Below are 40,896 nucleotides of genomic sequence, written 5' to 3'. Positions count from 1 at the left end.
CTTTAACCAAATTCGGGCTTACATCCGATGGCGCAACAAAAATAAACGTCATGAGGCGATCTTACGAGAACAAAAGAAGATCAAGGTGGCCTGACAGGGCACTAGCCTTACTGGACCATACATAAGCTTCTCCTGTACCCAGAACCAGTGAAGATCCAATGCCGCCCAAGAGTAACTCAACATGGAGGGGGAACCAAAACGGCGGTCAAGGATTAAACTTAGATCTTGTTATTTAAGGTAAAAGAATCCAGTATATGGGACAAGCCGATACCTAGGGAAAACAGGTACCGGCTGTTTTTTATTTCAAAAATTGGCCCGGGATTGGCCGCCGTCGACGGGGAGGGTGGTGCCGACGACCCAGGAGGCTTTGTCTGAAGCGAGGAAGAGAGCGACGTGGGCCACTTCTTCGGGTTTGCCGAAGCGGCCTGCCGGGATTTCCCGGCGGATAAAGTCTTGGGTTTGGTCGGGATTGTCCTTCAGCCGTTTTTGCCAGTTGCTGGTGGGGTGGAGGATGGAGCCCGGGGCGATGCCGTTGACCCGGATCCCGTGAGGAATGGCTTCATCGGCCAGGGCTTTGGTGAAACTGATCACCGCCGCCTTGGCATGTTGTAGCTCACCCTTCCACCGGATTCCCTGCCGTAGATGGAGGAGATGTTGAGGATGCAACCGCTCTTTTTCTCCCTCATCACCTCAAAGGCCAGCCGGCTGAAGTGGACAGTGGAGAAGTAGTTGTGCTCCATCACCTGTTCAAACAGATCCAGGCTGGTTTCCGCCACAGTTCCGCCGTTGCTGCCACCCACATTGTTTACCAGCACATCGATCGTTCCGAAGTCTTCGATCAGTTGCCGGAAGACTCGCTCTCGGTCTTCTTTTTGAGTGAAATCCCCTTCATAGATGGATACGCTCCCCAGCTCTTCACGGGCTTTTTCCAATGAGACACGGTTCCGGGCGGCGATGGCCACCCGGGCGTCCTCCTCCTTAAAAGCTTTGGCAATTGCCTTGCCGATCCCTTTGGAACCACCTGTGACAAACACGACGCGGTCTTTTAAACCGAGGTCCAAGTCCATCATCCTTTCTAGTTCAGATCTCACACCTTCACTGTAACATAATGAATTCTTTAGAAAGGGTCGGTCCCAGGGGTGTTGATTAACCAAAAATGGGCGACGAAGGGAGTCGTGCACTGCCAAAGTGATCTTTGCCATCCGACCCAGCGGAGAATCTGGAGCGAGGGGCGTTTTAGGGTAACATTCTTCCTTGTGATACTTCTGAAAGGATTTGCCCCTGCTGCCCCGACCGGAAGATTCGGAGCGGACAGTCTACACATCCTTGCTGGAAGGCAACCGGAGCGTGGTAGAACACGATCTCCCCACCCAAAATGTGGCTAATCGACAGGCCTGGGTCGGCCGTTTGAAAATCGGCAGAAGCTGACAAGCGGATGCATAACATTTATTAGATGCTCCTTTTCTGATGTCTAGAAAAAATAATAATCAGACCATTGACAAAATTCCTCCTGTTGTTTATTCTAAAAACAAGCAAGCGCTTGTTTTTGCGGGTGAGGTGTTGTCCGTGTCCCGAATCGGACGCAGGGAGAAAATAATGGAAAAAGCAAGCCAACTGTTTCGCACCAAAGGATACCATGGAACGACGATCCGGGATATATCAGAAGCCAGCGGCATCCTCTCCGGGAGTTTGTACGCCCATATCAAGTCCAAGGAAGATCTTCTCTTCGAGATTACCGACCGGGGGGCAGAACTGTTTCTCCGTTCCTTGCGGCCGGTGGTGATGAGTGATGATGATCCGGTGGTCAAACTGCGAAAGGGATTGGTGGCACACATTCGGGTGATCACTGACAATCTGGAGGCAGCAACGGTCTTTTTTCATGAGTGGAAAGCACTTACAGAGAAGCGCCGCCGGATTATCCAGGAGAAACGGGATGAGTACGAGGCGATGTGGTCGACGTTGCTGGCGGAAGGAGTGAAAGGAGGAAGGTTTCGACTGGCGGACGAAAAGTTTGCCCGCCTGCTGATCCTGTCGGCGGCCAACGGGTTGTACCAATGGTACAACCCGAAGGGAGATCTGTCACCGGAGGAAGTGGCGGACCGTTTTACCACCATCTTGCTGTCGGGTTTCATCGGCGGTGAAGGAGGCGAGAATCGGTGAATCAGAAGGAGCGACACACCCGCTTCATGGAGCGGGTTGAGCGTGGAGAGAAGATTGAAGCGACGGACTGGATGCCGGAGGAATACAGGAAGTTGCTTCTTAAATTGATCCATATGCACGGCGTCAGCGAGATTATGGGGGCCTTTCCGGAAAAAGAATGGGTGCCCAAAGCTCCCACCCTGAAGCGGAAACTGGGCATCATGGCCAAGGTGCAGGATGAGGTGGGGCACGGTCAGCTTCTGTTGCGGGTGGCGGAAGACTTGGCTGCCCCCTTGGGGAAAACCCGGGAAGATCTGATTGAGGATCTGATCGAAGGACGGGTCAAATTTCACAATGTGTTTCACATGGAGTCGCCCACCTGGGCCGATGCCGGAGTGATCGGCTGGTTGGTGGACGGGGCGGCGATCATCAACCAGGCCGCCCTGCTCAACACTTCCTATGGTCCTTATGCCCGGGTGTTGAAACGGATCTGTGCTGAGGAAAGCTTTCATATGCAACACGGGGAGAACATCATCCTCGCCTTGGCCGGGGGAACAAAGATGCAGCGAAGGATGCTGCAGGAGGCGGTCAACCGGTGGTGGGAGTCTCTTCTTTTCTTCTTCGGGCCGGTGGAAGTGACACCGGCGGCCCGGCGGATGTTGGACTATAAGATCCGGAGAAAGACCAATGAGGAGCTCCGCCAACAGTTTTTAAACAAGTACGTTCCACGAATCCGCTCCCTGGGACTGACCATTCCCGATCCGGATCTGTTCTATGATGAGAGGGAGGGAAAATGGCACTACACCCCGCCTGACTGGGACAAATTTGGGGAGATTGTGAAACATAACCGGGGGCCCAAGTCTGAGGAGCGCCTCCGGCTCCGGCGGTTCGCCCATGAAGAGCAACGATGGGTTCGGGAGGCGATGGTTCGCTCCCGGGAGTTGCAGACCGTGTGACATAGATAAAGGAGTGGAGTGGAGATGGATGGCCAAAAAGCACGTGCGGATTACGATGTGTTTGAGGTGTTTGTCCAGAAAACTCAGGCAGATTTCCATGTCCATGTGGGGAGCGTAGTCGCTCCCTCTCCGGATGTGGCCTTGATGACTGCCCGGGAAAACTTTTTGCGAAGGGAGAAAGCTGTCAATCTCTGGATTGTCCCCCGGGGGGAGATTCATGCGACCCCTTATGACGAACCGGACTGGTTCGCCCGGGAGATGGATCGAAAGTATCGGGAAGTGGGCGGCTATTCGGAAAACGGGCGGCTTTGGAAAATGTACCGGGAGCGGGCGTTACATTTGGAGGATATCGTCCGGGATTTGGAGGAAACCCCGGGAAGGGGAGAAGGAGGGGAGGAGGGGTGAATGTGGAAAGTGCGGATCAGGCCCGGCAGGATCCCGAATACCGAAAGGCGCTGGTGGAGTTGTTGTATCAGTTGGCTGATGATGAGCTTTGTCTGGGGCACCGGGATTCAGAGTGGCTGGGAGTGGCACCGGACATTGAAGGGGATGTCGCCTTCAGTTCCATCGCCCAGGATGAGGTGGGGCATGCGGTGTTTCACTTGGAGCGGCTTCATGAGTTGGGGGAGCCGGATCCTGATTTCCTGGCCTTTTCCCGGGGGCCAACCGAGCGGCGGAATGCAGTGTTGGTGGAACGGCCCAACGGAGATTGGGCCCAAACGATTCTCCGCCATTTTCTCTATGATGTCTTTGACGACGTTCGGGCCGAGTCGCTCCTCGCTTCCAGTTACCGTCCCTTGGCGCAAGGAATGGCCAAGATCCGGCGGGAGGAGTACTATCATCTGTTGCATTTGAAGATGTGGGTCATCCGTCTCGCCCAGGGGGGCGGGGAGGCCCGCCGCCGGTTGGAACAAGCCTTGGCCGAGGTGTGGCCGGAAGTAGGCGGTCTGTTTTCATGGGGGGAAGGAGAGGCGGAACTGCTTCGCCACGGCCTGATCCAGTGCAGATCGGATGAGTTGATGCACCGCTGGGCGGAGCGGGTGAAACCAATCTTCCGGGAAGCGGAACTCCTCTGGCCGGGACTGCCGCCACAACCGGAGTTGCAGGGTAGGTCGGGTGAACATACCCAAGATCTGGCGGAGTTGATCAGGACCATGTCCGAAGTTTATTCCTCAGACCCGGCGGCCCGTTGGTAGGAGGGATCCGAATGTGGGAAATGATGGCACCTGTATGGAGGGAAGCCCTACAGGAGGTGAAGGATCCGGAGATTCCCGACCTCAGCATTGTGGAGTTGGGGATGGTGAACCGGGTGACAGAGGAGGCAGGGGAGGTACAGGTAGAGATTACGCCCACTTTTGTCGGTTGTCCGGCTCTGGATCTGATCGCCGGCGATGTAAGGGAAAAGCTGACCCAGGTGAAGGGGGTGTCCCGGGTGAGGGTCTCCTTTGTGATGGACCCGCCCTGGACCAGCGAACGCATTACACCGGAAGGCCGGGAAAAATTGAAGAACTTTGGGATTGCTCCCCCCCGGTCCCGGGGGGAAGACCCCATGGACTTCGTGCCTGAGTGTCCCTTCTGTGGTGCTGAGGGGGGCGAGGTACTCAATCTGTTCGGTCCCACGGCCTGCCGGTCCATCTTTTACTGCCGAAACTGTCATCAGCCCTTTGAAGGCATGAAACCCATTTGACCCGGGAGGAGGATCACTCTTGTTTCAGCCTGAACTTGAGACCATGGCCCGGCAGGAATTGGAGAAGCTCCAGGTGGGGCGCCTCCGATGGACAGTGGAACGCGTGTACAACTTGGTACCCTTTTACCGGAGAAAACTGGAGAAGGTGGGCGTAAAACCTGATACGATCCACAGTTTGAAAGAACTCCGCCGTCTCCCTTTCACATATAAGAAAGATCTCAGGGATCACTATCCCTTTGGGCTGTTTGCCGTTGAGCAGGAGGAACTGGCCCGAATCCACGCCTCCTCGGGGACTCGGGGCAAGCCGACGGTGGTGGGCTATACCCCAAAAGACATCCGACATTGGGCGGAAGTTTGCGCCCGTGCCATCGTGATCGCCGGGGGGAGGGCCGGGGATGTGTTTCACAATGCTTATGGATATGGCCTGTTCACCGGGGGGCTGGGGTTGCACTACGGAGCGGAGCGCCTCGGGGCGACAGTGGTTCCTGTCTCCGGCGGCAATCGTTCCCGGCAGGCGGTGCTGATCCGGGATTTTCGCCCCCGGGGGATCGCGGGCACCCCATCCTTCATCCTCAGCCTGGGGGAGAAAATGAAGGAAGAGGGCTTCAATCCCCGGGACACCCATGTCGAATACGGCATCCTGGGCGCGGAGCCTTGGACGGAAGAGATGCGGCAAACCCTGGAGGAACAGTGGGGAATCGATGCTCTGGACATCTACGGTTTGTCGGAGGTGATCGGTCCCGGAGTGGCCATGGAGTGCCGGGAGGCCAAGGAGGGCCTCCATATCGCCGAAGATCATTTTCTGGCGGAGGTGGTGGACCCCAAAACAGGGGACCCGCTCCCGGATGGGGAGTTCGGGGAGCTGGTGTTCACCTCTCTGACCAAGGAAGCTTTCCCTGTGCTTCGCTACCGGACTGGAGATATCGCCTCACTCTGTCGGGAGCCTTGCCGTTGTGGTCGTACCCATACCCGGATGTCCCGCATCAAGGGGCGACTGGATGATATGTTGATTATCCGAGGGGTCAATGTGTTTCCGTCAGAGATGGAGGCAGCGGTGTTGGGAGTGGAGGAAGTGGCTCCCTACTACCAATTGCTGGTCGACCGTGAGAGGGGAGTGGATCGGCTCACCCTGGAAGTGGAGGTGTCCGATGGTCTGCTCCGGTCGATGGAGGGGCGGTTTGATCCGGAGCACGAAAAGTGTAAACAAGTATGTAAGCGGTTGCAACAGTTGTTGAAAGAAAGTTTGGGGGTGACCAGCAACGTGGCATTGAAAGCGCCACAATCGATCCCGCGCAGTGAGGGCAAGGCCCTCCGGGTGATTGACCAGCGCAAGGGTTGACTCCCGGAAATCAACAATGAAAAGGGGTATGATCCATGGTGAAATTGATTGCACTGTACCGCCATCCGGAGGACAAAGAGTCTTTCGACAAGCATTATGAAGATGTGCACACCCCGCTGGTGGAAAAGATGCCGGGACTGAAAAAGTTGGAAGTGACCCGGATCCAGGGAGCTCCTATGGGCGGAGATGCCAAATACTATCTGGAAGCGGCCATGTATTTTGAAGACCGTGCCGCACTTGATGCCGCCATGAGTTCCCCTGAGGGAAAAGCTTCCGCCAAAGATCTGATGGGCTTTGCCGGATCCCTGGTCACCATGATGATCGGTGAAGTGTCCCGGGAGGGATGAGGATGGGTGAAAAACCGGTAACCGCCGTGTTGGGGGCGGGAACCATGGGGGGCGGAATCGCCCAAGCTTTGGCTTCCGCCGGCTACCCCGTTCACCTCTGGGACGTCGGAGAAACACAGCTGTCCAAAGGTGTGGATGGCATCCGAAAGCGATTGGACCGTCAGGTGGAAAAAGGACGTCTTCCCCGGGAAAAGGCGGATGGGATCTTTGCCAGGTTACGCCCCACCTCCCGGCTGGAAGAGCTGACCTCCGCCGGCTGGGTGATCGAGGCGGTGGTGGAAAAATTGGAGGTGAAGCGGGAGTTGTTCATCCGCCTCGAAGAGGTGACAAGGGAAGAAGCGGTGCTGGCAACCAACACCTCTTCCCTTTCGGTCACCTCCATCGCCTCCGATCTCCGGCGGCCGGAGAGGATGCTGGGGCTTCATTTTTTCAATCCGGCTCCGGTGATGCCTCTGGTGGAAGTGGTGACGGGGATGCGAACCGACCCGGAAGTGGTGGAACAGGCAATGAACTTTGTCCGTTCCCTCGGCAAGGATCCGGTTCGGGTGAAAGATACCCCCGGATTTCTTGTCAACCGGGTGGCCCGTCCTTATCACCTGGAAGCCTATCGAATGGTGGGGGACGGCGTGGCGGACAAAGAACAGCTGGACCGCATCCTCCGCTCGGCAGGGTTTAAGATGGGGCCTTTTGAGTTGCAGGACCTGATCGGAATCGACATCAATTACTCCGCCTCCGTCTCCGTTTATGAAGGTTTCTTCCACGAATCCCGCTACCGCCCCCATCCGGATCAACGGATGTTGGTGGAGAGCGGCTTTCTCGGACGCAAGGTGGGAAGGGGGCACTATTCTTATGACGGATAAGGTGTTGCTGGTGGGAGACGGCCCGCTGGCCCGGGAGGCGGCCGCCTGTTTCCGGGAGTGGGGTGCAGAGGTGATCTCACAGGAGGCGGGAGGGAATCCATGTGAGGGAGTGACCGCCGTCATCGATGTGCTCGCCGGATCCGTCGACCGGAAGCGGAAGGGGTTGATTCAGGCGGAAAAATCAGTTTCCCCGGATACCCCCATTTTCACCTCAGCCCTCCATGTGGGCTGCACCCGGATCGCTTCTTGGCTGAACCGGCCGGAGCGGGTGGCCGGATTTTCCCCATTGTTGTTGCCGACCATGAACGTGGTGGAGGTGAGCCGCCCCCTGCAGGCGGAGGAAGATCCCGGCTGGGAAGGGCGGGTGCGCTGGTGGGAGCGTTGGAACAAGCGGGTGGAGATCCTGGAGGATGAGCCGGGCCTGGTGTTTCCGCGCACCCTGGCCCTGATGGTGAATGAGGCCGCTTTTGTGCTGACGGAGAAGGCGGCCACGGCGGAGGATATCGATATGGCGATGAAAAAAGGGACCAACCATCCCCACGGCCCCTTGGAGTGGGCCGATCGGGTGGGAGTGGATCAAATCCTGTGGATTTTGACCGGTCTTTATACTGAGCTGGGAGACGACCGTTACCGGCCTGCTCCCCTGCTCCGGCGCATGGTGTATGCCGGTCGGCTGGGACGGGCCGCGGGTCGGGGGTTTTATCGTTACGAAATGGCGGGGGAGAGGGGATAAATCGTGGGGGAAGCTGTGATCATTGACGCCCTGCGCACTCCGATCGGCCGGTACCGGGGTGGGTTGAGCGGGGTGAGGCCGGATGATCTGGCCGCCCATGTCATCCGGGCACTGCTGGAGAGAAATCCCGGGGTGGATCCCGCCGCCGTGGAAGATGTGATCTTCGGCTGTGCAAACCAAGCCGGAGAGGACAACCGGAATGTGGCCCGGATGGCTCTGTTGCTAGCCGGGCTGCCCCGGCAGGTGGCGGGCAGCACTGTCAACCGACTTTGCGGTTCGGGACTGGAAGCGGTCAATCAAGCAGTGGCGTCGCTGAAGATGGGGGCGGGGGACATCTTTATCGCCGGTGGCGTGGAAAGCATGTCCCGGGCTCCCCTTGTGATGTTGAAACCGGAGGAAGCCCTGCCCCGCGGCGACCATACCCTAGTGGACACCACCTTGGGCTGGCGTTTTGTCAACCCGGGAATGGCCCGGATTCACCAGCCGATCTCCATGGGGGAGACGGCAGAAAATGTGGCGGAACGGTGCGGGATCACCCGGGAGGAGCAGGATGGCTTTGCCCTGGAGAGCCAGCGGAAAGCCGCCGCCGCCTGGGAAGGGGGGCGCTTTCGGGAGGAGGTGATCCCGGTGTCCGTATCCCGTCGCAAAGGGAAGCCCCTGACGGTGGATAAGGATGAACACCTTCGTCCGGACACCACTCTGGAGAAACTGTCCGGTTTGAAACCGGCTTTCCGTGAGGGAGGGAGTGTCACTCCGGGGAACGCCTCCGGCATCAATGATGGGGCGGCGGCACTTTTGATCATGGAAGGTCAAAAGGCGGAGGAATTGGGGCTGACCCCGATGGCCCGGGTGATCTCCTTTGCCGTTTCGGGATGTGACCCCGACACGATGGGATTGGGCCCCATTTACGCCACCCGGAAGCTGCTCCGGCGGACAGGAATCTCCGTCGGGGAGATCGACCGGGTGGAGCTGAATGAAGCCTTTGCCGCCCAGGCTCTCGCCTGCATCCGAGAGTTGGATTTGGATCCGAAAAAGGTGAATGTCAACGGCGGTGCCATCGCACTGGGTCATCCTCTGGGAGCCAGCGGCGCCCGGATCATGACCACGCTGGTCCATGAATTGAAAAGGTGCCGGGGCCGCTACGGCCTGGCTACGATGTGCATCGGTGTCGGGCAAGGGATCGCCACGCTGGTGGAACGGATCGACGCATAGAGAAAGAGATGACAGCACCCGGGGAGAGGGAGTGGAGGGACCGGAGAAAAAAGACCGATCCCCGGATCGCGCCCAAACAGAGGAGGAGGAAGAGGATGCTGAAGGAAGAGAAAAAGATTAGGTTATTGAAAGAGGAATATCGCCTTTTGATCGACGGTGAACAGGTGGAAGCGTCGTCCAAAGGGTGGTTCGACACTTATAACCCGGCGACGGGAGAAGTGATCGCCCGTGTGGCTAAGGGGACCAGAGAAGATGTGGACCGAGCGGTGGCTGCCGCCAGACACGCCCTGGAAAAAAGCAAATGGGCCAAGTGGCCCGCTTTTCGACGCGGGCAGATTCTGAACCGGGTGGCGGCCATCATGCGGGAGAGGTTTGAGGATTTGGTCCGGCTGGAGGTGCTGAACAGCGGCAAATCTCTTTCTGCCGCCCAGGGTCAGGTGCACCAGGCGATCGATGATTTCGAGATGTATGCCGGAGCCGTTCATACCCTGTCCGGGGAGGCCAAACCCGTCCCCAACGGGTTCCTGAACTATACCCGGAAAGAACCCGTCGGGGTATGCGCCCAGATTGTTCCCTGGAACTATCCCTTGATGATGGCCGCCTGGAAGGTCGCCCCGGCTTTGGCTGCCGGATGCACGATCATCCTGAAACCGGCTACCCTGACTCCGTTGACGGCTTATGCCCTGGCCGAGATTTGCCATGAAGCGGGAGTGCCCGCCGGTGTGCTCAACGTGGTGACCGGCAGTGGATCGGAGATCGGGGCCTACTTGGTGGAACATCCGGGGGTGGATAAGGTGGCCTTCACCGGGGAGACCGGTACCGGAAAAGATATTATGAAAGGGGCCTCAGCCACCCTGAAACGGGTCACCTTGGAGCTGGGCGGAAAGTCCCCCAACCTGGTCTTTGCCGATGCAGATCTTGATGCCGCCGTGGACGGTTCCGTTTTCGGGATTTACTACAACACTGGCATGTCCTGCGAAGCCCGTTCCCGTTTGTTTGTCCATGAATCCATCTATGATGCCTTTGTGGAGAAATTCGTCGATAAGACCAGAAAGCTGAAATTGGGTGACACTTTCAGTAAAGAGACCCACGTGGGAGCTGTGATCTCTGCTGCACAGTGGGAGACCATTGACTCCTACGTCAAACTGGCTCAGGAAGAGGGAGCCAAGGTTGTCTGTGGCGGTGGGAGGCCGGAAGGGGAAGAGTTTAAGAAAGGACACTGGTATCTGCCGACCGTGTTGGTCGATGTCACCAATGATATGCGGGTGGCGCAAGAGGAGATCTTCGGCCCGGTGGTAGTTATCATCAAGTTTAGTGATGAAAAAGAGGCGATCCGTCAAGCCAACGACAATATCTACGGATTGGCCGCCGCCCTTTGGACCCGGGACTTCGGCCGGGCGCATCGGGTGGCCGCTCAATTGAAGGCGGGGACGGTGATGATCAACAATCCCTTTTCGGCCATGCCGGGCCTTCCCTTCGGAGGGTATAAACAATCCGGTTTTGGCCGGGAGTTGGCGCTGGAAACCCTCGACTTATATACCGAGACCAAAAGTGTCAACGCTTACATCGGTTCCAAACCCTTAAATCCCTTTGGAGTGTGACGGATGAAACCGGGGCTGAAGCCGGGACGACGGGAACAGATGACGGTGACGGTGACCAGCGAAATGACCGCTTCCTTCGGAGGAAAAGCAGTGCATCCCACCTTGTCCACGGTTTCCATGATCTACTATATGGAATGGGTGGGACGCAAGGTGATCCTTCCTTTCCTGGAGGATGGGGAGGAGGGGGTAGGTAGTGGGATCTTTGTCCAACACCGAGCGCCCGCTCCCGTGGGCAAGGAAGTCACCTTCACAGCAGAAGCCAGTGAGGTGAAGCCTTCCAAAGTGGTTTGTCTTGTCCGGGCGGAACATGATAAATCCCTGGTCGGAACAGGTACCTTTGTTCAGACCATCCTGCCCAAACAAAGGATTTTAGATCGGATCAAGCAGATGGAGTAGAGAAAGCCGGGATATATCCAGTCCCGGCTTTTCTCAATAAACGGGACCCTCGGCATCCCAACTGTCCTGCCCCATCTGAAGCAGTCCGAGTTGCTCGATCTGTTTTTTGGTATCAGGAGTTCCCAGTTGATACACCATTTCATAAATTTGGTGGTAGATTTGATCATACCCTTCGTTCTCCCCTGATTCGTTATAGTAGAGAAATGGGATATGAGCATTCCAAAAGGTTTCCATATCTTTGGTGGTCAGACTGCCGAGGAGGGAATTCAGTTTGCGGACGTCGCTTTCAGTCGCTTCAATTTCAAAGGCGTAGCTGGTATCTGTGGGTTGTTGCAGGATCTCTCCCATAACTTCTCCCGAGTTTAGCGCAACATAATACTTTCGTTTCTCCAAAACCATCGCTCCTCGATCCAAAAGGTGGGACACAAACTTTGCTTCTTAGGTTGTCTGAGAAGGATTCATTTCATGCACGTAAGAAAACATGGAGAAAAGGTTTTGCTATATTGTACCGTTTGTATTGATTCGTCCTATTTTAGGTGGAAAAATCGTGTTCTGTCACACGAGTTGCACCCATAGGGCACAAGTCTCGCCCGGTTCGCTTCGCCGGCACTCGACGTCCATTTTCTGTTAGTCACACTTCTGATAACATACAAAAAGGTCCAGTGTACCAACTAATTGTTGGCACGCTGGACCGGTAAACAAGATGGTTAAATGCCTTGGCTGACGGCGTTGTCGTCGCTACCCACCAAGTTGCTGCTGTCGGAACCGATTTGGATCGGAACCTGAACGATGACGTTGATCAATCCGGCAGTGTTCCGGGTGTTCGCACGGTTAATCGTATTTGCGGCAGCGCCAAACCTTTCTCTTCTCACACGAATATTTGCTCTTCTTCTTCTTCTCTTTTTCTTTTTGATGCACCAGCAGTTCATTTAGGCCACTCCTTTTAAACATTTTTAAAATGGGCGAAGATTATTTTTGTTGAGATTGGGAGTTTGCGGTAGTTGGGGTGGGTGAATTTTCCGGTGTTGTGGTGATCAGATCATTCAGTAGCTGTGTAACCAGGGTTCCCACACCCGTCAACAGGCCGTTGATATTGGTCAACAAATTTCCAATCAAGGTTCCGGGATTGATTTGGGCGGAGCGAAGGACCTGTTGAACATTGGGTTCCAAGTTGCTGCGAAGTTGGGTTTCCAACTGAGTCGCCAGTTGGTTGACCTGTTTCCGGGTCAGCTTTTGATCCATACCATTACCTCCTTATCAATCAGGATCGAACAGAGAGCGGAGGCTCTTCAGACAGCTGTGATTGAAGAGAACCAAAGTTACCCGTTTCTTTCTCGGTTGGAAGGAATTTTGTTGTTAGAAGGAGGAGGATTGGAAGGGTGCTGATTCATCTGCATTTGCTGTTGGGCTTGCCGGAGCAGCTGTTTCTTTTGTTGGTTGAGTGTGTTCATGCTGAAACGGACGGTATTATTCAGGAAATTGGCGAGGCTGTGAAACATATTTTCGATCGGTTCAGTCCCTTTTTGTTGCTGTTTCGGTTGGGCATCGGAACCCTTTTGGTTGAGTTGATTGGCTGATGAGTTGGAAAGAGGATCTTCATTTAAGAAATCATTGATTGCGTCATAGATCTGTTTCCGGATGTGGTCTTCAAGTTGGCGGGAAACCTGTTCCATCTGTTTACTATCCAACTTGGGTGGGGGCATCTGTTGGGACATTGCGGGGAATCAACTCCTTTCTCTCCTGATGCTATAATATATAAATGGATCTACAAATTTGTGATTTCCTCACCAAGAAATAGGTGATAGAACCACGCCTTTTTCGAAAGGAGGTCTGTGGCGATTGAAACCTGTCGAGATCTGCCCTGACCGAATCTTTCTCCAGTTTGGAAAGGAACAGCGTTGTAAATTGATGCCGAACCGGTTCGGTTGAGTGGTTTTCACATGCCCTTTTTGAACTGCCAAAATCACTCCATGTGAATTCCAATCCTCCCTGTAAACGTGCTTTTTTCTAGTTCCATGGGCACCCTGATCCCATAAAGATGAACCACGGATATTGCAGCAAGCTCCGAACTGAAGAAAAAATGGGAGTTTCACAGGCATCTTAGTATTTGAATATCGAAAACGAGTCGAATGTCATTTTTTTTGTTGACACTGGCTTCGTTGCGTTATATAATAAAAAATGTCTCTGATGAGACACCACTCGTACTGTGAACAATATATGAAAGATGGAATCAACATCATAACAACGAAACGAGCCGAAGTGGCGGAATTGGCAGACGCGCACGACTCAAAATCGTGTTCCTCCGGGAGTGTGGGTTCGACTCCCACCTTCGGCACCATCAAATCATATCGAGAGCTCCAGTGAACTGGAGCCCTTTTTTATGTGTGTTTTGAGCGCGGTTGTGCCGAATCAATTACAAGTGGATCCGCATACCCCTCCCCTTTTTCCCATATAGTTGAAGGGAAGATATTTGAGAACAGGGAGGATCAATATGCAATTTTACTATGGTCAGCAGATGCCGTTACGAATCTTGGATGAGGTGGAATTCTGGAAATTGCAAGAGGAAGAGCACACCGTAGTTATTCGAGAGGCTCTTGATAATTTAGAGCAAGAATATGTGGATATCTTGAAGAAATGGGAGCAATCTCTGTCGGAGACCCATCAAAAAGCTGTCAGCTTTGTGGAATCGGTGAATCGTAGCCAATATGTCTATAAACAGCTTCAAACTCAAGTGATCCAACTTGTTACGTTCAGTCTGGATGAGAGCATGAAATTTATTGAACTGATCCGTCAGATTAAAACTCATAGTTCAGCAGCAAAAGATAATATGACAGCCAAAACCATACTTGATCACATCATCAGGGAATCAGAATACTTTATCGGCATTGCACGAGCCGTTTTATATAGCGATCGCAGTTAAGCCATATAAGGCACCCAGGGAGAAGGAATACGTCCATCAGCGAAAAGTGGCTCAAAGCAGCGAACTTACCAAACGAAACAAATTGACGCCTGTGAAGGTACAGACATCAGCGCCATATAAAATGGGGTTTTACCGGCCTCAGTGCTTTAGGGCCATCTTGTCAGATGGCTTTTTAGGTATGATTTACTCCGGATGATGGGAATCTTCCGGTTGGGACCCTTCCGGCTTAAAACCGCAGTCGTCAGTGTTTCACATAACGTCCATAATCGGGAATGGCTCTGCTGTCAAATTCCCTCACCAATTGATTCAGACCTGTTGTCAGCTCTTTTCCGGACACGGGTTGCCCATGGCCGGTTACGGCAACAGTGGGTTTCAAAGCCGCCAGTTTTTTGACAGATTCCCTTGCCGCGTCCCAATCGGTGGTTAAATACCTCGGCGGACCGTTGATTTCCTTCTCTTGTGTCGTCACTTTATAAAGCGAGTCTTGTTTCACAGTGATAAATGCATCTCCCGCAATGAGTGAACGGTCTTGGTCCCTGAACAGAGAGATGTGTCCGGGTGCATGTCCAGGTGTATGAATCCATCGCCAACCTTGCATGTGAGGGATACTGCCGTCAGCGGGGAGTACAGCTACATGGGTTCCCAAATTTACCGGTTCATTGGGGAACATGGGGGACATTTTAGCCACAAGTCCCCCTTCAACGGACCCATCGGGCTCCGGATAACTTAACTTTCCGGTTAAAAAGGGAAGTTCAGCCTCATGGGCATAAACTGGAACTTCCCATTTTTCAACCAAGTCAACCACTGCTCCCACATGGTCAAAATGGCCGTGTGTCAGAATAATCGCTTGAGGTTTGCTGTTTTCACCAAACCGTTTCTCTGCAACAGCCACAATGCGATTGGCTGTCTCGGGCATTCCCGTGTCGACCAAAACCCAGTGATCTTCTTGGTCCGGGTTTCCTACCAAAACCACATTTACAATCTGATCCGTAAAACAGTAAAGATCAGGAAGTACCTCCTGTCCCATCCCGCTTGTAATGGATGTCATCGGCATGGATTTGTTTTCCATTGTATCTTGCAACCCCTCATGGCTGTTCATCTCCATCGTCCTCTTTTTGATTTCGTGGATGTTCTTAATTGAATAGGACTTTCCGCTGGGGGATCCAGTACTTGGTGACTATGGAAAAGGATGCTTCCTTGAGATGGCTCCTGTGCAATGCTTTTTATTCCGTTGCTATTATGGCAATTTATCTTCCGATTATACGGACGTTTTTCAAGACCTGTGTAATCCTTCTCCCTCACTGAAAAAAACCGCCGGAAAGTGGCCGGCGGCGGAATTATCAGCTGGATATTTTGGGATTAAAAAGGGTTGGTCTTGTATTCGAGGCGTCCACCAGGGGGTTCATATTCCCGGCTCCCGGTTGACGATCCAGATGCCTGTGGCGACCAGGGCCAACCCGATCAGAATGAAGTGGTGAAGTGTTTCGCCGAGTAACAGATTGGATAGCATGACACCAAAGACAGGTATGGCAAAAAGGAACATGGAGACTTTCCCCACCGGATTGTACTTCATCACATTGTTCCACAACAAAAAGCCTGCGGCGGACAAAAAAGCTAGGTAACACAAGATGGCCCCCGACTCCGGGTTGAAAGAGAAAGGGTGCCAACCGGCCAGAGAGACTCCGGTCAGGATCAGACCGAGGGAGCCGAACAACATTTGGTATCCTGTCAGATAAGCAACATCCATCCGGGCCGCTCCCTTACGGGCGAGCAAGTTCCCAAAAGCAGAGGACATCATCGCCATCAACAGGAGAAGCGCTCCCCATCCCAAAGAGAACTCCATACTCTCCTGGTGAAGGTTGACCATGACCACACCACCGAAGCCGATCAGCAGACCCAGGATTTTGCGTCGGGTGATCGGTTCATCGGGAACCATCCAGCGGGCGAACAGGATCTGAAAAAAAGAGGTGGTTCCGGCGAGGATGGAACCTTGGATGCCAGTACTGTAAGCGAGACCGATGTAGAAAAGAGCGTACTGGAGAAAGGTTTGAAAAAGACCGATCCATACCAAAGGGAGGAATGTCTTTCTCTGAAAGCGCGGTCGTCCGTTAAGAAGAAAGAAGACCACCAAAATCATCAGGGCGGCCAAGAAAAAGCGGTACCCGGCAAACAAGATCTGTTGTCCGGTGTCTTTGGAGGCGATTTGGAGGGAATCATAGCCCCATTTGATTACAGGAAAGGCACTGCCCCACAAAAACATGGCAGTCAACGCTGTCAGCACCCTTCCGATCCGGTGTGAAAATAAGCGTTCCGCATTCATGGGCGTTCCGACCTTTCCAGTATTGAATCTTCCCCATTGTAACGGATTTTTAAGGAGAAGAGAAGCAAAAATCCGAAAAGATCGGGGGAAAGGTATCTGTTGGAGAAGCTGTTCCCTTGGCACATTTTTGTGCTTGAGCAAATGATCCTTTTGGTATATAATATTAAACAGTGCTGATTACCGGCATTTGGGTTGAAGGTTCACCGCACCAATATCTTCGGGGCGTGGCTCAGCTTGGTAGAGCACCTGCTTTGGGAGCAGGGGGTCGCAGGTTCAAATCCTGTCGCCCCGACCAGATCAAACGGACAACGGGCCGGATCCGGCCCGTTTTTTGTATGTGTGTAATGGGATGTAGAGGGATCGCTTGCGTGAAGGTTGGATCCGGGCAATACATCGAAGGTTTGACTTTCTCTCCTGCAATGGTAGGATAAGCGTGAAAGCTGAATTCTTTTCCGCTAGGGGTGCCTTTATGGGAAGGCTGAGATTAAAGTGTGGACTTTAAAACCCTTGGAACCTGATCTGGTTGATGCCAGCGGAGGGAAGTGGAGCCATGTCGAATGTAGATCGACCTTACCTTCCTCACCCTCCGTTCCGTCGGAATGATGCAAAGAGGAGGGTTTTTTGATGAGATTTTCAGAGGAATTGCGCCAGTCAACCCGGAAAAGTTGGGAGATGAGTCTCAATCATCCCTTTGTTTTAGGTATTGTTCGTGGGGAACTTCCCCTGGAGACGTTCAGATACTATATTCTCCAGGACATCTATTACCTGAAACATTATGGGAAGATCCACGCCATGGCGGCGGCTCAGGCCGAGGACTTTCACGTAACATCCATGCTTGCGGAGAAAGCGAAGCTCACCGCTGAGGCGGAGCTGACCGTCCATCAAGAACATGCCAAAATACTCCACATCACTGAGGAAGATTTGGCGCAATTCAAACCGGCACCCACGGCTTACGCCTACACATCGCATTTATACCGGGCGGCGCTTTCGGGAAATCTTGGGGAAACAGTCGCTGCCATGCTTCCGTGTTATTGGCTGTATGCCGACATTGGAAAGGCTTATCAAGATGCCAAACCTCAGCAGAGTATCTACCGAAACTGGATTCAGATGTATGCAAGCGATTGGTTCCAGACGTCCACGCAGGAACAGATTGACCTTTTGGATCATCTTGCGGAAGAAGCGAGTGACAAAGACCGGGAAAAGATGATGGAACAGTTTATCATTGCCAAAGAGTATGAATTGGCCTTTTGGGAGATGGCTTATACGAATGAAACGTGGCTCTCCGGCAAAGATGCTCTCGATCGCTCCAGCCAAGCCTAAAAACCGTTTCCATGGATTGATGAGAAAAAGGGAGGGAAAAGAGTTCCCCCTCTATTTCAATATGGATGTTAGGTTTGGTGAGATTATTTCTGCGCAGAAGTGGCTTTCATGACTCTTTTCACATATTGGGTTCTTTGTGTTTCCGAAGTCGTTTTAAAACCTCTTCCCGAGGCAGAGCAGGTACGGTTCGGCCGTCTTTGCCAGTGACGGTCTCCGCCATGAACAGAGAGTTGAGGATCGCCTCCTCCGTCGCCTCCACGGCGGCACGGAAGCAGAGGGAGATCATGCGGCCGTCTTCCGCGATGCGGCGGGAGATGAGGAGGGGAGTCTCGGGCCGATGAGGCTGTCGGTGGGCGTTGCTGAAGGCGATCACAATATCCCCGCTTCCATGGTGGGCGATGGATCCGGTACGTGCCAGGCCGAATGTGGCTCGCTTGGCGAGCCGTTTCAGTTGGCGGGAGTCCAAGGGAAGATCCGTTCCCAAGACGATGATGACGGAGCCGTCGGCAGAGGGCGGGGAGGGGGTTGCCTGCAGGTCGGCCATCGGCACACCCAGGATGGTCAGGTCTTCGGGAGCACCGAAATTGGTCAGGACCAGTGATCCGATATGGCCGGAGAGGCCGGGGACAGACACCCGTCGGGAAGCGGTTCCAATCCCGCCCTTCCATCCAAAGCAGACCATTCCCGTGCCGGCTCCGACGGCTCCTTCGGCAGGAAGGATGTCGCTTTGGGCGTTTTGAATCGCCTCCAGGGCGTGCTCAGGTCGGACATGGAGGCCGCGAATCTCATTGAGCTGTCCGTCGTTGCATTCGGCGGTCACCACATTGACGGTTCCGTCCCGCCCGCCGATGTCGGGATTGCCGTCCATCAGCCAGCGAAGGCCTCCCTCTGTGACTGCCGGGACACTGAAGGTGTTTGTCAGCAGGATGGGAGATTCCAGCACGCCCAGTTCCTCAACCTGGATCAGGCCGGTGGTTTTGCCAAAACCATTGATGACGTGGACGGCGGCGGTCGATTTTTCCTGAAAAAGATTCCCGCTGTGGGGGAGGATGGCGGTCACTCCGGTTAGAATGCCCTGGGACGGTTCTTTGAGAGTGGTATGGCCCACCCGGACTTGGGCCACATCGGTGATGCAGTTGTGTACACCCGTGGGAAGGTGCCCAACGGAGTATCCGTGCTCTCGAAGTCGCTTTTTGGTCAATGTCATTCCTCCTCAAAATCAACTGACTTCACTTTATCATGAGGATCCTTTACAATGTGTATCGTGATGCGATCGGCATCGCGGTTGGGTGGAGGGTTTTTTACGAGAAGGGACTATCTTGAACCGTTATTTCCAACGTTGGTTTCAACTCAGAGAACATGGAACCACACCCCGGAGGGAGTTGATGGCCGGTCTGACCACCTTTGTGACGGTGGTCTACATTGTGGCGGTCAATTCCACGATTCTGTCTGACGCTGGAATCCCTGTGGAGGCAGGGGTCGTGGCGACTGTTCTCGCATCCTGTGCCGGCAGTCTGCTGGTGGGTCTGTGGGCCAACGCACCGATCGTGATGGTTCCCGGGATGGGGATCAATGTTCTGTTCACGTACACCTTTGTTCAGAAGATGGGTCTGTCCTGGTCCGAGGCACTGGCGGTGGTGCTGGTTTCGGGGGTGTTGTTTACGGCGGTCGCATTCAGCCCCCTGTCGGGTGTTTTGCAAAAGAGTGTGCCGGGGTCGCTGAAAGAGGCGATTACTGTGGGAATCGGGCTTCTCTTGACCCTGATCGGCCTGCAAAAAGGGGGATTGGTGGTTTCCGATCCCCGCACACTCCTGGCCCTGGGGGACCTTGGAGAGCCCCGGGTGCTGGTGACCTGTGCCACCTTGGTAATCGGTTTGATCTTGTATGCGCGGAAGGTTCCGGGAAGTCTGCTGCTGACCTTGGCTGCTGGAACGGTGCTGGGGATATTCACCGGTTTGACAGGAACGGGGGGAGAACAAACACACTCCTTTGAAGCCTATCATCAGTTGTTCGGAGGCTTCTCTTTTGCCGGTTTGCTCACTCTCCCTTTTTGGGTGGCGGTCTTTTCTCTGACTATGGTGATCATCTTTGAAAACTTCGGGTTGATCCAAGGGCAACTGGAGATGCTCCGGCGGAGGGAAGAATCCCCCCAAGTGTTGAAGTCCGCCTCTCTGTCCACGCTGTCCTGTGGATGGTTGGGAACCAGTCCCACTGTGGCCACGGTGGAGACTGTGGCGGGGATTACTGCAGGAGGGAGGACCGGCTTGACAGCAGTGACGACGGGGTTGCTCTTTTTGCTCACCCTGTTTGCAGCTCCTTGGATCGGCATGATTCCTGACAGCGCTGTTGCACCCATCCTCATCCTGATCGGCGGGCTGATGCTGGAGAGTATCCGCCGGATCCCGTTACAGGATTTTACCGAAGGGTTCCCCGCATATCTGGTCATCGCCTTGATTCCCTTGACCCACAGTATACCTGATGGGATCGCCTTCGGTTTTGTGGTTTATCCTTTGCTGAAACTGGCGGCGGGTCGCGGAAAGGATGTTCCGATACCGCTTTATATCATTTCGGGTCTGTTTCTCCTCCATCTCATTCTTCGTGTAATCAGTTGATCGCGATTAAAGAAACCGGCGCGGAACCTCCGCGCCGGTCGCTTTATTTGGATTATTGTCCCTGGGCTTGAGGGGTGGTCGTCAGTAGATGGCGGCGGATGAAGTGGGCCACGCCGGCTTCCTCGTTACTGGGCATCACATGGCGGGCGGCCTGCACCAGTTGGGGATGGGCATTGGCAACAGCAGCGGAGATTCCGGCCACTTCCACCATGGACAGATCATTCAGGTGATCGCCGATGACCGCGCATTGTTCCATGGTCAGATCCATTTTTTCGGCTAAGGACCGGACCGCATTTCCTTTGGAGATATTGGAGGGAAGGAGCTCAAAATAGTAGTCCGCCGATTGGACCAATTCCAGCGGATGGTTCACTTGAAGCATCCACTTGCGGAATTGTTGCATCGTCTCCTCTTTGGACACCATCACCAACTTGATCAGAGGAACCTGGGGAATATGGTCAAATGTGTCGATCAGTTCCAGAGGGAACTCTCCCTCTTCAATGGCTGACCGGGAGAAGGAGCTGATCCCCGTGGCATACACCCGGTCCAAGGTATAGACAAAGATGTCCAAGACCTCCTTTCGTTTCTCCAGTTCGACCAGGGTATTAAATATGATCTCCCGTTCAATGGTGGCCATCGGTGACAATACGTCAGTGGAGGGATCATAGATCAGGGCTCCGTTGCAAAGGATGACAGGGATGCGGATCTCCAGTTCTTCGATGAAATGCTTGGCTTCGATATAGCTTCGTCCGGTGGCAAGCGTGAAGAGTCCCCCGTGGTGACGAAAGGCGGCAAGGGTCTCTTTATTGGCGTCGGGAATTTTTTTCATTTGGTTGACCAAGGTTCCGTCAATGTCGGAAACGAACAATGGGTATTTTAGAATGGACAAAAAGATGCACTCCTTTTCTCTTTCGCCTCAATGGCATTCTCACATGGTTCCTACCTTATGTTAACAGATGTCTGTAAAGAACCGGTCAAGAGGTTATTAAGACGGACATGGCTGTTAATGTTTATATCTTATTACTATATCATGATACAACCATGTTTTAACGTGTCATGGAAGAAGGATGGTTCATTATGCGATAATACTTCTATCCATCCCGGTGGAATTCAAAAGGAGTTTAGAGATGGGAGGGGAACCGGAATGGATCTGGAATCAGTACACCAAAGGTATGCCCGGTGCAGTCGCTGTCCCCTTCATCGGGGGCGGACCCGGATTGTGTTGGGAGAAGGGAACCCTGCTTCTCCACTGATGTTCGTCGGAGAGGGGCCCGGGGCGGATGAAGACCGGCAAGGGCGCCCTTTTGTCGGACGGGCCGGGCAATTGTTGAATCGGATGCTGGAAGCGGCGGAGATTCCGAGGGCAGAGATATTTATCACCAATATCGTCAAATGCCGGCCTCCGGGGAATCGCACTCCCCATGAAGAGGAGATGGAGACTTGCATCACCATTTTGCGGGAGCAGTTCGTCGCGATCCGGCCACGGCTGATCGTTACACTGGGTTCGGCCCCCACCCGTGCCTTGATCGACCCGGATGCCCGGATCACTCGGGTGCGTGGGCAGTGGGTGGAACGGAAAGGAGTCCGGATGATGCCCACCTTCCATCCGGCTTACCTTCTCCGCAATCCGGAGGCGAAAAGGGAGGCCTGGATCGACTTTCAGGCCATCCGGGATGCGTACCGGGAGGTGCTGGCTGCACCCCGTTGAACCGGACTAGACTTGAACAAAGGAGGAGTCACATTGAAACGGTTGCAACAGACGCTTTCCCGCATCGACGGCAGGGGGTACAAGGCTTATAAAGAGATTCAGGGAGCGTACCGTTTTCCCCGGTTTACACTGTGGATCGACTACGTACAGGGAGACCCCTTTGCGGCTCCTTCCCGTATCCGGGTGCGGATGTCTCAAGACGAGGCGGGTTATCCGGAGGAGTGGTTTTGTGTTCCCCATCGTAAAATTGCTTTGGAAGACTGGGTGACCAGGGTCTGGGCGAGGAAAGTGGGACGTTACTCCTTTCGCACCAAAGGGACAGGTAAGAGCGGTCTGATCGATGTGGACCGGCCGGGTCAGGAAATCCTGCCCCGCACTGCGGCGGTGGTCACCCGGGATTATGTGGAAGTTCGCGTGACGGTGGGCCTTCCCGCCCAAGGACGGCGTGTGTTGGGAAGAAAGGCGGAGGAGATGCTTTGCGGATTCCTCCCCCGCTTGGTGGATGAAGCGATTCCGGTGGAAGCCATCGATCGGAAAGGGGTGGAGGAGCGGATGCGGTTGGTGGATAACCAACAGTCGATTCGATCCCACCTCAAAGAGAAGGGTTGGATTGCCTTTGTGGCTGATGGTGCGGTATTACCCCGGGAGAGCGGGGTGAGTGACCTTCCCCTGACAGGGAAAGAAGTGGTGAGATTCCGCGCTCCTGAATCCATGCGGGCTACGGTGGAGGTTCCCCACGGGCCGCCGATCCAGGGAATGGTCCTCCGCGATGGGATCACCTTAATCGTGGGTGGGGGTTACCATGGAAAAAGCACACTCCTGAACGCGCTGGAACGGGGAGTCTACGATCACATCGGTGGAGACGGCCGGGAGTACGTGATTACGGATGTGGATGCGGTGAAGGTGAGGGCCGAGGACGGTCGCCGAGTGGAGAAAGTGAACATTTCCCCCTTTATCAACAACCTTCCCTTCGGCCGGGATACCCTTCAATTCTCCACAGAGGATGCCAGCGGGAGCACCTCCCAGGCTGCCAACATTGTGGAGAGCCTGGAGATGGCGGCTTCCTGTCTCCTGATCGACGAGGACACCAGCGCCACCAACTTTATGATCCGGGACGGCCGGATGCAAAAACTGGTGGCGAAGGAAAAAGAACCGATCACCCCCTTTATCGATAAGGTACGTCAGCTGTACGAAGAGAGAGGTACCTCCAGCATTCTCGTTCTCGGCGGCTCTGGTGACTATTTTGATGTGGCGGATACCGTGATTCTCATGGATGAATATCACCCCTTCGATGTGACCCGCCAGGCAAAGGAAGTGGCCGAAGCTCAAAGCAATAACCGCGACCAGGAGGGGGGAAAGGTTTTTGGGGATGTTACCTCCCGGGTTCCCCTTGCCGCCGGTTTGGATCCCAAAAAAGGGAAAAGGGAAAAGGTGGATGCCAAGGGGCTCCATACGATTCAATTCGGTACCGCCCACCTGAACCTGGCCGGAGTGGAACAATTGGTCGATCCCAGTCAGACCCGGGCCATTGCAGAGATATTGCGACTGTTGGGCAAACGGGCCGATGGCTCCAAAACTCTGCGGGAGTTGATCGAAGAGATCTGTCAGGAGATGAAAAAAAACGGCCTGGATTTCCTTTCCCCCTTCCGTGGACAGCATCCCGGTGATCTGGCTCTCCCCCGCAAGCACGAGGTGGCGGCGGCTGTCAATCGGCTGCGAACACTGAGGGTCAAATGAGGAGGTTCACCAAATTGAAAGAAGTGACGATCTACACAGACGGCGCTTGCTCCGGAAACCCGGGTCCCGGGGGGTGGGGGGCGGTGCTGATCTATGGTGATCGGCGCAAGGAGATCACCGGTGGAAGTCGTCGAACCACCAACAATCGGATGGAGTTGACAGCAGCTCTCGAAGCGCTCAAGAAGTTGAAACAACCTTGCCGGGTGAAACTTTATACAGACAGTGCCTACCTGGCCAACTGTTTCAAACAGAAATGGTACGTCAATTGGGAGAAGCGGGGCTGGGTCAACAGCCGTAACGAACCCGTGGAAAACAAGGATCTGTGGCAAGAGTTGCTCCGGGAAGTGCGTAAGCATGAGGTGGAGTTCGTCAAGGTGAAAGGACACAGCGATGTGGAATTGAACAACCGCTGTGACGAACTGGCTCGGGAGGCCATCCCCAAGGGTTGACCCAGTGAAAACCGGGCATGGATCACTTGTACATTCTATAAAATGACAATAACAATCCGGTATCCGATGGAGCAGTGATTGAGTGGCCGTGTTATCATAAGGATAATGTGGATGATGAATGGGGGGTGGCGGCATGGACCCTGAACAGATCAAGGAAGAACTGAAGAGAGAAGCGGAGCGGCTTCACATCGACAAAATCGGCTTTGCCTCAGCGGAACCCTTCACCGAACTGAAGCAACGGTTGATTCGACATCGAAAGGCGGGGTTTGAGTCGGGATTTGAAGAGCCCGATCTGGAAAAACGGACCGATCCCCGCAAAAGTCTCCCTGAAGCCCGGTCCATCATCGCCATTGCCCTCGCTTATCCCACCCGGATGAAAAATCCGCCGAAGTCCCGCGCTGGAGCTTTGAGGGGCAAGTTTTGCCGGGCTTCCTGGGGAGAAGATTACCACCGGGTATTGAAAAACAAACTGGAAGGGCTGAAAGCGAAACTGTCGGAATTGGTTCCCGGTGCCGCCGCAATGGTGATGGTGGATACGGGAGCTCTCTCCGACCGGGCGGTTGCGGAGCGGGCCGGGATCGGATGGAGTGGGAAAAACACTTCCATCATCACTAAAGAGTTTGGTTCCTGGGTCTATCTGGGGGAGATGATCACTGATGTCCAGCTTCCACCTGACGAACCGATCACCCAAGCCTGCGGTGATTGCACCGCTTGTCTCGATGCCTGTCCCACCGGCGCCTTGACGGAGCCGGGGCGCCTCAATTCTCAGGCATGTCTTGCCTATCTCACCCAAACCAAAGGTTTTCTACCTGAAGAATATCGTGGCAAACTGGGAGGTTCCCTGTACGGTTTTGAGACTTGTCAGATGGTCTGCCCCTACAATCGGGGAAAGAACTTCACCCACCATCGGGAGTTCACTCCGGAACCGGACCAGGTAAAACCGTTGTTAAAGCCTCTGTTGCATCTGAGTAACCGGGAATTCCGGGAACGGTTCGGTTCGATGGCGGGTTCCTGGAGGGGAAAAAAACCGATCCAACGGAATGCGATTATCGCTTTGGGGTGGTACCGTGACCGGACGGCCGTCCCGGATCTGATCCATCTGTTGGAAACCGACATTCGTCCTGTCATCCGCGGAACAGCGGCTTGGGCGCTGGGCCGGATCGGCGGTGAAGAGGTGGAAACGGCGCTCCGTCAGAGCAAGGCTCGGGAACAGGACGAACAAGTGCTGAAGGAAATCGCCAGTGCCTTGCAAGCACGTCACTCGGAAAAAAAGGCGGAACACAGGTACAGGGAGGCATAAAGGTATGGTCTCAGGTTCTCGCGTACTCATCTGGAGTGAAATGGATAGCCCGGTCGGCCCGATCACCCTGGTCATGTCGGGCAAGGGCGTCTGCCATCTCGATTACATGAGTGGAGAAAAGGCACTCCTCTCCCTGGAACGCTGGGCCAAGGAATGGTTTGGATCTGTCCGACTGGAACGGAACGACACGGAGCTGGCCAAGGTGATCTCGCAACTGAATGAATATTTTGCTGGGAAGCGTCAACGGTTTGATCTTCCCATCGATCTGTTCGGAACATCATTTCAAAAACTGGTGTGGCAACAGCTCTTGATGATTCCATACGGAGAAGTCCGCTCCTATAAGGAGGTGGCCCAGGCGATGGGTGCACCCAAAGCGGTTCGCGCCGTGGGAGGTGCCAATAATCGAAATCCCGTCTCCATCCTGGTTCCCTGTCATCGGGTGGTCGGCTCCAACGGTTCCTTGGTCGGGTACGGAGGCGGTTTGAAGATCAAAGAGTATTTGTTGCGGTTGGAAGACGCTTTACCTGCCCAAGTCCAGGTTTAGCACGAGGGATGCACTCTTTTATCTGTCATTCGGCTGACAGGCGGTTTTACCGCCTGTTTTTGTCATTTTGGTGACCTTATTCAGGACGATGTTGCCGCAGACGATGTTTTCTCTTAGTCTAAAGAGGGTCTTGTGTGTACTTCTTCACAATTTTGGTATGGAGCCGATTGATCCCATCAGAGCCATTGGAGGGAATAAGCTTGGCCGATTCAGGAATATTTTATTTGCTGGGTGCCGATGAAGGAATCAGAAACATACTTCACGACTTCTATGATCGAATGTTTGCTGATGAGGAGCTGGCCCCTTATTTTGAAGGGGTTGACCAGGAGAAGCTTCGGAATCGGCATATCCGTTACTTCACCAATCATATGTTGGGACGTCATACTCACGAATACCGGGACAAGATCCTGCGGAATAGCCATAAGGGGTTAGGTCTCACCTTTGAACATTATGAACGTGCCATCCGGCATATTAACGCGGCCATGCGCAAATATAAGGTTCCTTTGGAGGCGAGGGTTTATGTGGAGACCTATTTCCGTGCTTTTAAGCCGCATATTATCGAAAAATAAATAATTGATTCTCTCACATCACAGGACGCAGCCGGTGCAAAATGCCCGGCTCTTATTTGAATCTTGGGGGAGAAAGGGCTTCCTCCGTGGTATAATCGTTTCGGAGACAGGACACTTTTTTCGTTTTGCAATTTTCCCACCCTTAAGACGATAACTTCAGCCGGACTTTTCCCGGTGTGAACGATATTTTACGGAAGCGAGAAGGAGATCGTGTCTGATGCGGATCTTTCAGGAATTGTGGTGGTTCTTTAAACAAGAGAAAAGAAGTTACATCATGGGTATTCTGATGCTGCTGGTGCTGGCGGTGTTGGAACTCTTTCCTCCTTACGTGGTGCGGCTGGTGGTGGATGTGATCGAGGGCGGGAAGGTGACGACAGACTTTCTCCTGAAGTGGCTCTCGTTATTGGCTGTCGCGGGGGTGTCCATGTATGTTCTCCGTTATGCCTGGCGTATTCTACTGTTCGGGGCTTCACGACGATTAGAAAGACAGATTCGAGGGGAGCTGTTCGCCCATTTCTCCCGGATGTCTCCGGGATTTTTCAACCGTCGGCGGACCGGTGACTTGATGGCTCATGCCACCAATGATGTTCGGGCCGTGGAGTTGACAGCGGGGGAAGGGGTGTTGACCCTGGTGGATTCCCTGGTGTTGGGTGGACTGGTGGTTCTGACCATGGGTGTCTTTATCAGTTGGAAGCTGACTCTGATCGCTTTGCTGCCCATGCCTTTCATGGCCCTGGCGGTCAGTCACTTTGGCCGTCTGATCCATGAGCGGTTTTTGAAGGCCCAGGCCGCGTTCTCAGATATCAATGACAAGGTCCAGGAGAACATCTCCGGTGTTCGGGTGGTGAAAGCCTTCGGTCTGGAAGAGAGGGAGAAGGAAGCTTTTCGGAAGATTTCACAGGATGCGGTGGATAAAAATATCGCCGTGGCCCGGATCGATGCCCTGTTTGATCCCACCATCAGTTTGATTATCGGTTTTTCCTACTTTTTAACAGTGGCATTCGGTGCTGTTTTTGTGGCGAATGGGGAGATCTCGATCGGGCAGTTGACCCAGTTCACCATTTACTTGGGGCAATTGATCTGGCCGATGTTGGCTTTCGGCTTTCTCACCAATATTATTCAGCGGGGAAGGGCCTCCTACGATCGGATTCGCACCCTGTTTCAGGAACAGCCGGAAATTGTTGATAAGGAAGGGGCTGTGAAAGAGCCTGCTTCCGGTGATCTTTGCATCGATCTCTCCGGCTTCACCTACCCGGGGGCGGAACAAACCGCCTTGGGGAGGATCGAGGTGAGAGTACCTTCAGGGGCCACCCTCGGGGTGGTGGGGAAGACAGGGAGCGGAAAAACCACGCTGTTCCGGTTGTTGCTCCGGGAATTTGAGGCGGAGAAAAAAGCGATCTCCATTGGCGGGGTGCCGGTGGAAGATTACACCTTGTCCGCTCTTCGGAGGGGGATCGGGTATGTTCCTCAGGACCATTTTCTCTTCTCTGCCACCATCCGGGAAAACATCGCCTTTGGAAAACCGGATGCCTCGGTGGAAGAAGTGGAGCAGGCCGCCCGCCTCGCCGGGATTCATGAGGATATCCTCCAGTTTGAATCGGGATACGACACGGTGGTCGGGGAGCGGGGGGTCACCTTGTCCGGGGGACAAAAACAACGGATCTCCATCGCCCGGGCCTTGCTCCTCGATCCGGAGATTCTGATCCTGGATGACTCACTCTCCGCTGTCGATGCCAAAACGGAAGAGATGATTCTGGAATCCCTGCGGGAAGAGCGGAGGGGGAAAACCACCTTGATCGCCGCGCACCGCCTGTCGGGGATTGAACATGCCGATGAGATCATTGTGTTGGAAGAGGGTCAGCTGATTGAACGGGGAACTCATCAGGAGTTGTTGGCGAAGGACGGATGGTATGCCTGGATGCACCACCGGCAACAACTGGAGTCCCTGATTGAGAAAGGAGGTGGGGTCGATGGTGATGCGGCGGCTACTCCGGTATCTCCAGCCTCATCGTAAGTCGATCACCGTGGCACTGATCCTCCTGTTGTTGGCCACCGCTGCTGAAGTGGCCGGACCGGTGTTGGTCAAAGTGTTTATCGACGATTACCTGATTCCCGGGAAGTTTCCGGTACAGCCACTGGTGTTCCTGGGATCAGCATACCTGTTTCTCCACTTTGCTGTAGCTTTTCTTCAGTACTTTCAGCAGTTTAGCTTTCACAAGATTGCGCAGCGGGTGATCCAGCAACTGCGGATGGATGTGTTCGGAAAGGTGCAACATCTGGGGCTCTCTTTCTTTGACCGGATGCCGGGGGGAGCGTTGATCTCCCGGATCACCAATGACACGGAGGCAGTTAAAGAGCTGTTTGTCAGTGTCCTGGCTTTCTTTGTCAAAGATATCGTCCTGATCCTGGGAGTCTTTGTGGCGATGTTCCTCTTGGATGCAAAACTGGCGGCCTACAGTCTGGTTCTCTTACCCATATTCTATGGATTGATGTACACCTACCATCGGCTGAGTCATCGGGTGTACCGGACAATTCGGCAAAAATTGAGTGAATTGAACGCCAAACTGAATGAATCCCTGCAAGGAATGAACGTGATCCAGGCTTTTCGGCAACAAAAACGGTTGCAGAAAGCTTTTGAAAGGACCAACCGGGATCACTACCGGGCCAATATGGAAAATGTCCGGCTGAATGGTTTGTTGCTCCGCCCTGCCGTCGACCTGATCTATCTTCTGACGATTATGGCGGTACTCACCTATTTCGGGATCGGAACGGATGGTGTGGTCCAGATCGGGGTGTTGTACGCCTTTATCAATCTGTTGAACCGGATGTTTGAGCCGGTCAATGAGATGATGCAGCAGCTTTCTTTTCTGCAGCAATCGATGGTCTCGGCTGCCCGGGTCTTTGAACTCCTCGATGAAGAGGAGACGGCTCCGACCCGGGAAGGGGAAGGGTGTCCGGAAATCAAGCGGGGGCGGATCGTTTTTGACGATGTCACTTTCTCCTACGATGGGCGCAACGATGTGTTGAAAAACATTTCCTTTACCGCAGAACCGGGGCAGACCGTGGCTCTGGTAGGACATACCGGCAGCGGAAAGACTTCCATCATCAACCTGTTGATGCGCTTTTATCCTCTGAAACGGGGTTCCATCACCATTGACGGTGTTCCCCTGACCCAGTTTACCGATGAGGAGCTGCGAAGGCGGATGGGGCTCGTGCTGCAGGATCCCTTTCTGTTTGTGGGGACGGTGGAAGAGAATATTCGCCTTTACCATCCGGATCTGACCGATGAGGAGGTTCGGGCGGCGGCTCGGTTTGTACAGGCGGAGGGATTTATCGAAAAACTGCCCCGAGGGTATCAAGAGCCAGTTGGAGAGCGGGGGGCTACCTTTTCCAGCGGACAAAGGCAGTTGCTCTCCTTTGCCCGGACGATGGCCCTTCAGCCGAAAATCCTGGTGCTGGATGAAGCCACCGCCAGTGTGGATACGGAGACGGAGGAGAAAATTCAGGAAGCTCTTTCCCGGATGCGTAAGGGGCGGACCACGATTGCCATCGCCCACCGACTGTCCACTATTCAGGATGCGGACTTGATCTTGGTGCTTCACCAGGGGGAGATTGTGGAGAAGGGCACCCATCAGGAACTGTTGGCCCAAAAAGGGCTCTACCACAAGATGTATCTATTGCAACAGGGTGTGTCTGAACCGGCATAAGAGAAAGGGGAGGCTATATGGAAATCCGGGTGTTGACGGTGGAGGATGCAGAGGAGTATTATTCCCTTCGATTGCGGATGTTGAGAGAGCTTCCCGGAGCTTTTGCAACCTCTTATGAAGAGGCAAAAGAAGAGGGGATAAAGCAGATGGTGGAGCGCTTGAAAAGCACCCGGGAGAATTTCATCCTGGGTGCCTTTGACGGCGACTGTCTGATCGGATCGGTGGGGTTTCTTCGTCAACAGAGGAACAAGCTGCGGCACAAGGGTTTCGTTTTAGGGATGTACACCCATCCCGATGTCAGGCGACGAGGTGTGGGGAAAGCCTTATTGGAAAATCTGCTGGCCCGAGTCCGAAGTCTGCCGGGTTTGGAGCAGATTCAGTTGGGGGTTGCGGCAGACAATCTTGCCGCTTTTCAGTTATACGCTTCCCTCGGCTTTGAAGCGTTCGGCAAGGAGCGGGAAGCGTTGAAATTGCCGGACCGTTATGTGGACGAAATCCATATGGTGTTGAAATTGAATTAAAACAAGACCTCTCCCTGCACCTTAGGGAGAGATCTTGTTGGTGTGCTTCCCTTGGCGATGCTTTTTCAATTGATCGCATACCTGAAGGGCAGGGCATCATATGATGGAAAAAGAGATGTGCCTTGAAGGGACGGTGCCTTATGGAAAATCGTTCATGGAGGCAGCCTGTGACCACCTGGTTCCGCGGGCAGAACCAGCTGTGGGTGGAGGGGGAGCCGGACCGCCTCTTTGATTGGATCTCAGACAGAGATGCCGACTGGGTGAAGGAGGAGCGGGATCGTTGGATTCGAATCCGGGAACAGCAACGGGAGCGGGGAATCCGACCTGTCAAGGGGGAGACCCGGATCCGGGTGTGCAGGGAAAAAAAGGACGGGGTCGGAATCCAAATGAGGGTGGTCGTCCATCAACGTCAACTTTATGGTTTGTCAGGACGGCTCTATGAACAGGAGGAGATCAACGGATATGATCTTGATCTGATCGAGGGCGAGGACGGATGGGCCATCACCGGGTGTCGTCAGGTGGAAAAGATGGATACCGGTTCAGATCAGGGATGGACCTACTACCAATCCCCTGATAAAGGGGAGGTGGCCGGATCCGGCTACAACCGGCTGCAGGCGGTCCAGTATGCCGAAACCTGGTGGAATGGATCCAATCCCCGTTACCAAAAGTTCGAAGACAATTGTACCAACTATATTTCCCAATGCATCCATGCCGGAGGGATCCCGATGGATTACAGTTCGCGACGCGACCGGGGCTGGTGGTACCGGGGAGGCTGGGAAAACTGGAGCTACAGTTGGGCGGTGGCCCATGCTTTGCAGGGGTATCTGTCCGGCGGGGGAATTATGAAAGCCCGTTCCGTGGGCTCACCGCAGGATCTGCAGCCGGGAGATATCATTTGTTATGACTTTGACGGAAACGGGAGGTGGGAACATAACACCATCGTCACCGCCTTGGATGCCTCGGGGATGCCACTGGTAAACGCTCACACCGTCAACAGTCGCCGCAGGTATTGGGATTACCGGGATTCCCACGCCTGGACACCCCGATGTAAATACCGCTATTATCATCTGGAGGGGTGACGACAGCCCCCAAAAGATCTCCGAGGCAGTTGTGTCACCGGGCCATTGGTTGAAAAAGTGATTCACATGTGAAACTCCAGGGATCGCTCAAGTTCTGCCACCGCGGTTGAGATTCGTCTTTTCCCTTCGATGGACGGGTTTAATCCCCGTTTTCAACAGTCTGGATCACCAGTCCGAGCAGACCCGGGCCGGTGTGAACCACCAGGGCGGGGCTGATCGAGCTGATATACAGTTCACACACATTTTCCAACTCTTTCAAACGCTCTTTGAGTGCTTCCGCCTCTTTTTCTGCTCTACCTTGGAGGATAGCGATCCGGGATTTGGTGGATTCGATCTGTTTCACGATCGGATCCATCAGTTTTTTTATCGATTGTTTTTTGCCACGGGCCAAGTTGTGAGGATAATACTTTCCTTCGACGTCGAGGGAGATGATCGGCTTCAGGTTGAGCATGGAACCGAGGGAGGCAGCCACTTTTCCGATGCGTCCCCCTTCTTTCAAATATTCCAGTGTATCGACAACAAAATATCCTTTAATCCGATTTTTTGCCCCCTCGATTCGGTTCAGGATTTCGAAATAGTCCAATTTATCTTTGATCAGTTTGGCGGATTCCAGCACGAGGAAACCGAGGACCCAGGATAAGCCTTTGGAATCGATCACATCGATCTTCATCCCCTTGAAATCTTCGGCCATCAGGCAGAAATTATTGTATGTGGCACTCAGACCGGAGGAAAGGGTAACCACTATACAATGAGTGTATCCCTCCTGTTGCAATTCTTTAAATGTTTGTTGGATATCTTCAGGGGAGGGCATGGAGGTTTTGGGAATCTCCTCTCCCAATCGAGCATAAACCTCCTGCGGCGTGATCTCCACCCCATCCCGGTATTCCCGTTCCCGATAGATGATGCGCAGGGGAACCACCCGGATCTTCCAGTGTTCCAACAGGTCGACAGGTAAATCGCAAGAACTGTCCGTCACCAGCGCAATCTTCGACATGATACTCCCCCTTGAGACAAGATATCCCCAGTATACGGCCTCTCCTCCCCTGATACAACAAGAATCAGGAGATTCGGTACCGGTTTTGTTGGGAATTCGATTCGTTTTTCGATACAATGGAAAAGGAATAGATCGGAAAGGGTTGGGAGAGTCCATGCCGTTTCACATCTGTCTGGTTGAGCCGGAGATCCCCAACAACACCGGTAATATCGCCCGTACCTGCGCAGTGACCGGTACGGTGCTACATCTGATCCGTCCCCTCGGATTTTCCACTGAAGATAAATATCTGAAACGATCGGGGATGGATTACTGGTACAAGGTGGATGTCCGGTATTATGACTCCTTTGCAGAGTTTGCCGCATCCTTTCCCGGGGGGCGTTTTTTTTGTGCTACGACTAAAGCACAACGAAGTTATACTTCCTTCTCCTACCGGGAAGGGGATATCTTCGTCTTTGGGAAGGAGTCGAAGGGGTTGTCCCCAGAAATTTTGAAACTCTATCGTGAAACCAATATCCGGATCCCGATGCGGCCGGTTGTCCGCTCCCACAACCTGGGGAATTCAGCGGCGATCATCTTGTATGAAGCATTGCGGCAGACGGATTTTCCTGGATTGAATTAAAAAAGGGGAGAGGGGCTGAAAGAGTGCTGAAGGTACTGTGTTTCGATCTGGATGGAACCCTGTTACCGATGGATACAGAGAGCTTTATCGGACACTACATGAAAGAGTTGGCTCCTTATATGGCAAAGATTCTGCCGGAGGACAAGCTGATTCCGCTGATCTGGGACGCCACCAAAACCATGATCGACGATCAAGATGACAGCCGCACCAATGAAGAGGTGTTTACGGAACGGTTTCTGTCCCGGTCCGGCCTGAAAAAAGAGGAGATCTGGCCGAGGTTTGATAAATTTTACAGGGATCATTTTCCGACATTAAAAAAATACGTTCAACCTTCGCCAAAGTCCCGACAAGTGGTACAAACCGCCCTGGATTGTGGGTACCGGGTCGCCGTCGCCACCAACCCCGTCTTTCCAAAGGAAGCGATCCGGGAACGGATGCGCTGGGCCCAAGTGGAGGATCTGGTGGAGTGGGTTTCCGTCTACGAAGAGACTCATTTTTGCAAACCACACCCTGGATATTACCGGGAGGTGGCGGCTGCCATGGGAGTTTCCCCGGAACAGTGTGCCATGATCGGCAACGATGTTCAGGAGGACTTGGTGGCAGGGACGATCGGCATGAAGACGTATCTGGTGACCGATTGCCGGATTGACCGCGGAGAGCCGGCTCATCAGCCGGATCAGGAAGGCACGCTGGAAGAACTGCTGGCCGATATTCAGAAAAGGAAGGGGATCTTTGCCTTCTGACCCAGAAATGAAGCCCCCCTGTCAATAGGAACAGGGGGGTGATCGTTGATTCAGTTTTTCACCGTGCCCATTTTCCAGGAGTAGACCTTATAGAACGTAAACCAGTAAGTGATGTCATAGTCTTTCCGGTCAGTGGTGTGATAGGTGGCATAAATTTTGCCGTTTTTGATCTTGGTGATGATGACACTGTGATTCATTCTACCGTCATCTTCAAAGTCGACACTGATGATGTCCCCCACTTTCACTTTGGAGCTGGAAGACTCATTGACGGCTTGGCGGGTCAGTTTCATGTGCCGGTAGAAGCTGTGGGCAACGGTCCAGGTCATGGATGGCTGTTTGCTGTCATAGTACCAGTAATCAGCCCAATCCCAACGGCTGCCCTTCCGCTCCTTAATACCCCCGGCCTTGACGACCTGGGAGATGAAATTGGTGCAATCCAGCTCGTAGGAGCGGTAGGCGGGGTTTCTGCCGTTCCACCACTTGTAGGCGTAGTCCACCGCTTTTTGCCTGTTGTATCCATTCTTTTCTGTGGTTAATGCAGGGGTGGTGGGGTCGGGCTGCTCCTTCTCTGGTGGCTCTTGGTTATTGTCGGAGTCGGATCCGTCCGTCGGCGTTCCAGACTGCTCTTTGTCTTGGTTTTCGTTGTCCTCAGAGGGATTTCCAGGTTGCTCTTTGTCTTGATTTTCGTTGTCCTCAGAGGGATTTCCAGGTTGCTCTTTGTCTTGATTTTCGTTGTCCTCAGAGGGATTTCCAGGTTGCTCTTTGTCTTGATTTTCGTTGTCCTCAGAGGGATTTCCAGGTTGCTCTTTGTCTTGATTTTCGTTGTCCTCAGAGGGATTTCCAGGCTGCTCTATGTCTTGGTTTTTGCTGTCCTCAGAGGGGTCTTTGGGCTGCTCTTTGTCCTTGGGTTGTTGCTTTCCAGGATTTTTCTCCCCGGAAGGTGGCTCCAGCTTAAGTTCGGGTCCGGGATTTTTAATCGGGAGGAGGTTGATCAGCTCCATCCGTTCCGCTTTGGTGAGACCTTTGGTCTTCGCTTTCTCGACCAGCTCCCGGATCCGCTTGTTGATCAATTTGTTTTCATATTGACTCACTTCTTTGGCATAATCCGCAACTGCTTTTTGTTCCTCGGGATTCAGATCATTCAGGTCCAATGCCGATCCGGTGACCTGATCCCTGTATTTCTTGTTGTCCAGATCCGGCTTGGTTGAAGGCTGTGGAGTTTTTTGCTTGACGATGTAGACGGCCTTTTGGTTCCGTTGGACGATCTGATCCTTGGAGGCGGAAATTTCTTTGTAGTAGGAAACGTTGTCCACCAGTTCCTCATCGGGCATGTCCGCCAATTCTTCCGTTGTGAGGTCATCGGCGGCGACTTGGCTTTGCCCAGCGGAGGGCTTGTCCGCTGTCGGCTTTTCGTCCGATTCAAAGGCTCCGGCATAGGCCAAGGATCCTACTACCAGAGCTGTTGCCGCTAAGCCGAAGATCCAGATGACTTTTGCCTTTGATTTCCGCTTTCGATCTTTTCGCTTTTCGTGCAAAGTGTTTCCCCCTTTGTTGAAGTTTGCGAATATATTGATGACGTAAAATCCTGTCAGACTGTAATCATCATAGATTTCAGCCGGGATAGGGTCAATAGACTTTTAAGACTATTATTCTTCCTCTGTTTAGACTTTTTTGGATAATATTAACTGGGGCATCCGGGTTGGATGAAATCCCCCAGTTTCCTGGTTGGACATCGGCAGTTCATGTCCGATGGATCCCGTCGAAGGGTGTGAACGGGCGTTTTTCGTTGAAAAGGGGTGTGCATTTCTTTGAGTAAAGGGAAATAGGTTGAAACATTGTCCCTCCCTTCGCATACATATATATCACCCCCAAAGGAAATCTCACTTTAAAAAATAGTTTTCAAGAGCGGATCGGCACGACGAAGATCATGTGCCAAGGGGGAACTTGGAAATATCCTAATGGACAATCGGCTTTCTCAAATCAGCGAACGGCAGCGGGGAGGAGGCTTCTATGGACATCCTGAAGCGCATCGCAGAGCAGCGGCAAAGAGAAGAGAAGCTGGCGTGGGAAGGGACGTTCGCGGAGTATTTGGAGATGGTTCGACAGCGGCCGGAGTTGGCCCAAACATCCCACTCCAGGGTTTACCATATGATTGCGGATGCCGGGGTGGAGGAGGATGAGAACGGAAATAAAAATTATTTGTTTTTCAGCCGGGAGCTTTTCGGGCTGGATCGAGCCATTGAACGTCTGGTGGAGGAATATTTCCATTCGGCAGCACGGCGGCTGGACGTCCGCAAGCGAATCTTGCTCCTGATGGGACCCGTATCCGGAGGAAAATCCACCATTGTCACCATGTTGAAAAGGGGACTGGAGCAATATTCCCGCACCGATGCCGGAGCGGTTTATGCTATCAAAGGTTGTCCGATGCAGGAAGAACCGCTTCACCTGATTCCAAGGTCGATGCGTCCGGGAGTGGAGAAGGAGATGGGAGTCCGAATTGAGGGAAACCTGTGTCCTTCCTGTCGCCTCCGTTTAAAGGAAGAATACGGAGGACGGATCGAAGATGTGCCGGTGGAACGGGTGCTTTTCTCAGAGGATGAACGGACGGGAATTGGCACATTCAGCCCTTCAGACCCCAAATCCCAGGATATCGCCGACCTGACAGGAAGTATTGACTTTGCCACGATCACCGAATACGGATCGGAATCCGATCCGAGGGCTTACCGATTTGACGGGGAATTGAATAAAGCCAACCGGGGCTTGATGGAGTTTCAGGAGATGCTGAAATGTGACGAGAAATTCCTGTGGAACCTGCTCTCCCTCACCCAGGAGGGGAATTTCAAGGCGGGCCGGTTCGCTCTCATTTCCGCTGATGAACTCATCGTGGCTCACACCAATGAAGCGGAATACAAATCTTTCATCTCCAATAAGAAGAATGAAGCACTTCAATCCCGGATCATCGTGATGCCGATTCCTTACAACCTGCAGGTGTCCGAGGAGGAGAAGATCTACGCCAAGCTGATCGGCCAAAGTGATCTCGATCACGTTCATATCGCTCCTCATGCCCTTTATGCCGCCGCAGTCTTCAGTATCCTGACCCGATTGAAGGAATCCAAAAAGCAGGGGATGGATCTGGTCAAAAAAATGCGTCTGTACGATGGAAAATCGGTGGACGGATATAAGGGGGCTGATCTGGAGGAACTGCAAAGTGAGCATTTGAACGAGGGAATGTCCGGAGTTGACCCCCGGTATGTGATTAACCGCATCTCCAGCGCTCTGATTCGTACCGACTCAGATTGTTTGAATGCATTGGACATCCTGCGGGCCATCAAGGAGGGGCTGGATCAACATCCTTCCATTACCAAAGAAGAACGGGAACGTTATCTTAATTTTATATCCATTGCGAGAAAAGAATATGATGAACTGGCCAAGAAAGAAGTGCAGAAGGCTTTTGTCTATTCATACGAAGAATCGGCCAAAACTCTGATGGATAACTACTTGGATAATGTGGAAGCATTCTGTAACTGGACCAAGATCAAGGATCCCCTGACCGGGGAAGAGCTGGAACCCGACGAGAAACTGATGCGCTCGATTGAGGAGCAGATCGGTATTTCCGAAAATGCCAAGAAAGCCTTTCGGGAGGAGATTCTAATCCGAATCTCGGCTTACGCTCGCAAAGGGAAAAAATTTGACTATAACAGTCATGACCGGCTACGGGAGGCGATTCAGAAAAAGTTGTTTGCTGATCTGAAAGATGTGGTTAAAATCACAACTTCCACTAAAACCCCTGATGAAAACCAGTTGAAGAAGATCAATGAAGTCACAGCTACTCTGATCGACGAGTATGGATATTGCCCCACCTGCGCCAACGATTTGCTCAAGTATGTGGGCAGTCTGTTGAACCGCTGACCCTTCCGGCGAAATCGCAGGGAATGGGAGGTGAACGGATTTGTCGAACCACAATTTCATCGTTTCCAGGGAGGACTGGTCACTGCACCGCAAAGGATACCAGGATCAGATGCGTCATCAGGAAAAAGTGAAAGATGCCATCAAAAGAAATCTGTCAGACCTGATCAGTGAGGAAAGCATCATTCTCTCTGATGGCAAAAAATTGGTGAAAATTCCGATCCGATCCATGGAAGAGTACCGCTTTCGTTACAATTACAACAAGGGAAAGCATGTCGGTCAGGGGAACGGGAAATCCCAGGTGGGAGATGTTCTTGGACGGGAACCCGCCAGAGCCGGTTCTGGCAAAGGCCGCGGAGCGGGGGATGCACCGGGTCATGATGTGTATGAGGCGGAAATCTCAGTGGAAGAGTTGGAGGAGGTTCTGTTTTCCGAGATGGAGTTGCCCCGGTTGCAACGGAAAGAAGAGAATGAGATTCAGGTGGAGGAGATTCGTTTCAATGATATCCGCAAAAAAGGGTTGATGGGCAATATCGATAAGAAACGAACCCTGCTGGAAGCTCTGAAACGGAATGCCATTAAAGGAAAACGAGGCCTCGGCCGGATCTCGGAAGACGACTTGCGGTTCAAGACGTGGGAGGAGGTCGTCATCCCTCATTCCAATGCTGTCGTTCTCGCCATGATGGATACGAGCGGTTCCATGGGCATATTTGAGAAATACATCGCCCGCAGTTTCTTTTTTTGGATGACCCGTTTCCTTCGCACCAAATATGAAAAAGTAGAGATTGTTTTTATCGCCCATCACACCGAAGCCAAAGAAGTATCCGAAGATCAATTTTTCAACAAAGGGGAATCCGGCGGCACCATCTGTTCCTCCGCCTACCGCAAAGCCCTGCAAATCATCGATGAGCGCTATCCACCCAGCCGCTACAATATCTATCCTTTCCACTTCTCCGATGGGGACAATCTCACTTCGGATAACGAACGATGTGTCAAACTGGTCGATGAACTGATGAATCGCTCCAATCTGTTCGGGTACGGTGAAGTAAACCAGTACAATCGCCACAGTACCTTGATGACCGCTTACCGTCACATCCGGGATCCGAAATTCATGCACTATGTGATTCGGGAGAAAGGGCAGGTCTACGATGCGCTGAAGCACTTCTTTGAGAAGAAAGGGAAGGAGGAGGGGTGAACGGCCGGAACTGCAAAACGGGGTTCAGAGTGGACCCAGGTCAGGAACCGTCTTCGGGAGACGGTTCTTTTTCTTTACATTAACGGTCGCCTTTTGCGCTTTGATTACGCTGGGGAGCTTCGGGACTACTTCCTTCCGTTGCTTCTCCCGGATTTTCTCTTTGGCGATCTTCGTTTCAATTTCCTGTATAGGCGCAGTAAAGCCGGGTGGGGAGCGGTTCCTGCCCGGCTTTTTTTGTTTGGTCCTTAAGTCTTGATTCAAGGTTCAGGCCTATGGCACATCCAACCCCTAAAAGAACACTCACACAAGATACACAGGCGCTCTGGTTCCTGTTTGAACTCCTCATAGGTACGTTAGAAACCCATCAAAAGCCCAGTACAAAGCCATTTCTTCATTGTCCTCATCATACAGAAAATACTCTCAAAGACAACCGGATTTTCAAATTTCCCTGTTACACCAGGTAATTCAGTCATTTGAAGATTGTCGTCGTCCCCGGGGTTTTTACATCACCGGAGATCGACGACAAGTTTGCATATCCTCACATGAAACGTGTATACTAAAGGCAAGAGAGAAGGATCAGGGAAGCCCCACCGTGGGCCTGTGGCCGGTTGCGAAGCACCACCTTCACAACCGGTTTTCACCTACCCAAACCAGGGGTCAACGCTACCTCTTCCGGTGGCGATCATGCCAGTCCAGGAAGAAGCGAGCAACGGCCACAAGTGCGACAAAAAACGCCGCAATAGCTTGAAACCATTCCATGCGCCTCACCCCCTTTGCCGTGAACTCGGCCCAGGCGGTGAGGCTTTTCCGTTCTCTCTTGCCTATGAATAGTTTACCATGTAGTGGTAGAATGAGCTAGACATAGTTGATGAAAACAAAACCGACCCCAGGATTTCCGGATTCTGAGGCCGGTTTTTGTTTTGTCTTACTTACGACTTTCTCTTTACCCAAATATGGATTGGGTAAAGAGAATTTCCGTAATCCCTTGCATTTTCTTTACCCAACACACGAAAAAAGGGCATAAATCAACTTTACCTAACACGTAAAAAGCAAGATGAGAGTAATGGAGGTAATCCCAAAAAAACTCGAGGTGCAACTGTGGAACTGAAATCATTTGTGGAATGGTTGAAGGAACATGGAAAACGAAAGCGGACACAGGAAGGATACCAAGGCGTTGTAAAGCACTGCCGGACGACACCGACCGAATGACGCCTTTGCTTAACAAAAAAATACTATTTTTCATTCAAATTGACATCAAAACCGAAACGAATGCTCGAATAACTAGTGCCCTGTCAGGCCACCTTGATCTTCTTTTGTTCACGTAAGATCGCCTCATGACGTTTATTTTTGTTGCGCCATCGGATGTAAGCCCGAATTTGGTTAAAG

Annotated in this window: 39 protein-coding genes, 2 tRNA genes, 1 pseudogene and 1 riboswitch; of the genes and pseudogenes, 31 read left to right on the top strand and 11 right to left on the bottom strand. The window is 53.1% G+C overall.

The annotated features are described in order from the left end of the window. Positions 1-303: 303 nt before the first annotated feature. A pseudogene (locus tag IEV46_RS15330) lies at positions 304-1,061 on the bottom strand (SDR family NAD(P)-dependent oxidoreductase). 535 nt (positions 1,062-1,596) lie between these two features. Between IEV46_RS15330 and IEV46_RS15325 the strand changes: the two are divergent. The 12 genes from IEV46_RS15325 to IEV46_RS15270 all read left to right on the top strand — a co-directional run bounded on the left by IEV46_RS15325 (position 1,597) and on the right by IEV46_RS15270 (position 11,270). Continuing rightward, positions 1,597-2,160, top strand: a complete 564-nt coding sequence (locus IEV46_RS15325) for a TetR/AcrR family transcriptional regulator (RefSeq protein ID WP_229736166.1) — start codon at positions 1,597-1,599, stop codon at positions 2,158-2,160. A gap of 26 nt (positions 2,161-2,186) precedes the next feature. Beyond that, the gene (paaA, locus tag IEV46_RS15320) at positions 2,187-3,095 is read left to right on the top strand and encodes a 1,2-phenylacetyl-CoA epoxidase subunit PaaA (RefSeq protein ID WP_229736167.1); all 909 of its coding nucleotides are present in this window, start codon (positions 2,187-2,189) and stop codon (positions 3,093-3,095) included. 24 nt (positions 3,096-3,119) lie between these two features. Beyond that, entirely contained in the window at positions 3,120-3,500 is a 381-nt protein-coding gene (locus IEV46_RS15315; protein WP_229736165.1) for a phenylacetic acid degradation protein, read from the top strand. Further along, positions 3,497-4,291 carry a 1,2-phenylacetyl-CoA epoxidase subunit PaaC gene (gene paaC, locus IEV46_RS15310; protein WP_188433419.1) on the top strand — a complete coding sequence of 265 codons (795 nt, stop codon included), beginning with the start codon at positions 3,497-3,499 and terminating at the stop codon, positions 4,289-4,291. The genes IEV46_RS15315 and paaC overlap by 4 nt, the downstream gene beginning before the upstream one ends. 11 nt (positions 4,292-4,302) lie before the next feature. Continuing rightward, positions 4,303-4,782, top strand: a complete 480-nt coding sequence (paaD, locus tag IEV46_RS15305; protein ID WP_188433418.1) for a 1,2-phenylacetyl-CoA epoxidase subunit PaaD — start codon at positions 4,303-4,305, stop codon at positions 4,780-4,782. 19 nt (positions 4,783-4,801) lie between these two features. After that, entirely contained in the window at positions 4,802-6,121 is a 1,320-nt protein-coding gene (locus IEV46_RS15300; RefSeq protein WP_229736164.1) for a phenylacetate--CoA ligase family protein, read from the top strand. A gap of 35 nt (positions 6,122-6,156) precedes the next feature. Then, the gene (locus IEV46_RS15295) at positions 6,157-6,468 is read left to right on the top strand and encodes an EthD family reductase (protein ID WP_188433417.1); all 312 of its coding nucleotides are present in this window, start codon (positions 6,157-6,159) and stop codon (positions 6,466-6,468) included. A 2-nt stretch (positions 6,469-6,470) separates the two neighbouring features. Beyond that, positions 6,471-7,328, top strand: a complete 858-nt coding sequence (locus IEV46_RS15290; protein WP_188433416.1) for a 3-hydroxyacyl-CoA dehydrogenase NAD-binding domain-containing protein — start codon at positions 6,471-6,473, stop codon at positions 7,326-7,328. Next, complete coding sequence (locus tag IEV46_RS15285) at positions 7,318-8,061, top strand: 3-hydroxyacyl-CoA dehydrogenase family protein (protein ID WP_188433415.1); 744 nt, start codon at positions 7,318-7,320, stop codon at positions 8,059-8,061. The genes IEV46_RS15290 and IEV46_RS15285 overlap by 11 nt, the downstream gene beginning before the upstream one ends. Before the next feature lie 3 nt (positions 8,062-8,064). Then, positions 8,065-9,273 carry a thiolase family protein gene (locus IEV46_RS15280; RefSeq protein WP_188433414.1) on the top strand — a complete coding sequence of 403 codons (1,209 nt, stop codon included), beginning with the start codon at positions 8,065-8,067 and terminating at the stop codon, positions 9,271-9,273. A gap of 95 nt (positions 9,274-9,368) precedes the next feature. Beyond that, on the top strand, positions 9,369-10,874 hold the full coding sequence (locus IEV46_RS15275; RefSeq protein WP_188433413.1) for an aldehyde dehydrogenase family protein: 1,506 nt from the start codon (positions 9,369-9,371) through the stop codon (positions 10,872-10,874). A gap of 3 nt (positions 10,875-10,877) precedes the next feature. Beyond that, a complete protein-coding gene (locus IEV46_RS15270; RefSeq protein WP_188433412.1) occupies positions 10,878-11,270 on the top strand; it encodes a thioesterase family protein in 393 nt (130 codons plus the stop codon). A 33-nt stretch (positions 11,271-11,303) separates the two neighbouring features. On the opposite strand, the gene IEV46_RS15265 is transcribed toward IEV46_RS15270, so the two are convergent. The 4 genes from IEV46_RS15265 to IEV46_RS15250 all read right to left on the bottom strand — a co-directional run bounded on the left by IEV46_RS15265 (position 11,304) and on the right by IEV46_RS15250 (position 12,985). Next, positions 11,304-11,663 (bottom strand): hypothetical protein, encoded by a 360-nt coding sequence (locus tag IEV46_RS15265; protein ID WP_188433411.1) that lies wholly within the window; start codon positions 11,661-11,663, stop codon positions 11,304-11,306. Between the two features lie 314 nt (positions 11,664-11,977). Then, positions 11,978-12,199 carry a hypothetical protein gene (locus IEV46_RS15260; RefSeq protein ID WP_188433410.1) on the bottom strand — a complete coding sequence of 74 codons (222 nt, stop codon included), beginning with the start codon at positions 12,197-12,199 and terminating at the stop codon, positions 11,978-11,980. Between the two features lie 40 nt (positions 12,200-12,239). After that, positions 12,240-12,512, bottom strand: coding sequence for a hypothetical protein (locus IEV46_RS15255; RefSeq protein WP_188433409.1), 273 nt, complete (start codon positions 12,510-12,512; stop codon positions 12,240-12,242). Positions 12,513-12,589: 77 nt separating this feature from the next. Further along, positions 12,590-12,985, bottom strand: coding sequence for a hypothetical protein (locus IEV46_RS15250; protein WP_188433408.1), 396 nt, complete (start codon positions 12,983-12,985; stop codon positions 12,590-12,592). Between the two features lie 538 nt (positions 12,986-13,523). Between IEV46_RS15250 and IEV46_RS15245 the strand changes: the two genes are divergently transcribed. Next, a tRNA-Leu gene (locus IEV46_RS15245) sits at positions 13,524-13,608 on the top strand. Positions 13,609-13,761: 153 nt separating this feature from the next. Beyond that, positions 13,762-14,190, top strand: a complete 429-nt coding sequence (locus IEV46_RS15240) for a DUF2935 domain-containing protein (RefSeq protein WP_188433407.1) — start codon at positions 13,762-13,764, stop codon at positions 14,188-14,190. Positions 14,191-14,431: 241 nt separating this feature from the next. On the opposite strand, the gene IEV46_RS15235 is transcribed toward IEV46_RS15240, so the two are convergent. Together IEV46_RS15235 and IEV46_RS15230 are read right to left on the bottom strand one after the other, a co-directional pair. Beyond that, positions 14,432-15,295, bottom strand: coding sequence for an MBL fold metallo-hydrolase (locus IEV46_RS15235; RefSeq protein ID WP_188433406.1), 864 nt, complete (start codon positions 15,293-15,295; stop codon positions 14,432-14,434). Between the two features lie 297 nt (positions 15,296-15,592). Further along, on the bottom strand, positions 15,593-16,510 hold the full coding sequence (locus tag IEV46_RS15230; protein WP_188433405.1) for a DMT family transporter: 918 nt from the start codon (positions 16,508-16,510) through the stop codon (positions 15,593-15,595). 218 nt (positions 16,511-16,728) lie between these two features. On the opposite strand from IEV46_RS15230, the gene IEV46_RS15225 reads away from it, so the two are divergent. Both IEV46_RS15225 and tenA read left to right on the top strand, forming a co-directional pair. Beyond that, positions 16,729-16,805 (top strand) — tRNA-Pro (locus IEV46_RS15225). Positions 16,806-16,957: 152 nt separating this feature from the next. After that, positions 16,958-17,068: riboswitch (TPP riboswitch) on the top strand. A 66-nt stretch (positions 17,069-17,134) separates the two neighbouring features. Beyond that, positions 17,135-17,830, top strand: a complete 696-nt coding sequence (gene tenA, locus IEV46_RS15220) for a thiaminase II (protein ID WP_188433404.1) — start codon at positions 17,135-17,137, stop codon at positions 17,828-17,830. 118 nt (positions 17,831-17,948) lie between these two features. Here the strand turns inward: tenA and IEV46_RS15215 are convergent, their stop codons facing one another. Beyond that, positions 17,949-19,037 (bottom strand): DmpA family aminopeptidase, encoded by a 1,089-nt coding sequence (locus IEV46_RS15215; RefSeq protein ID WP_188433403.1) that lies wholly within the window; start codon positions 19,035-19,037, stop codon positions 17,949-17,951. Between the two features lie 112 nt (positions 19,038-19,149). On the opposite strand from IEV46_RS15215, the gene IEV46_RS15210 reads away from it, so the two are divergent. After that, positions 19,150-20,442: an NCS2 family permease gene (locus IEV46_RS15210; RefSeq protein ID WP_188433402.1), complete on the top strand. Its 1,293-nt coding sequence runs from the start codon at positions 19,150-19,152 to the stop codon at positions 20,440-20,442. Between the two features lie 52 nt (positions 20,443-20,494). Here IEV46_RS15210 and IEV46_RS15205 read toward each other — a convergent pair whose 3' ends face one another. Beyond that, positions 20,495-21,328, bottom strand: coding sequence for a Cof-type HAD-IIB family hydrolase (locus IEV46_RS15205; RefSeq protein WP_188433401.1), 834 nt, complete (start codon positions 21,326-21,328; stop codon positions 20,495-20,497). A gap of 255 nt (positions 21,329-21,583) precedes the next feature. On the opposite strand from IEV46_RS15205, the gene IEV46_RS15200 reads away from it, so the two are divergent. The 10 genes from IEV46_RS15200 to IEV46_RS15155 all read left to right on the top strand — a co-directional run bounded on the left by IEV46_RS15200 (position 21,584) and on the right by IEV46_RS15155 (position 32,053). Beyond that, the gene (locus IEV46_RS15200; protein ID WP_188433400.1) at positions 21,584-22,147 is read left to right on the top strand and encodes a uracil-DNA glycosylase; all 564 of its coding nucleotides are present in this window, start codon (positions 21,584-21,586) and stop codon (positions 22,145-22,147) included. Positions 22,148-22,180: 33 nt separating this feature from the next. Continuing rightward, positions 22,181-23,884 carry an ABC-ATPase domain-containing protein gene (locus tag IEV46_RS15195; protein ID WP_188433399.1) on the top strand — a complete coding sequence of 568 codons (1,704 nt, stop codon included), beginning with the start codon at positions 22,181-22,183 and terminating at the stop codon, positions 23,882-23,884. A gap of 14 nt (positions 23,885-23,898) precedes the next feature. After that, on the top strand, positions 23,899-24,333 hold the full coding sequence (rnhA, locus tag IEV46_RS15190) for a ribonuclease HI (RefSeq protein WP_188433398.1): 435 nt from the start codon (positions 23,899-23,901) through the stop codon (positions 24,331-24,333). A 133-nt stretch (positions 24,334-24,466) separates the two neighbouring features. Further along, the gene (gene queG / locus IEV46_RS15185; protein WP_188433397.1) at positions 24,467-25,633 is read left to right on the top strand and encodes a tRNA epoxyqueuosine(34) reductase QueG; all 1,167 of its coding nucleotides are present in this window, start codon (positions 24,467-24,469) and stop codon (positions 25,631-25,633) included. Between the two features lie 4 nt (positions 25,634-25,637). Further along, entirely contained in the window at positions 25,638-26,177 is a 540-nt protein-coding gene (locus tag IEV46_RS15180) for a methylated-DNA--[protein]-cysteine S-methyltransferase (RefSeq protein ID WP_188433396.1), read from the top strand. Between the two features lie 200 nt (positions 26,178-26,377). Continuing rightward, positions 26,378-26,746, top strand: coding sequence for a group I truncated hemoglobin (locus tag IEV46_RS15175; protein WP_188433395.1), 369 nt, complete (start codon positions 26,378-26,380; stop codon positions 26,744-26,746). Positions 26,747-26,963: 217 nt separating this feature from the next. Beyond that, positions 26,964-28,760 (top strand): ABC transporter transmembrane domain-containing protein, encoded by a 1,797-nt coding sequence (locus IEV46_RS15170; RefSeq protein WP_188433394.1) that lies wholly within the window; start codon positions 26,964-26,966, stop codon positions 28,758-28,760. Beyond that, positions 28,717-30,453 carry an ABC transporter ATP-binding protein gene (locus IEV46_RS15165; protein WP_188433393.1) on the top strand — a complete coding sequence of 579 codons (1,737 nt, stop codon included), beginning with the start codon at positions 28,717-28,719 and terminating at the stop codon, positions 30,451-30,453. The genes IEV46_RS15170 and IEV46_RS15165 overlap by 44 nt, the downstream gene beginning before the upstream one ends. Positions 30,454-30,470: 17 nt before the next feature. Beyond that, on the top strand, positions 30,471-30,974 hold the full coding sequence (locus IEV46_RS15160) for a GNAT family N-acetyltransferase (RefSeq protein WP_188433392.1): 504 nt from the start codon (positions 30,471-30,473) through the stop codon (positions 30,972-30,974). 167 nt (positions 30,975-31,141) lie between these two features. After that, positions 31,142-32,053: an amidase domain-containing protein gene (locus tag IEV46_RS15155; RefSeq protein WP_229736162.1), complete on the top strand. Its 912-nt coding sequence runs from the start codon at positions 31,142-31,144 to the stop codon at positions 32,051-32,053. 139 nt (positions 32,054-32,192) lie between these two features. Here the strand turns inward: IEV46_RS15155 and IEV46_RS15150 are convergent, their stop codons facing one another. Continuing rightward, positions 32,193-33,047, bottom strand: a complete 855-nt coding sequence (locus IEV46_RS15150; RefSeq protein ID WP_188433390.1) for a DegV family protein — start codon at positions 33,045-33,047, stop codon at positions 32,193-32,195. Positions 33,048-33,201: 154 nt separating this feature from the next. Between IEV46_RS15150 and IEV46_RS15145 the strand changes: the two genes are divergently transcribed. Both IEV46_RS15145 and IEV46_RS15140 read left to right on the top strand, forming a co-directional pair. Then, positions 33,202-33,666 (top strand): tRNA (cytidine(34)-2'-O)-methyltransferase, encoded by a 465-nt coding sequence (locus tag IEV46_RS15145; RefSeq protein ID WP_188433423.1) that lies wholly within the window; start codon positions 33,202-33,204, stop codon positions 33,664-33,666. 23 nt (positions 33,667-33,689) lie between these two features. Then, a complete protein-coding gene (locus tag IEV46_RS15140) occupies positions 33,690-34,409 on the top strand; it encodes an HAD family hydrolase (RefSeq protein WP_188433389.1) in 720 nt (239 codons plus the stop codon). Positions 34,410-34,459: 50 nt separating this feature from the next. On the opposite strand, the gene IEV46_RS15135 is transcribed toward IEV46_RS15140, so the two are convergent. Further along, entirely contained in the window at positions 34,460-35,944 is a 1,485-nt protein-coding gene (locus tag IEV46_RS15135) for an amidase domain-containing protein (RefSeq protein ID WP_188433388.1), read from the bottom strand. Positions 35,945-36,419: 475 nt separating this feature from the next. On the opposite strand from IEV46_RS15135, the gene IEV46_RS15130 reads away from it, so the two are divergent. Both IEV46_RS15130 and yhbH read left to right on the top strand, forming a co-directional pair. Continuing rightward, positions 36,420-38,318, top strand: coding sequence for a PrkA family serine protein kinase (locus IEV46_RS15130; protein ID WP_188433387.1), 1,899 nt, complete (start codon positions 36,420-36,422; stop codon positions 38,316-38,318). A gap of 40 nt (positions 38,319-38,358) precedes the next feature. Continuing rightward, entirely contained in the window at positions 38,359-39,510 is a 1,152-nt protein-coding gene (yhbH, locus tag IEV46_RS15125) for a sporulation protein YhbH (protein WP_188433386.1), read from the top strand. Positions 39,511-40,896: the final 1,386 nt, after the last annotated feature.

The organism is Kroppenstedtia guangzhouensis (genome assembly GCF_014637345.1).
Classification (GTDB): Bacteria; Bacillota; Bacilli; order Thermoactinomycetales; family DSM-45169; genus Kroppenstedtia; species Kroppenstedtia guangzhouensis.
This window is presented reverse-complemented; position numbering and strand designations above follow the sequence as displayed.

Coding starts and splice junctions, on each gene's coding strand:
- IEV46_RS15325 (WP_229736166.1), top strand. CDS start 1,597: ATGGAAAAAGCAAGCCAACTGTTTCGCACCAAAGGATACCATGGAACG.
- paaA (WP_229736167.1), top strand. CDS start 2,187: ATGGAGCGGGTTGAGCGTGGAGAGAAGATTGAAGCGACGGACTGGATG.
- IEV46_RS15315 (WP_229736165.1), top strand. CDS start 3,120: ATGGATGGCCAAAAAGCACGTGCGGATTACGATGTGTTTGAGGTGTTT.
- paaD (WP_188433418.1), top strand. CDS start 4,303: ATGTGGGAAATGATGGCACCTGTATGGAGGGAAGCCCTACAGGAGGTG.
- IEV46_RS15295 (WP_188433417.1), top strand. CDS start 6,157: ATGGTGAAATTGATTGCACTGTACCGCCATCCGGAGGACAAAGAGTCT.
- IEV46_RS15290 (WP_188433416.1), top strand. CDS start 6,471: ATGGGTGAAAAACCGGTAACCGCCGTGTTGGGGGCGGGAACCATGGGG.
- IEV46_RS15285 (WP_188433415.1), top strand. CDS start 7,318: ATGACGGATAAGGTGTTGCTGGTGGGAGACGGCCCGCTGGCCCGGGAG.
- IEV46_RS15275 (WP_188433413.1), top strand. CDS start 9,369: ATGCTGAAGGAAGAGAAAAAGATTAGGTTATTGAAAGAGGAATATCGC.
- IEV46_RS15270 (WP_188433412.1), top strand. CDS start 10,878: ATGAAACCGGGGCTGAAGCCGGGACGACGGGAACAGATGACGGTGACG.
- IEV46_RS15260 (WP_188433410.1), bottom strand. CDS start 12,199: ATGAACTGCTGGTGCATCAAAAAGAAAAAGAGAAGAAGAAGAAGAGCA.
- IEV46_RS15255 (WP_188433409.1), bottom strand. CDS start 12,512: ATGGATCAAAAGCTGACCCGGAAACAGGTCAACCAACTGGCGACTCAG.
- IEV46_RS15250 (WP_188433408.1), bottom strand. CDS start 12,985: ATGTCCCAACAGATGCCCCCACCCAAGTTGGATAGTAAACAGATGGAA.
- IEV46_RS15240 (WP_188433407.1), top strand. CDS start 13,762: ATGCAATTTTACTATGGTCAGCAGATGCCGTTACGAATCTTGGATGAG.
- IEV46_RS15235 (WP_188433406.1), bottom strand. CDS start 15,295: ATGGAGATGAACAGCCATGAGGGGTTGCAAGATACAATGGAAAACAAA.
- IEV46_RS15230 (WP_188433405.1), bottom strand. CDS start 16,510: ATGAATGCGGAACGCTTATTTTCACACCGGATCGGAAGGGTGCTGACA.
- tenA (WP_188433404.1), top strand. CDS start 17,135: ATGAGATTTTCAGAGGAATTGCGCCAGTCAACCCGGAAAAGTTGGGAG.
- IEV46_RS15215 (WP_188433403.1), bottom strand. CDS start 19,037: ATGACATTGACCAAAAAGCGACTTCGAGAGCACGGATACTCCGTTGGG.
- IEV46_RS15200 (WP_188433400.1), top strand. CDS start 21,584: ATGGATCTGGAATCAGTACACCAAAGGTATGCCCGGTGCAGTCGCTGT.
- queG (WP_188433397.1), top strand. CDS start 24,467: ATGGACCCTGAACAGATCAAGGAAGAACTGAAGAGAGAAGCGGAGCGG.
- IEV46_RS15180 (WP_188433396.1), top strand. CDS start 25,638: ATGGTCTCAGGTTCTCGCGTACTCATCTGGAGTGAAATGGATAGCCCG.
- IEV46_RS15170 (WP_188433394.1), top strand. CDS start 26,964: ATGCGGATCTTTCAGGAATTGTGGTGGTTCTTTAAACAAGAGAAAAGA.
- IEV46_RS15165 (WP_188433393.1), top strand. CDS start 28,717: ATGGTGATGCGGCGGCTACTCCGGTATCTCCAGCCTCATCGTAAGTCG.
- IEV46_RS15160 (WP_188433392.1), top strand. CDS start 30,471: ATGGAAATCCGGGTGTTGACGGTGGAGGATGCAGAGGAGTATTATTCC.
- IEV46_RS15150 (WP_188433390.1), bottom strand. CDS start 33,047: ATGTCGAAGATTGCGCTGGTGACGGACAGTTCTTGCGATTTACCTGTC.
- IEV46_RS15145 (WP_188433423.1), top strand. CDS start 33,202: ATGCCGTTTCACATCTGTCTGGTTGAGCCGGAGATCCCCAACAACACC.
- IEV46_RS15130 (WP_188433387.1), top strand. CDS start 36,420: ATGGACATCCTGAAGCGCATCGCAGAGCAGCGGCAAAGAGAAGAGAAG.